Raw genomic sequence first — 57671 nt, 5'->3', positions numbered from 1 at the left:
CTGGCCTCTGTACCGGGCTCGGCTGCACAGCAGGCATCATGCTGCGCATGAACATCCCGCTCGACGGCCTGCCCAGCACCAAGCTCGCCATGGGCGGCAAGCCCACCCCCTTCGGCTTGGACCCGGACGATCTGCCCGAGGCCCTGGCGCTGGTTGCCGAGCATCCCTGTCTTGAGTTACAGGGCTTCCACTTTCACCTGATGTCCCACCAGCTGGATGCTCAGGCCCACCTGGCGTTGATACGGCTCTATTTCCGTACCGTCAAGGGCTGGCAGGCCCAATACGGGCTGGAGACAAAGGTACTGAATGTGGGCGGCGGTATCGGCATCGACTACCAGCAGCCGGATCGGCTATTTGACTGGCCCGCCTTCTGCCGGGATCTGCAGGCGCTGATCATTGACGAACAGATGACCGACACCCGGCTACGCTTCGAATGCGGACGCTTCATCAGCGCCCGCTGCGGCTACTATGTGATGGAGGTGCTAGACATCAAGCGCAACCACGGGGAATGGTTTGCCATCGCCCGCGGCGGCACCCATCATTTCCGCACCCCGGCGGCCCAGGGCCACGATCATCCCTTTTATGTACTGCGCGGCCTGCATCCTGCCCGGCTGCGGGACACTCATGTCACTCTGGTAGGCCAGTTGTGCACCCCCAAGGATGTGCTGGCGCGCCGCCAGCCCATTGCCGAGCTGGCCATCGGCGACTGGCTGGTGTTCCGCCATGCGGGTGCCTATGCCTGGAATATCTCCCACCAGCATTTCCTGATGCACCCGGCACCGGAGCAGCTCTTCCTGAGCGAGAAACACCCGAACAATGGAAGTCACCAAACCATCACGACAGGCTGATCAGGCTGATATTGGTAACGCCATCAGGTGGCTCTGCCGCCATAAACAAGCCAAAGGTAGCAGCCCTATTGCTGACGCTTGATCACAGCGCCCTGCTGTAACCATGAATAAGCAGCAACAGGGCCCGGTAAGTACGCCTGCCATTCAGGCATTCCCGCCACCCATGATGCTCTCCATAAAAAAAGGGGGTTGCCCAAAGCAACCCCCAAATGCCCTGTCAGCTCACTCGTGCTCAGTGGCTAGGCAAAAGATCAGGTTGAACCAGACGGCTCAGGCAACCGGCCTTGAGCAGGCCATCGGCCTGTTCGATATCCGGCGCGAAGAAGCGGTCCTTGTCGTAGTAGCCGACCTTTTCACGCAGGGTTTGACGGGCCAGCTCCAGGGTCGGAGTGGTCTTCAGGCCACCACGGAAGTCCAGGCCCTGACAGGCCGCCAACAGCTCGATAGCCAGCACGCCGCGGCTGTTTTCCACCATGGGCCACAGGCGACGGCCGCCGTTGGGGGCCATGGACACATGGTCTTCCTGGTTGGCGGACGTCGGCAGCGAGTCGACCGAATGCGGGTGCGCCAGCGCCTTGTTGTCGGAGGCCAGTGCCGCCGCCGTCACCTGGGCAATCATAAAGCCGGAGTTGACTCCGCCGTTTTCCACCAGGAAAGGCGGCAGGCCGGACATATGGGTATCCATCATCAGCGATACCCGGCGCTCGCTCAGGGAGCCGATTTCGGCAATCGCCAGGGCGATATTGTCCGCCGCCATGGCCACCGGCTCGGCGTGGAAGTTGCCGCCGGAGATGACGTCATTGTCTTCGGCGAACACCAGCGGGTTGTCGGATACCGCATTGCCTTCGATCAGCAGCACCTCGGCGGCTTGCCGCAACTGGGTCAGGCAGGCCCCCATCACCTGGGGCTGGCAGCGCAGGGAGTAGGGATCCTGTACCTTGGCACAGTTTGCATGAGACTTGCTGAGGTCGCTGGATTCGCCCAGTACATGGCGATAGGCGGCGGCAGCGTCGATCTGCCCCTGCTGGCCACGCACCGCGTGGATGCGGGGATCGAAGGGCCGGCGGGAGCTGAGGGTTGCTTCCACGGTCAGGCCGCCGACCACGATGGCGCTGGCGAACAGATCTTCGGTTTCGAACAGGCCGCGCAGGGCAAAGGCGGTGGACACCTGGGTACCGTTGAGCAGCGCCAGGCCTTCTTTCGGCGCCAGGGCCATCGGCTTGAGCCCGGCAATTTCCAGCGCCTGGCCGGCACTGATCACTTCACCCTGGTAACGGGCCTGGCCTTCGCCCAGCAGTACACAGCTCATGTGCGCCAGCGGCGCCAGGTCGCCAGAGGCGCCCACCGATCCCTTGGCGGGAATGCAGGGATACACCTCATGGTTGACCAGCGCCATCAGCGCATCCAGCACCTTAAGGCGGATGCCGGAAAAGCCCCGGGCCAGGCCGTTGATCTTGAGTACCATGATCAGCCGCACCAGCTCGTCGCTTACCAGTTCACCCAGGCCAGTGGCGTGGGACAGCACCAGCGACCGCTGCAGGGTTTCCAGGTCTTCCGGCTTGATACGGGTATTGGCCAGCAGGCCGAAGCCGGTGTTGATGCCGTATACGGTTCTGTCCTCGGCGACCATGCGGTTGACACAGTCGACCGAGGCTTGAATGGTGCCGTGGGTGCTCGGGTCCAGGCTCAGCTTGACCGGCTGCTCATAGGCTTGGCGCATCTGCGCCAGGGTCATTTTGCCGGGGATGATTTCCAAATTTGACATAGTTCGATTACCTCAGGAATCCAGTTGAGGGCATAATTGGCATAATGCCTGTAACGATGTTTCATCGCGCAACCACTCACAGGTCGCACGAATATCCAGGTGGAGCGAGTGTTCTTCTTCATAGAAGGCTACTCGTTCTCTCAGCTGCCGCCAGGCTAATCCGGTGCCGCGGCCAAATAATGGTTGCTCAATAAAATCAAAAGCCTGAGCTGCCAGAAGATACTCGATAGCCAAGACATGGAAGGCATTGTCCAACGCCTTGTCGAGCTTCAATGCACTGCTTTCCCCCAGGCTCAGGTGGTCTTCCTGCAATCCCGAGGTCAGGTAGTTGTCGGTCACCGCCGGCTGTGCCAGGCGCTTGTTGTCGGCCACCAGCGATGCGGCCGAGTACTGCGCTATCATCATGCCGGACTTGACCCCGCTGCCATGAGTCAGAAACGGCGGCAGTTTGTTGGCTTGGGGCGTCACCAGTCGGAAGCTGCGCCGTTCGGAAATCGAACTCCACTCACAGACGGCGATCGCCAGCAGATCGCAGGCCATGGCTACGGATTCGCCATGGGGGTTGGCCTGGGAGATGACGCGATAGCCTGCCTCTTCCTTTATAACCATTGGGTTATCGGTAGCCGAATTAAGTTCAGCGTTAACCTGACCGGCGGCATGTGCGAACTGATCTCGGCAGGCGCCATGCACCTGAGGGATAGACCTCAGGCTGAGCGCATCCTGCAGGTGTTCGCCCTGGCAACGGGCCAACACCTGACTGTCCTGGAGCAGCTGGCGTAAATTATCTCCACTTTGCTGCACGCCCCTGTGCGTCTTACGCCGGGTCACCAATGGCGAAAGCGCATCAAGCTGGCCACGCAGGGCCTCAAAACTCATGGCACCGATAACATCTGCCCAGGAGGCCAGCCGGGCGGCGTCGGCGAGCGTCAGGCAGGCCAGGCCGGTCATGGCCGGAGTACCGTTGACCAGACAGAGTCCATCCTTGGGTCCGAGCTCCACCGGCGCCATGCCGATGGTATCCAGCGCCTGGCGGGCCGGCACCAGCTGCCCGCGGAATTCAACTTCACCTTCGCCCAGCAGGGCCAGGCCAATATGCGCCATATGGCTCAGATAACCGACGGAGCCCTGCGCCGGCACTCGGGGCACAATGTCCTCGTTGAGCAGGTGCAGCAGTCCCTCAACGACCGCAAGGCTGACCCCGGAACAACCATGGCTGTAGTTAATCACCGCCGAGCAGATAATGGCCCGGACCTGCTCGCGCCTGAGCGGCTCGCCGATCCCACAGGAATGGCTCATCAGGGTATGCCAGGAGAGCTTCTGCAGCTGGTTCCGTTCGAGCACCACATCACACAGGGCGCCCAAGCCGGTATTGATGCCGTAGTAGGGACGGCCCGAATCGGCAAATGCCTCTACCGCCTGACGGGCCGCGCCAACCCGCTCCCAGATGCCGGACGACAACGATAGCGGGGCGTTCAAGCGAGCAACCCGTACCACCTCCTGCCAGCTTATTTCCTGACCGGAGATAATGACCGGAGCTTGCTGATTATTCATAGGCGGCTCCTGTCTTCAGGCTCACGTCGGACTGTTCGCTGCCGTGCGCTTCCTTCTTGGTGATGAACACCCTGATACTGGACGCCACAATCAGCACGAACAGGAACAATACGGTAAAGCCACCGGCCGCGGCCAGATACTTGATGCCATCGACACCCTGGGCACCGCCACCGAACGCCACCATGATGTAGGCGATCACGCTGATCGACACACCCCAGATGATTTTCTGGGTCTTGGGTGACTCTTCGTCGGCATTGATGTTTTTGGTGCAGATGGTCGCGATGGTCGACGACATGGAGTCGGCCGCGGTGGCAAAGGAAATAATCAGGGTGAAAATCGCCAGGGGAACCAGCACACCGGAAAACGGCAGGTGCTGCAGGAAGCCCCAAAGACCCGAAACAGCCCCGTTATCAGTCACTACCTTCACCAGATCCAGGGTGCCGTCCAGCTGCCACTTGAGGGCGGATCCGCCCCAGATGGCAAACCAGACAATGCCGAACAGCGAAGGCAGGATCCAGTTGATGATCAGGAATTCACGCAGGGTACGTCCGTAGGAGATACGCGCCAGGAACAGACCCATCAGGGGTGCATAGGCAATCCAGATTGACCAGTCATACATGGTCCACCAGGTGACCAGCGCTTCACCACCTGATTCCTTGGTGTCGAATGCCCACAGGAAGAAGTTGTCCAGCCAGTAACCCAGGCTGGTGACCGACAGGCTGAAGATATAGCTCACCGGACCGACCAGCAACAATATGACCACAAACGCATAGAATATATAGGCATTGATCGACGAGAGGAATTTGATGCCCCGTTTCAGTCCGGACAGCGCCGAGGTGATAAAGATGGCGGAGATGATCAGGGTCAGCACCAGCCAGGTGGTCGGGTTCGACTCGATGCCGTATTCGGCTTGGATCCCCGAGCTGATTAGAGCCAGACCGGCGCCCAACGAAGAGGCCAGACCCAACGCAATTGCCAGTACCGAGATGATATCGATCAGGGAGCGCACTGCCGGTTTGCTGTCATTGCTGCCGATCACCGGAGAGATGGTCGAGGCAATGGAGAAGTCTTTCTTGCGGTTATAGTGCATATAGCCGATCATCAGACCGACAATGGAATAGATGGCATAGGGAATGAAGCTCCAGTTATGGAAGCTTCTGGCGATCGCGAAGATCGCGGCCTCGGAGGTATTGGCGGCAATCGACTGGTTGCTGATTTCCCCGTAGATATTGCCCATATAGATGATGGGTTCGTTGACCGAGTAAGTCACAACCCCGGTCGCGATACCACCGGTCAGCGCCATGGCAAAATTGGATGCCATCGAGAACTTCGGCTTGGCATTGGCGCCACCCAGGCGGATATTGCCGGCCTTGGAGAAGAAAATATATCCCACCACTCCCAGTGCCGACACCGCCAGCAGCTGATACAGCCAGGCAAAGTCAGATAACGAGAAGTAGAAAACATTCTTGGCTACTTTTACCAACAATTCGTTATTGATCAGCCCCACGGCCACCGCGATCAGCACGATCGCGAAGGCCGGGACGAACACACCGACATTCAGGCTTTTCTTTCCGTTCACAGACATGATGTCTTCCTTGTGCATATTGCATCGAAAACCGGAACGGAAGCCGGCGCAACGAGCCGGCTTCCTCTTACTACAAGCTAAGATCTATCACTGCGTACTCAGCGAATATTCACCATCGGCAGGTCCAATCCCTGCTCACGGGCACAATCGATAGCGATATCGTACCCGGCGTCGGCGTGACGCATCACACCGGTGCCCGGGTCATTACGCAGCACACGGCCCAGGCGGGCAGCGGCGGCGTCGGTACCGTCGGCCACGATAACCACACCGGCGTGCTGACTGAAGCCCATGCCGACACCACCACCGTGGTGCAGGGAAACCCAGGTAGCGCCGCCTGCGGTGTTCAGCAGCGCGTTAAGCAGCGACCAGTCGGAAATGGCATCAGAGCCGTCTTTCATGGCTTCGGTTTCGCGGTTGGGGCTGGTGACGGAGCCGGAGTCCAGATGGTCACGACCGATCACGATCGGTGCCTTCAGCTCGCCGTTCTTGACCATTTCGTTAAAGGCCAGCGCCAGGCGGGCGCGGTCTTTCAGGCCGACCCAGCAGATACGGGCGGGTAGGCCCTGGAAAGCGATGCGCTCGCGGGCCATGTCCAGCCAGTTGTGCAAGTGCGGGTCGTCGGGGATCAGCTCCTTCACCTTGGCGTCGGTCTTGTAGATATCTTCCGGATCGCCGCTCAGTGCAACCCAGCGGAACGGACCTATGCCTTCGCAGAACAGCGGACGGATATAGGCCGGTACGAAACCGGGGAAGTCAAAGGCGTTCTCGACCCCCTTCTCTTTTGCCATCTGGCGGATGTTGTTGCCATAGTCGGTGGTCGCAGCGCCGCGGCTCTGCAGGGTCAGCATGGCCCGCACCTGGATGGCCATGGATTCCTTGGCGGCATCGACGACGGCCGCCTCGTCCTTCTGGCGCATTTCGGCGGCGTATTCCATGGTCCAGCCCTTAGGCAGGTAGCCATTCAGCGGATCATGGGCGCTGGTCTGGTCGGTCACCACGTCCGGCACTATGCCGCGCTCGACGATTTCCGGGAAGATATCGGCGCAGTTGCCCAGCAAACCGACGGAAACGGCTTCACCCTTGGCCTTGGCTTCTTCGATCATCGCCAGTGCTTCATCCAGGCTGTAGGCCTTCTTGTCGACATAACGGGTACGCAGACGGAAATCGATACGGGTTTCATCGCATTCAACCGTGATACAGGAGAAACCGGCCATGGTGGCGGCCAGCGGCTGGGCGCCACCCATGCCCCCCAGACCACCGGTCAGCACCCAGCGGCCCTGAGCCACACCGTCGAAGTGCTGCTTGGCCATGGCGGCGAAAGTTTCATAAGTGCCCTGGACGATGCCCTGGGAGCCGATGTAGATCCAGGAGCCGGCGGTCATCTGGCCGTACATCATCAGACCTTTCTTATCCAGCTCGTTGAAATGTTCCCAGTTGGCCCAGTGGGGTACCAGGTTGGAGTTGGCGATCAGCACCCGTGGCGCGTCGGCATGGGTCTTGAACACCCCCACCGGCTTGCCGGATTGGATCAGCAGGGATTCATCGTCTTCGAGGCGCTGCAGCACTTCGATGATCTTGTCATAACAATCCCAGTTGCGGGCGGCACGACCGATACCACCGTAAACCACCAGATCCTCGGGCCGCTCGGCAACATCGGGATGCAGGTTGTTCATCAGCATGCGCATCGCAGCTTCAGTCAGCCAGCTTTTACATATTTTATTGACGCCGGTCGGGGCCTTGATGACGCGGCTGGGATCATGACGATTATTTTGTTGTGACATGGGGTGTCCCTCTTACAGTGTCAAAGTATGAATTAACCGAGCCGCTAACCGAGCCGTATGGCCATCAACGTCGTACTCGGGGTTGAGTTCTGCCAGATCGGCAATCCGTAACTTGCCGCTGGCCTTAATCTGTTCAATCAAAGGTTCAATCACATCCAGTGCGACTCCCCGGGGGGCCGGTGCACTGACGCCGGGCGCCTGGGCTGCGGGAAACACATCGATATCTATGGTCAGGTACAGGTGGTCACAGCCGCCGATAAAGGCATCCAGGCCAGCCTGCAGCTCCGACAAGCGGGACTGGGTCATGGCCCTGTCTTCCCATACCAGTACCTTCAGCTGTTCGGCTCGCTCGAACAGCGCCCGGGTATTGGAGGCACGACTCACGCCCAGGCAGGCGTACTGGAAGGGCCAGCCTTGACGCTCACAGGCCTGTGCTATCTGGGCAAAAGGCGTACCGGAGGACACCACGAAACCGGGAGCGCGCAGATCGAAGTGGGCATCGAAATTGATGATGCCGATGCGGGGGCTCTGCTCCTGTCTCGCCAGGTAATCAGCCAGGCCGCTCCAGGAACCGAAGGCCACCTCGTGGCCGCCCCCCATCACAATGGGCAGCTGCCGGTGCGCCAGGCACTCGGCTACCTGCCCGGCCAGTGCAGCGTGGGCCTGCTCCAGGGCTTCGCCTTTGCAGACAACATCACCCGCATCATGAACAGGGGCCGACTGGTGCCAGGCCAAGCTCGCCAGCGCCTTGCGCATGGCGGCAGGTCCCTTGGCGGCCCCGACTCGTCCCTTGTTGCGGCGCACGCCTTCATCGCTGCAAAAACCAATCAGGGTATAACCCGGCTCGGCCGTTTGGCTGAACGGTTGTACCTGCTGGTGCCAACGGGCGGTATTGGGCTCGGGATCGACTCGGCCGTTCCAGGCGTTCATTTCCGGCTTCATGCCTTCACTCCTGCAAAAATACGTTGGGTTAACCGGGGTAGGCCCACGCTATAGGCCAGCTCGGCAGGGTTCTGGGTATCCCACAGACAGAAATCCGCCTGCAGGCCGGGGGCGAGCCGGCCCACTTGCTGCTGCAGCCCCAGCGCCCGAGCACCATGGGCGGTGACGCCGCGCAGGGCCTCAAGCGGGGTCAGGCGGAACAGGGTGCAGGCCATGTTCAACATCAGTTTCAGGCTGAAGATGGGCGAACTGCCCGGGTTGGCATCGGTGGCCAGCGCCATGGGCACCCCATGTCGACGCAACAACTCGATAGGTGGCAACTGGGTTTCGCGCAGCATATAAAAAGCACCGGGCAGCAGGGTGGCAACCGTACCGGCCTCGGCCAGGGCCTTGACCCCCGCTTCATCCAGGTATTCGATATGATCCACCGAAGCCGCGCCGGCCCGGGCGGCGGCGGCGCTGCCCCCCAGGTTGGAAAGCTGCTCTGTGTGGCCCTTGATAGCCAAGCCATGTGCCTTGGCGGCGGCATAGACCCGTTCGCACTGCTCGACCGAGAAGGCGATGCTTTCACAGAACACATCCACCGCATCGGCCAGGCCCTCGGCGGCAGCCGCCGGGATCATTTCCTCGCATACCAGCCGGATATAGCCATCGGCGTCGTCTTTATACTCAGGCGGCAGCGCATGGGCGCCGAGCAGGGTAGTCACCACCCGAACCCTGAGCTCTCGCCCGAGGCGGCGCGCCACCCGCAGCATCTTTAGTTCGCTTTCCAGGCTCAGACCGTAGCCGGACTTGATTTCGACCGTGGTCGCCCCGTCCGCCATCAACGCCTGCAGGCGGGGCTTGGCGGCCTCGAACAAAGCCTCCTCGCCCGCCGCCCGGGTTGCCTTGACGGTACTGATGATGCCGCCGCCGGCACGGGCGATTTCTTCGTAGCTCTTGCCTTCCAGACGGGCTTCGAACTCGCCGGCCCGGTTGCCGCCAAACACCAGATGGGTATGGCAGTCGACCAGTCCCGGCGTCACCAGGGCCCCCTCCACATCAATACACTCGAAGCCGGACCGATCACCGGTATTCAGCTCGGCCATCGGCTTGAGCCAGGCAATCTGCCCGTCTGTTACCGCCATGGCCATACGCTGCTCCCGGGTGTTCAAGCCATCAAACAGGGTTGCATTAAGCCAGAGTGTATTGTCGGTGCCGTGGTTCATGGTTTAGCTCCTTGTCTATTTGTATATACATTCAAACATAAAACGCGGATAGGCAAGCGAAACATCAAATAAACTTACCTAAAAGTGATCTGAATCACACCTAAACGCAATACACCATTAACAAACCCTGACTATTTGTATATACATTAAGGCGTCCAAATATTTAATCTTTAAGGAGGGACCGCAATGAATCAGGTAACGGAGCAGGCTTGCCCCACAGGCAAAGCCATGGGCCGGCTGATAGGCCTGAGCGCCATTGGCATATTTATATTCTTCATTCCCATCAGCCTGCAGGGTAAGCAAAGCATCCCCCTGGATCATATGGTGAGCTGGCTGCGCGGCGCCCTGGGCGACGCCGGTGCCGCCTGGTACGCCATGGGGATGATACTGGCCGGCGCCGTTCATCCGCTGGTCACCGGCCGCTGGCGGGAAAGTATCACCGACAAGGTGTTCCTGCTGCTGAAATGGTTGGGGCTGGCCGCCGGCATCATGGCGGTCACGGGGGCCGGGCCCGCGATACTGCAGGCGCCGGACATGCTGCCCTTTCTGTTCAACAAGCTGGTGATTTCGGTCGGCCTGATCGTCCCCCTCGGCTCGGTGTTTCTGGCCTTCCTGGTGGGCTATGGCCTGCTGGAAGCGATCGGCATACTGGTTCAGAAACTGATGCAACCCATCTGGCGTACACCGGGTCGTTCGGCCATCGATGCGGTAGCCTCCTTTGTCGGCAGCTATTCCATCGGTCTGCTGATCACTAACCGGGTATACAGCTCCGGTCATTATTCGGCCCGAGAGGCCGCCATCATCGCCACCGGGTTTTCCACCGTCTCGGCGACCTTTATGATCATCGTCGCCAAGACCCTGGATCTGATGGATATCTGGAACCAGTATTTCTGGCTCACCCTGTTGATCACCTTTATCGTCACCGCCATCACGGTTCGGCTACCGCCGCTGTCTACCATGGACAACCATGCCCGGCACCGGGAGCCGGAATGCAACGCGGGTAACCGTCTGGGCGTCGCCTGGCAGAATGGCCTGGAAGTTGCCGAACAGGCCCCCGGCCTGGGCAAGAGCATCATCGACAACTTCAAGGATGGCCTGGTGATGACTATCAGCATACTGCCGTCCATCATGTCGGTCGGCCTGCTGGGCCTGTTGATCGCCAAATTTACGCCGGTATTCGACTGGCTGGGTTACCTGTTTTACCCGGTCACCTGGCTGTGGGGAATGGAGGACGGCATGGCCTTGTCCCGCGCCACCGCCGCCGGACTGGCGGAAATGTTTCTGCCGGCGCTATTGATGGGCGAAGCCGACTTCATCGCCCGCTTCGCCGCCGGAGTGGTATGCGTATCATCGGTGCTGTTTTTCTCGGCCTCCATCCCCTGCATACTGGCTACCCGCATCCCGCTGAAGGTCGGTACCCTGGTGGTGGTCTGGTTTATCCGCGCACTGTTGAGCTTGCTGCTGGCCATCCCCACCGCCATGCTGGTGGCAAGCTGGCAATAAGTGAAGGAGCGGCGCCTCACCGGGGCGCCGCTCCTGGTATCTACCGCTCGCCCTAGTTCTTCAGGATAAAATTCGACCAATTAAACGCCAGGCAGGGAACGCAGATAACAAAGGCCGAGGCTGAGGCTGGTTCCCGTCCCTGCTTGCCGCTAAGATAGTGTTTTTTATAAGAGAAACCGTCATGGCACTGAACGCCACCCTGCACAAGGTCCGCATGAATATCAGCGACCTGCATCGTCACTATTACCAGGAACACAGCCTGACCGTTGCCAGACACCCCTCCGAGACCGAAACCCGACTGATGGTACGGCTGCTGGCCTTTATGCGCCATGGCCATGAAGATTTGAGCTTCACCAAGGGATTATCGACCGACGATGAACCCGAGCTGTGGCAGAAGTCACCCGATGGGCGTACCCTGCTGTGGGTCGAGCTGGGTGAGCCCAGCGTCAAGCGCATCAAACAGGCCCTGTCCCGGGCCGAGCAGGTGGTGATCTACAGCTATGGTGGACGCAGCGCCCTGGAATGGTGGAACAAGCACCAGACCGAGCTGGGCCAGCTGCCCCGATTACAGATTTTTCATCTGGCCGATCCCCAACCCACTCAGCTGGCGGAGTTGTGTACCCGCTCGATGGATCTCTACGCCACCCTGCAGGAGTACGAGGTACAGCTGACCGATGGCGAGCACAGCCTGGATCTGCAGCTGACCCAGTGGCGCTAAGGTTTAACCCAGCTTAAGCGTCGATCTGAGTTTGTAGCGATCCCCCGGATGCCAGAGGCGGGCAAAACTGACCAGCTGGTGCAGTGACCAGGTCCGCCGGCTGACCAGTAGGCAGGGGGTATCCGGCTTGACCTTCAGCCACTCGCCGATCAGAGGCGGTGCTACCCTGGCCTCCACTATGTGTTCCAGATCGGACAACGGGCAATTCTGCACCAGAAAAGCATTAGGCGTCATCTGGCTAAAATCGCAAGACAGATAATCGGGCACCAGCACCGGATTAACAAAACGCTCCTCGACCTGGATGGGTACCCCGTTCTCCTTATGCACTATCACCGAATGATAGACATTGGCATTGAGCCGCATACCCATCTGCAGGGCAATCTCTTCATCCGCCCGACGATTTTCCAGCAGGATCACGCTGTTGCTGTAGCTATGGCCTCGGCTGCGCACTTCGTCGGCAATATTGTTGATATCGGCCAGGGGGGATTCGGCCTTGGGCTCGGTAACAAAGGTCCCCAATCCCGCCCGACGAACCAGGTAACCTTCCTGCACCAGATCCCGGATCGCCTTGTGGGCCGTCATCCGGCTGACAGAAAACTGTTCAGCCAGCGTCTGCTCGGGTGGGATCTGCTGATACAGCGGATATTCACCGGAATGGATGCGGGATAGGATATGTTGCTTGATTTGCTGATAAAGTGGGGTTGATTGGGTCACTTGGCCTCCTGTTGCTGACTCAATTGTACATACAATCAAAATCGAGTCATACAACAAGGCGAAAAAGGCGTGATACCGGCCCAATGGCCGTAGGGCAAAGGCCGGCTAGATGGCTGGCAGCCGCCGTTGGTCGGGCGTGCAGGGGAAGGTAACAAGCAAGGCTTTCAACCCTGGGAAATTTAAGATAAGGTGCCGCCCATCAAGCAAGCAGCACCATCGGCAGGATGACCTTGGAAAAACACGAAGAAATTCTAGTAGCGTTGCGCCAGATTATCCGGGCCATCGATATCCACTCCCGCAAGCTCAGCAAAGAGTCGGGTCTGACCGGACCCCAGCTGCTGTTGATGCAGGCGATCCAGGATATGGGCGATATCACCATGCGCGAGTTGGCTCAGAGTACCAATATGAGCCAGGCCACTGCGACCACCATTATCGATCGGCTCGAGCAAAAAAACCTGGTACGGCGGGTACGTAGCCAAACCGACAAACGCAAGGTCCATGCGGTATTAACCGACGAGGGCGTGGCCAAGTTAAAAACGGCCCCCCGCCCCCTGCAAGAGAGCTTCATCAAACGCTTTCAGGCGTTGGATGCCTGGGAGCAAAATCTGCTGTTATCATCGTTGCAGCGGGTATCGACCATGATGAACGCCAGCGATCTGGATGTCGCTCCCCTGCTGCAGGTAGGCAGCCTGCTCCACGAATAACCGGCTTATTCCTCCAGGCTGATGCCCAGATTGGAAATCCCGTCCTGGCCTGAAAAGTCCCGGATGGCCAGGATGGTCTGGGCCTCCCTGGGCTGGGCAACCCGTTCCAGCAAGGCCACCTGGAACTCCATCTCGGCCTCGATCAGCTCATTTTCGTACAACTCATCATCGCTGAGATCCCGCTCGGCCAACAGCTCGACAAAGCCGGCCACCGAACCCAACGAGGCGTGACTGGCCTCAGTGGCTTCTTCACCGATACGGCAAATGACCGAATTATAGGCCGCACCCAGGGCCACGCAGGCGTCCAGTGCCGGATAGGCCCCATAGGACTCAAAACGAGCGGGATCCGGAATCATCTTTTCAAACTCTTCCAGTTCGGCGGACAAGTCCACCCGGGAGCCCTTGACCGTCAGATAGGTCCATAATACATCCAGGGTATGACGAAAACGTTCCCCGTCACCAAATCCCGAGGTCTCGGCAAACAACCGATAATTGGGGTACATACGTTCGGCCAGGCTAAGCGCAAATACCGTTTGTTGCCAGGGCATCAACTTGTTTATTTTTTTATAAAATTTGTCACCAAACACGCGGGAGTCCTTGTTGTCTCGGCTGCCCCTGGCGTCAAGCGTCGCCATCCTGACCTTTTACGGCCGTGGCTCACACTTTGCGCGGGAAACCCTGGTATAAGTCTGTGCGTGTGCCATTGTCTCACAAAAAGGTCTTACAAGAAGCATATTGAGGAGATTAAGGTATGTCCGCTCATACCCTGCTACTGCTCAGTCAGGACAACGAACAATACCACGCCCTGCTAAAGCAGGCCTATCTGCCCGGCCTGACCATCGTCGCTCCCACGCTGCAGGGGGAAATCCAGGCCGCCCTGCCCATTGCGGATATCCTGCTGGGCGAACCGGCCCGCCTCAAACCCTGGCTGAAAGAAGCCCGCGCCCTGAAGTGGGCCCAATCCACCTACGCCGGGGTCGATACCTTGCTGACCCCCGGTTGCCGTCATGATTACCGGCTGACCAATGTGCGGGACATTTTCGGTCCCCTGATCAGCGAATATATCTTTGCCCACCTGTTGTCGGTCACCCGCCACCTGCGGCATTACCGCGAACAACAGCGGCATCATAACTGGCAACCCATCCCCTATCAGAGCCTGCAGGGCAAGACCATGCTGATCGTGGGCACCGGCAGCATTGGTCAGCATATCGCCAATACCGCCAGACAATTCGGCATCACTGTGCTCGGCGTCAGCCGCTCCGGACGGGAGGCACCGGGATTTGAACGCACCTACCAGGTCCAGGCCCTGAACAAGGTACTGCCCAAGGCCGATATCCTGGTCAGCGTGCTGCCGTCGACCCCCGAGACCCGTAATCTGTTCGATGGCGAGCGACTCAATCATATCAAGCCGGGGGTGATCTTCTTTAATATCGGCCGGGGTGATGCAGTGGATGAAGCCGCCCTGATCCAGGCCCTGCGCAATGGCCGCATCGGCGCCGCCATCCTGGATGTGTTTGCCACCGAGCCGCTGCCGGCAGACAGCCTGTTATGGGATATGCCCAATGTCATCGTTACCCCCCATAACGCCGGCTACAGCTTTCCCGACCAGGTAGTCGGCCGCTTCTGCCGCAATTACCTGAAGTTTATCGAGGGTAAGCCAATGGAAGGCCTGGTGAACTTCGATCTGGGGTATTGATGGAGCCGGGGGATAACATGGCCGAGCCATTGGACAAGCTGTTGGTGCGGGTACGCAATTGCCAGATCTGCGCCGCCAGCCTGCCCCTGGGTCCCCGACCCGTGGTGCAGATAGCTCGCCAGGCACGCATCATGATTATCGGTCAGGCGCCAGGTCTCAGGGTGCATAAAACCGGCCTGCCCTGGAACGACGCCTCGGGCGATAACCTGAGGAACTGGCTGGGGGTCAGCCGGGAGCAGTTTTACAATCCGTCGCTGTTCGCCATCATGCCCATGGGCTTTTGTTACCCGGGCAAGAGCACGTCCGGGGACTTACCTCCCCGCCCCGAGTGTGCACCCGCCTGGCACCACCAATTATGGGAACTACTGCCCAATATCGAACTGACCCTGTTGATCGGGCGCTATGCCCAGCGCTACTACCTCATCGGGGAAGCCTACGCCACCCTGACCGAAACGGTACGGCACTGGCAGCAGTATGCCCCTACCCGCATCCCCCTGCCCCATCCCTCCCCCCGCAACCGACGCTGGCTGAGCCAGAACCCCTGGTTTGAGCAAGAAGAACTGCCGGCGCTGCGGGCACGGGTACATGAGGTGTTGGGGGACACACAGAGGTAGGTTGAGATGCGGTACGAATCCCAACATGCATGCGACCAACTGCTGAAATGTTGGGACTCATGCTTCGTCCCAACCTACGGCCTCACGCACATCCATGCTTCATATTGCACATCAGCCCCGTTTCGGTACCAACTGCGACAGCAGAAACAGCGAAGCGGCGGAGACCACCACCGAAGGACCGGCCGGCGTGTCGTGACTGATAGACAACTGCAGTCCGCCCAGTACCGACAACACCCCCAAACCGATGGCATAGAGGGCCATCTGCTCCGGGGTACGACTGAAGCGCCGGGCGGTGGCGGCCGGAATGATCAATAGCGAAGTGATAATCAGGGCACCGACAAACTTCATCGCCACCGCGATCAGCACGCTGATCATCATCAACAGCAGCAGTTTCAGCGCCTCGACCCGGACCCCTTCAACCCGGGCCAGCTCTTCGCTGACGGTGATCGACAGCAACTGGCTCCAGTAATGGCGCAGCACCAGCAGCAACAGCAAACCGCCCCCATAGATCCAGTACAGATCCGCCGGCTGGATTGCCAGCAGATCACCGAACAGGTAGGACATCAGATCGACCCGCACATTGTCCATGAAGGCCAGGGCCACCAGGCCCAGAGAGAGGGCGGTATGGGCCAGGATGCCGAGCAGGGTGTCATTGGCCAGCCAGCTGGATCTCTGTAGCGCGGCCAGCATCACCCCCAGTACCAGGCAGGCCACCAGCACCGCCAGGGTAAGATCTATCTGTAACAGCAACCCCAACGCGATCCCCAGCAAGGAGGAATGGGCCAGAGTATCACCAAAATAGGCCATCCGCCGCCACACCACGAAACTGCCCAGGGGGCCCGCCAGCACGGCGATCCCTACCCCGGCCAGCAGGCCATACAGCAAAAAACTATCCCACATGGCGTACATCTCCATGGTGTTCATCATCACAATGGTGGTGATGGGTATAAACGGCCAGCTGGGCCAGCTCGGGACGGCCGAACAGGCGGGCAAACTCCGGATGACGGGCTACATGCTCCGGCTCACCATGACAGCAGATATGCTGGTTAAGGCAGATCACCTGATGAGTACTGGCCATCACCAGATGCAAATCATGGGATACCATAAGCACACCGCAGTTGAGCTGGTCGCTGATCTGCTTGATCAGCGCGTACAGTTCGGTCTGGCCATGAACATCCACTCCCTGGGCCGGCTCATCCAGGATCAACAATTCCGGCTCCATCATCAGCGCCCGGGCCAGCAGCACCCGCTGCATTTCTCCCCCCGACAGCGCCTGCATGGCCCGTTCGGCCAGCCGCTCGGCCCCTACCATCGCCAACGCCCGGGCAACCGTAATGCGCCGGCCGTGGGCCAGACTCAGGAAGCGGGCCACCGTTAGCGGCAACACCGGATCCAGATGCAGTTTTTGTGGCACATAACCGATCCGCAACCCCGATTTTCGCCACAGGGCTCCTGTCGTGGCCTCTTTCAGTTTCAGAACCAGTTTGACCAGAGAACTCTTCCCGGCGCCATTCGGCCCCACCAGCGTGAGGATTTCCCCCCGGCGCAAGACAAAGGAAATCCGCTCCAGGATCACTGTGTTGTCGGCCGTCAGACCCACATCGGTCAACTCCAGCAGCTTTGTCATTGGCTCCTGCCTTTACAAAAATGTTTGTTATATTATAACATTGCTAGTTAACCTAACTCCACCATCAATCGAGCGGATCCCGTCAATGAAATTGTTATCTGCCCTGGGACTGGGGCTGGTGCTGAGCACCCCGGCAACGGCCGTAGAAGTACTCACCAGCGTCAAACCCCTGCAATTGATCGCCACCGCCATCACCGACGGGGCCGCAACGACAGAATTGCTGCTCAAGCCGGGTACCTCACCCCATGATTATGCCCTGCGACCATCCGATCTCAGGCGCATCGATCAGGCGGAGCTGGTGGTATGGGTGGGGCCCGAATTGGAGTCGTTTTTAACACCGTTGTTGAGCGACCAGCCCAACAGCCTGCCGCTGCTGGAAAGGTTGCTGCCCCATGAAGCCCACGCTGAGTCCGGTGTCCATGAGGAGCATGCGGACCATGCAGAACATGCGGACCATGCAGACCATGCAGACCATGCAGACCATGCAGACCATGCGGACCATGCGGACCATGCAGACCATGCAGACCATGCAGACCATGCAGACCATGCAGACCATGCAGACCATGCAGACCATGCAGACCATCATAATACGGCCTTGGTCATCGACGAACACGCCGATTCACACCATGACCATAATCACGGCAACCGGGACTCCCATGTCTGGCTGGATCCTAATTATGCCCAACAGATAGCCGAATTGCTGGCCGAGCGGCTAACCGTGCTGGATCCGGCCAATGCCGCCCGCTATCGAGACAATTTGGAACAATTCAAGACAGGCCTTGCTCAAGTCGACCGGGAAATCATGCAGCAACTGGCTCCTGCCAGACACCAGGGTTATTTCGTGTTTCACGACGCCTATGGCTATTGGGAACGCCATTATCAGATCCCCTCCCTCGGCCATTTCACCATCAACCCGGAGCGCTCGCCCGGCGCCAAGACGGTGAGCCGTATCCATAAGGCGCTGAGCGAAGCCAAGGCCCAATGCGTCTTTGCCGAGCCCCAGTTCAGGCCTGCGGTACTGCAGGCGGTGGTGCGCAATACTCCCGCCAGGATAGGCATCCTGGACCCCCTGGCCACCGATATCCAGGTTGACTCTCAAGGGTATTTTTCCTTTATGCGGCAACTGGCCAACAACATGACCGATTGTTTGCTCACTAAATAATAAAAAAAACGGTATACTGGGGAACTCTTTTGGGACTGCCCCAAACTAATCCCAGTCGAGTCGCACTGCGAGTCTACTTCGTTATAAAAAATTGCCGTTTTATCACCTCCAGAAATAGTCAGGAGCATAAAGCAGTTTTTGCATTCATTGTTTAAGACCTACAGGCACAGGTAACCCGGATGAATCCACTCCGACCAATACAGACATTACTGCAGGAAATACCCACCCAATTACCTAAGCGGCACAAGTATGGCCTGGTCTTGTTGAGCGGTTTGACCCTGTCGACGGCGATCATGATGCCCACGCCCAGTGACCTGATCGATCACCCCATCAAGATCAGCCTTCCGGTCAGCCTGAACCTTCCCAAAGAAGCAAAAACCCAGGTCAACAACACCGAATTCTATACCCTCACCCATGATGAAATCGGGCCTGTGGAACCGGTAGACGCGCTTGATACTATAGCGTCAGATGAACCCGAGTGGCAGGAGTACATTGTTCAACCCGGCGATACCCTGAGCAGCATCTTTAACGGTTTGGGGCTGCCCCTGTCGACCATGTACACCCTGCTGGAAGCCGACAAGGCCCGTTCGCTTAACGGTATCAACCCGGGCCAGACCCTGTCTCTGCTGATCGATGGCAACAATCAGTTACAAGAACTGAAAATCAAGCGGGATCTGCTGCATACCCGCATCTTCTCCCTGGTGGGAGACCATTTTGAAAGCACCCTGGAAACCGAAGAAAGCAACTGGGAATCCCGCAGCCTGAGCGGCGTGATCAACGGCAGTTTTTATATCAGCGGCCGTAACGCCGGCCTGTCGGCCACCCAAATCCAGCGGATCGCCAACCTGTTCCAATGGCAGATGAACTTTTCCCGCGACCTGAAACAGGGGGATACCTTCAAGGTGGTGGTTGAACGGGAGTTTGTAAATGGCCAGCGTACCGGCAAATCAGAACTCAAGGCCGCCCAGATCACCAACCAGGGGAAAACCCTGATGGCGTTTCGTCATGAAGACGGTAAATTCTACAATGAAAAGGGTGAAAGCCTGGAACGCGGCTTTCTCCGCACCCCACTGGAGCGCAATGCCAGGATCAGTTCCAATTTCAACCTGACCCGCAAGCACCCGGTCACCGGCCGGGTTCAGCCCCATAACGGCACCGATTTTGCCGTACCGGTCGGCACTCCCGTGATTGCCACCAGTGACGGTGTCGTGGTCAAGGCCACCCGTCATCGCGCGGCGGGTATCTACCTGGTTATCCGCCATGGCCGCCAGTACACCACCCGCTATCTGCATCTGAGCCGCCTGCTGGTCAAAAAAGGCGACAAGGTCAGCCGTGGGCAGCGCATCGCCCTGTCGGGTAACACCGGGCGTTCAACCGGGCCGCACCTGCATTACGAGTTTCATGTCAACAATCGCCCGGTCGATCCCCGTCAGGTCAAGCTGCCGATGGCCGAAGGCCTGAGCGGTAGCGAACGGCAGCAATTCCTGAGTCGGGTCGAGCAGTATAAACGCAGCTTTTCCGGTTAGACGGACACCATGAACCTAAAAAAAGCGCCTCGCGGCGCTTTTTTTATGGTTTGATGTTATGCCTGATGGTATGGCCGGGACAGACGCTGCACCGCCTCGATAAAGGCGCCGGCGTGCTCCGGGTTCACATCCGGGTGAATGCCATGACCCAGGTTAAACACATGGCCCGCCCCCTTGCCGAAACCATCCAGTATACCAGCCACTTCCTGCTCGATGCGGGGGATCGGCGCATAGAGCATGGACGGATCCATATTACCCTGCAGCGCCACCCTGTCACCGACCCGCCGCTTGGCGTCGGCAATATTGATGGTCCAGTCCAGCCCGACGGCATCACAGCCGGTGGCCGCGATGGCCTCCAGCCACTGGCCGCCATTCTTGGTAAACAGGGTTACCGGTACCCGGCGACCTTCATTTTCCCGTACCAGGCCATCGACGATTTTGGCCATATATTGCAGCGAGAAATCCTGGTAGTCGCGGGGGGTCAGCACGCCGCCCCAGGTATCAAACACCATCAACGACTGGGCACCGGCGGCCACCTGGGCATTGAGATAGGCAATCACGCTGTCGGCCAGCTTGTCGAGCAGCAAGTGCAGGGCTGCCGGCTCCGCATACATCATCTTCTTGATCCTGGTAAATGCCTTGCTGCTGCCGCCTTCCACCATGTAGGTCGCCAGGGTCCAGGGACTGCCGGAGAAACCGATCAGCGGCACTTCGCCCTGCAATTCCCGGCGTATGGTACGCACCGCATTCATCACATAAGCCAGTTCACCTTCCGGATCCGGCACCCCCAGCTTCTGCACGTCCGCCATGGAGCTGATCGGCCGTTCGAAGCGGGGACCCTCGCCGGTTTCAAAATACAGCCCCAGGCCCATGGCATCGGGGATAGTCAGGATATCGGAAAACAGGATGGCTGCATCCAGGGGAAAACGACGCAGCGGCTGCAGGGTCACCTCACAGGCCAGCTCGGCATTTTTGCACAAGGACATAAAGTCGCCGGCCTGAGCCCGGGTCGCCTTGTATTCAGGCAGATAACGTCCCGCCTGGCGCATCATCCATACCGGCGTCTGATCCACCGGCTGACGTAAAAGGGCTCGTAGATAGCGATCGTTTTTTAATGTATTCATCCTGTCTTCCCGGATCAGGTGGCAAATTGGCGTTATTCTATCACCAGAGCCCGATGATATGAAAAACTAAACCAGAAAACAGGATACCAGTTATCAGTAACATAAAAGCAACAAATAATAGCGAATTGACTCCCAACTTGTGAGTCTGGCTATTGACCAGGGAGGAAGTTTTCTTTACTTATAATATCTATATCGCTGTGCTTCGTCCGGGCAGCTCATGGAGGAAATCATGCTAAGGAAAATAGAAAAAACAAGAGAGCAGTGGGCGGGTAAACATCAGGCCCTGGACTCTTTTCTGAATGCGCGCCAGAACCTGTTGGTCGACTATATTCACCTTTCTGACAGGCACAAAAGCCTCCCCTCCCAGGAAGAGCTGCAGGAGTTCTGTGGTCAGTTGGTTGACTATGTCTCTGCCGGCCATTTCGAAATTTACGATTATGTGCTCGCCGCCTACGAGGCCGCCCAGGGAGACGCGCGGCTGATAGCCGAACGCATCTATCCCAGCATCAAGGAAAACACCGAAGAAGCGCTGTATTTCCACGACAAATATGCCGAAGCCGCCGATGATGAAACGCTTATGGAGCTGGATCAGGATCTGAACCGGCTGGGCGAGGTGCTGGAAGAACGGTTCGAGCTGGAAGACAAGATGGTGTCGGCGCTGAACCTGCTGGCCAGGCTGGATAACCAGCAACCGGCCTGAACATTGGGGGGACCCCCACTATTTACAAGGCAGCCAGGGCCTCGTCCAGCTTCTTCACCGCAATCACCTCCATTCCTTCCGGGGGATGCTTGGGCCTGTTGGCCCAGGGCACGATGGCACGGGTAAAGCCGTGCTTGGCCGCTTCCATCAACCGCTCCTGGCCCGAGGCCACCGGCCGGATTTCACCGGACAGCCCCACCTCGCCGAACACCACCAGTTCCTTGGGCAGTGGCTTGTCACGGAAGCTGGAAACCAGAGACAGCAGCAGCGCCAGATCCGCGCCCGTGTCTTCCACCCGGACCCCGCCCACCACATTGACAAACACATCCTGATCCGCCATCTGCAAGCCGCCATGCCGATGCAGCACCGCCAGCAGCAACGCCAGCCGGTTATGCTCCAACCCCACCGTTACCCGCCTGGGGTTGGCCAGCTGGGAATAATCCACCAGCGCCTGCAGCTCAACCAGCAGCGGCCGGGTGCCTTCCCAGATCACCATCACCACCGAGCCCGTGCCCTGCTCCTCGCCCCGGCTGAGGAAGATGGCCGAAGGATTGCTGACCTCTTTCATCCCCGCTTCAGTCATGGCGAATACCCCCAGCTCGTTGACCGCACCGAAGCGATTTTTGTGGCTGCGCAGGGTACGAAACCGGCTGTCATTACCGCCATCGAGCAGCACCGAGCAGTCGATGCAGTGTTCCAGCACCTTGGGTCCCGCCAGGGAGCCGTCCTTGGTGACATGGCCGACCATCAGGATCACCACGCCCTGCTGTTTGGCAAAACGGGTCAGCTGGGCTGCGGCTTCCCGCACCTGGGACACAGAGCCCGGCGCCGACTGCACGTCACTTACATGCATTACCTGAATTGAGTCTATCACCATCACCGCCGGCCGCTCTTCACGCGCGATATGGCAGATTTGCTCGACACTGGTTTCCGACAGCATGCGCAGCTGATCATTGGGCAGCCCCAGGCGCTGGGCGCGCATGGCCACCTGCTGCAGCGACTCTTCGCCGGTGACATAGAGGGTTTTCATGCGGCGAGCCAGGCCGCACATCACCTGCAACAGCAGGGTACTCTTGCCCGCCCCCGGATTGCCCCCGATCAGGATTGCCGAGCCGGGCACCAGTCCTCCGCCCAGCACCCGATCCAGTTCCTTGAAACCGCTGGGAAGCCGGGGAATGTCGGTCAGGGCTATCTCGCTGAGCACCTGAACCTGATTGTCCTGTGCCCCCGCGTAACCGGAAAAACGGCTGTTGCGGGGACCGGTGGCCGGTGCCAGGCGAATTTCACTGATGGTGTTCCATTCCTTGCATTCGGCGCATTGCCCCTGCCAGCGGGGAAACTCGGCGCCGCATTCATTGCAGACGTAGGCGGTTTTGGTCTTGGCCATAGCGTAATCGGTATCCGGTTATAAATAGTATGCCTGACAGGCAAATAACTGGGTTTAAGCATGCTACAGCGGTCAGGTCCGAGTACAGACACGCCCTAGCCCCTCTCCGCCACGGCACTGACCGCTGTATCTAGTGGTGCACTATTGATGTCGGTTATTTAAGGAAGGCGTTGGCCTGCAGCAGGCACAAGACTCCTTCCAGGCTCAGGTGGTTGAGGCACACAGGTGCCTTTTCCCGTACCAGCGGCTTGGCGTGCAGAGCCACCCCCAGCCCTGCATGGCCGAGCATAGCCAGATCATTGGCACCGTCGCCGATCGCTACCGTCTGGCTCATGGGCAGGCCATACTCATGGGCCAGATCCACCAGGATATTAGCCTTGGCATCTGCGTCCACTATGGCCCCCAGCACCTCGCCGGTCAGCTTGCCATCGCGCACCTCCAGGGTGTTGGCGAACACGGCGTCAAGTCCCAGCCGTTGCTGCAGATGGCAGGCAAAAGCGGTAAAACCTCCGGAGGCGATAGCCACCTTCCAGCCCATCTCCTGCAGGCCGGTCACCAGGGTAGTCAGCCCTGGCATCAGCGGCATATCAGCGATAACCTGTTCGATAATACTCGCATCGGCACCGGCCAACGCCTTGACCCGTCGGCGCAGGCTTTCGGAAAACGGCAGGGAGCCTTCCATCGCCGCGCGGGTGATGGCGGCCACCTGCTCACCAACCCCGGCCAGCTTGGCGATTTCATCGATGCATTCAATTTGAATGGCGGTGGAATCCATGTCCATCAGCACCAGCCCGGGCTGATGGCTGTCCGGCAGGGTCGGCAGGCAGGCCAGGTCCCATTCGCCGGCCACCGCCTCCAGCTCGAACTTGAGTCCGGGATGCCAATGGGACAGGCGCAGGCTGACCAGCTCCCGCTCCGCCACCCGCTTGATGCCGACCAGCTCTGCTTCTATCTCCAGCCCATCCAGGATCTCCAGGCTGGCGTGCAGCGCTGTCTTGGTCAATCGCTCGGCCAGCAACACCAGCATGGCTTCGCTCTGCTCCAGCCGCCCCAGGCTCAGGTGCTGGGGGTGGCACAAATAGTGGCCGTCATTGAGGATAAGAGGCCAATCCAGGAGCCGTTCGGGTAATGTATCCATTGGCAACGCCACGTGTATGTCCTTCGTTTATGCAAATCGGGGGCATCAGGGTAGCGTATTGCTTTTTCTCCAGGCAAGGGACAATATGGGCCCTCTTCATCAAAAAACACCCGTTATGCCTCGCTACCTGCTTATCCTTTTGTTATCACTGGCCATTGTGCTGTCTGCCGGCTGGCATCTGACGCGCTTGTCTGAAACGAGACAAGCCTGGCTATTGCAGCCCCAGCGCCAACTGGCCGATACCCTCACCGACTATGCGCAAGCCCAGGCAATTCGCGCGCTGCAAGCCGAAGACAGTGAACTACAGCAACAACTGGTGGACGAGTTGGTGACGGCCCGGCTGATCCTGGCGGCCCGGCTGTATGACGGTCAGGGTCGGGTATTGGCCCAGGCCGATACCCGACACATCCGGGACGAGGAAGACGGGGAAGAAGGCAGCGCCTATGTTCGTCCCCTTTATCTGGAAGACAGGCCGCTGGGATTTTTGCGCTTGACCCTGGCCAGACAACATATCCTCCGGCAGCATCAGCAATTATTGCAGCAGCTGGAGCTGAGCCTGCGCTGGCTGCTGCCGCTCACTACCGCCGCCGGCGCCCTGCTCTGGATCCTGCTGAGCAGATTGCGCCGACGGGCAGCGACTTAGTCGCCCAGCAACACCGACTCCAGCGCCACTGTTATCATGTCGTTGAAGCTGGTCTGGCGTTCATCGGCACTCAGTGCTTCGTGACGCAGTATATGATCGGAAACGGTGCAGATGGTCAGGGCGCGGGCCCCGAACTCCGCCGCCACTCCGTACAGACCGGCAGCTTCCATCTCCACACCCAAGATGCCGTACTGTTTCATCAGCTGAAACAACTCGGGTTGGGGTGAGTAAAACAGGTCGGCGGAGAACAGGTTGCCGACCTTGAGCGCCACCCCTTTGGCCTTGGCAGCGGTCACCGCGTTGGCAACCAGCCCGAAGTCGGCGATGGCGGCAAAATCATGGTCCTTGAACCGGCTGCGATTGACCTTGGAATCGGTGCTGGCACCCATGCCGATCACCACATCCATCAAGTTGACGTCATCACGCACCGCACCGCAGGAGCCGACCCGGATCAGGGTGTTTACACCGAACTCGGTGATCAGCTCCTTGGCATAGATGGACACCGAGGGGATGCCCATGCCGTGGCCCATCACCGAGACTGCCCGCCCCTGGTAGTTGCCGGTAAAGCCCAGCATATTGCGCACCTTGTTGACTTCCCTGACATCAGTCAGAAAATTATCGGCAATATATTGGGCCCTCAGCGGATCGCCGGGCATGATGACGGTATCGGCGAAATCGCCGCGGGCGGCATTGATATGGGGTGTAGCCATAAAATTCCTCGTTAATCTTTTATAAAATAGTTAGATAGACCGGCAGGGGCTGAGCTCCAGAGGCTGGTCAGCCACCATCCATGCTTACAAAAACGACGTGCCGTAATCCATCGGACTGGTACCAAAATAGGCGGCCAGGGTCTGGCCGATGTCGGCGAAGGTGTCACGTCCGCCCAGCGATCCGGGCTTGAGGCCGCCGCCGATGCAAATCACCGGGATATGCTCACGGGTATGATCGGTGCCGGTCCAGCTGGGGTCACAACCGTGATCGGCGGTCATGATCAGCAAATCATCCGGCTGCATGATTGCCAGCAGCTCGGGCAAGCGGCGGTCGAAGGCTTCAAGTTCGGCGGCATAGCCGGTGATGTTGCGGCGATGGCCGTAGCTGGAGTCGAAGTCAACGAAGTTGGTCATCACCAGGGTATCATCCCCCGCCCGCTTGACTTCATCCAGGGTGGCATCGAACAAGGCGTCCATTCCCGTGGCCTTGACCTTGCGGGTAATGCCAAGGTGGGCATAGATGTCGGCAATTTTACCGATGGACACCACATCGCCGCCTTTTTCATCCACCAGCTTCTGCAACAAGGTTGGTGCCGGCGGTGCTATGCTGTAATCGCGCCGGTTGCCGGTGCGTTCGAAATCGGCGGCGCTCTCCCCCGTAAAGGGTCGGGCGATCACCCGGCCTATGTTATAGGGCATCAGGGCTTCCCGGGCTACCTCACACAACTGGTACAGACGCTCCAGGCCGTAGCTCTGTTCATGGCAGGCAATCTGAAACACCGAGTCGGCCGACGTGTAGCAAATCGGTTTGCCGGTTTTGATATGCTCTTCGCCCAGCTGTTCGAGTATGGTGGTACCGGAGGCATGGCAGTTACCCAGTATGCCCGGTAACCGGGCGCGGTCGATCAACTCCTCGAGCAAGGCCGGCGGGAAGCTGTCGCGTTCATCCTGGAAATAGCCCCAGTCAAACAATACGGGCACACCGGCGATCTCCCAATGGCCGGACGGGGTATCCTTGCCGGAAGAAAGCTCACGGGCATAACCGTAGCTGCCGGTTATCCGTTCCGGCAGGGTGACCCCTTCGGCAAACCGGCCGGTGCTTTCCCGGTGGGCATGGAATAGCCCCAGCCGACCCAGGTTGGGCAGCTGGAGCGGTCCCCGACGGCCGTTATCGGCCTGGCCGCGGGCACAGGCTTCGGCGATATGCCCCAGGGTATCGGCCCCCTCGTCGCCGAATTTGGCGGCGTCGGCAGCGGCGCCGATGCCGAAAGAGTCAAGCACCAATACGATTGCGCGTTTCATTTTTCCCCCTTGGGTCGGATCACATCGTAGATCATCCTGGGGGCATCTTCTTTTTCCCCCACTGTGATGGCGGCACGCAGCTGCCGGGCGGCAACCTCATAATCCTCTGCGCTGCGGGCATGAATAAAGGCCAGCGGGGTCTGGGTATCGAGCCGGTCACCTATACCAACTACTCGTGTGAGACCCACACTGTGATCGATTTTATCCTCGGGCCGGCGGCGCCCACCGCCCAGCTCAACGACAGCCATGCCGACGGCGCGTGTATCCATGTCGGATACATAACCTTCCCGCTCCGGATACACGGGGCGGATAACTGCCGCCTCGGGCAGATAGCGGTCGGCATTGTCGAGGATGTCGCTCGGCCCCCCCAGGCTGGCGACCATCCGCTCAAAGCGTTCCGCCGCCTGGCCCGAACTCAGGGCACCGTAGAGCTTGCCTCTGGCCTCCTGCTCGTCTCCGGCCAGTTTGCCCGCCAACAGCATTTCTATCGCCAGGGCCTCGGACACCTCAAACAATCGGCCGGTGCGGATGTCACCCTTGAGCATGGCGATGGCTTCGACCACTTCCACCGCGTTACCGGCACTGGTGGCCAGTACCTGGTTCATGTCGGTGAGCAGTGCCCGGGTCGGAGTGCCGGCACCATTGGCTACCGTGACTATGGCCTCGGCCAGCTCCCTGGAAGCAGAGGCATTGGGCATAAAGGCACCCGACCCCAGCTTCACGTCCATCACCAGGGCATCCAGGCCACAAGCCAATTTCTTGCCGAGGATGGAGGCGACGATCAGCGGGATGGATTCGATGGTAGCGGTTACGTCGCGCACGCTGTACAACCGTTTGTCGGCGGTCGCCAGGCTGCCGGTCTGGCCGATGATGGCCACGCCCACCTCCTTGACCAGGCGGCGGAAATCGGCATTGGACGGGGTGATATTATAGCCGGGAATCGCCTCGAGCTTGTCCAGGGTGCCCCCGGTATGTCCCAGGCCTCGTCCGGAAATCATCGGCACATGGGCACCACAGGCAGCGACCCAGGGGCCCAGTACCAGCGATACCAGGTCCCCCACTCCGCCGGTGGAGTGCTTGTCGAGCACGGGGCCGTGCAGGTCCATCTCGGACCAATTCAGCACATCGCCCGAGTCCCGTATGGCCAGGGTCAGGGCGATACGCTCCCGATCCCGCATATCGTTCAGGTACACCGCCATGGCAAAGGCGGCTATCTGGCCTTCGCTGATACTGCCGTCACCGATACCCTGGACGAAGCAGGCAATCTCTTCCGGGCTGAGCTCCAGGCCGTCTCGCTTGTGACGGATAATTTCCTGGGGCAGCATCAGTACCCTCCCTCCGACGCGTTCTTGTCGCCAACGCCCAGGGTATGCAACAGGCTGGCCAGTAGGCTGGAGGCACCGAAGCGAAAGTGCCGGGAGTTCGCCCAGCCAGCCCCCATGATCTGTTCGGCCAGCCGCAGATAGTCCTGCGCCTCTTCGGCACTACGCACACCGCCGGCGGGCTTGAAACCTATGTCTCTGCCCGCATCACGGATCACCCGCAGCATGATGTCGGCGGCTTCCAGGGTGGCATTGACCGGCACCTTGCCGGTGGAGGTCTTGATAAAATCGGCGCCCCCCTCGATAGCCAGCTCGGAGGCGCGCTTGATAAGCGCCGGCGTCTTCAGCTCACCGCTCTCGATAATCACCTTCAGCAATGCCTCGCCGCAGGCGGCCTTGCAGGCCCTGACCAGCTCAGCGCCCACGCCCTCGTTACCGGCCAGCAACGCATGATAGGGAAATACCACGTCGACCTCATCGGCGCCGCAGGCCACGGCGGCACGGGTTTCGGCCACGGCTGATTCGATATCATCGTTGCCGTGGGGAAAGTTGGTCACGGTGGCGATCCTTACTTCGCCTTCCACCCCCAGCTCACGCAGGGCCTGGCGGGCAACGGGAATAAAACGCGGGTAGATACAGATGGCGGCGGTGTTGCCGACGGGCGTCACCGCCTGCCGGCACAGCTCAACAACCCGGGCATCGGTGTCGTTGTCGTTGAGGGTGGTCAGATCCATCAGGCCCAGGGCCTGGCGGGCGACGGCTTGTATATCTGTCATATGTTTCTCCAGTCTTCACTATCAGGTTATCAGCGAACGGACTTGGTTCCTTGAAGAGATGATTAATTCCATTTAACCGCAAATGTAGGCGTATATACTGCCAATGGCAGCTTACCGACGCATACCCAGGAGTACTTGAATCAACGCCGGTAATAAGGAGCTGTGATAGGGATTAGCTCAATCGACCCGCTGCGCCAGGGCCGGAAAATGCTCCAGCCGTTCCGGCATTCCCGCCATTCATGGCAGACAGTGGCGCAGCGGAGCCCCCATGGGGCAGCTTGCTACCTGCACCGAGCAGAGTGACGGACCGAACATCCGGTGAATGTTCGCAGCTGTCAACCTGCGAAGGCGGCCTTAGACCATGACGTGTCGAAGGGGCTAACCCGTTTACTGCTCATCAACCTGCATGAACAAGTCACTCTTTCAGTTTACAGGGCCCCCAGCGCCAGGAAGAAACCGGCGATGGTGGCGGACATCAGGTTGGACAGGGTGCCGGCCAGCACCGCCTTCAGGCCGAAACGGGCGATATCGTGACGGCGATTCGGCGCCATGCCGCCCAGGCCGCCGAGCAGGATGGCCACCGATGACAGGTTGGCGAAACCGCACAGGGCAAAGGAGATAATCGCCTTGGTGTGATCGGACATGGCCAAACCTGTGCCTTCGATTAGCAATTCGTCGGTCAGGTAAGGCGCGAAGTTGATATAGGCGACGAACTCGTTGACCACCAGCTTCTGGCCGATAAAGGAGCCGGCGATGGTGGCCTCTTCCCATGGCACTCCCAGCAGGAAGGCCAGCGGCGCAAACAACCAGCCGAGCAGCAGCTCCAGGCTCAGGTTGTCCATGCCGAACCAGTCGCCCACTCCGCCCAGCATGCCGTTGATCAGTGCAATCAGGCCGATAAAGGCCAACAGCATGGCGCCCACATTCAGCGCCAACATCATTCCGGAGGTGGCGCCGGCAGCAGCGGCATCGATCACATTGGCGGGACGTTCTTCGGCCGGGATATCCGCGTTGATATTCACTTCATCCACATCGACACTTTCGGTTTCCGGCATGATCAGCTTGGCAAACAGCAGGCCGCCTGGCGCAGCCATGAAGGAGGCCGCGATCAGGTATTCCATGGGCACCCCCAACGAGGCATAACCGGCCAGTACGGAACCGGCGACCGAGGCCAGACCGCCACACATCACCGCGAACAGCTCGGAGTTGGTCATCCTGCCGATAAAGGGCCTAACCACCAGCGGCGCCTCTGTCTGGCCCACAAAGATATTGGCGGTTGCCGACATGGACTCAGTGCGTGAGGTGCCCAGCACTTTCTGCAAGGCGCCCCCGAGGATACGGATGATCCACTGCATGATGCCCAGGTAGTAAAGCACGGCGATCAGGGAAGAGAAGAACACTATGATGGGCAATACCTTGAGGGCGAAAATAAAGCCCAGGCCGCTCGCAAAGGCCGCATCGCCGACCAGCCCACCAAACAGGAAGCCCATGCCGTCCTGGGCATAGGCGATGACCTGGGACACGCCACCGGAGATGGCCTGCAGTATGTCTTTACCCACAGGGACATAGAGTACGAAGGCACCCAGCCCCGCCTGGATGGCAAAGGCCCCCCCCACGGTTCGCAAGCGGATGGCCCTGCGATTGTTGGAGAACAATACGGCGATTAGCACAAGCGTCGCCATCCCGACCAGACTCATGATCAATGTCATCTGATTCCTTCCTCTTGTAATGAGCGGTTACGGAACAGGCGGACAGCCTGCCATCAAGGTTGGGCATTATACGTATTGCCTTACCACTGAGTAGTAAGCATGCGGCAATCGGCGCTGATTTTGCGGAGAAAATATCAAATATTAGAACGAAAACGTTTTTATAACAGGCGCTATCAGGCCGGCAAGGCGAACAGCCTGCTGACATTTTCCTCTGTTGCTGCTCCGATCGAATCCTCACACTCGCCCCTGAGTATAGCCAGGGTTGCGAGGATGTTGGTCACCCGTTCGGGTTCATTGCGTTGGCCCTGGAAGCCGTACAGGGGCATGTCCGGGGCATCGGTTTCCAGCACCAGGGCGTCGAGCGGCACCCGGGCCATTACCTGGCGGGTCTTGGCAGCCCGCTCATAGGTGATCACGCCACTGACCCCCAGCTTGAAGCCCAACGCGATATAAGCCTCGGCCTGCTGCAGTGAACCTGAAAAGCTATGGATAACGCCACCAGGGGGACGGAAACGACGCAGCTGCTTGAGAATGGGCTCATGGGTCTGGCGGGCATGGAGGATCACCGGCAGCCCATGGTCCGCAGCCAGGCGCAGTTGATCCTGGAAAAAATCCTGCTGTTGGGTCATCGGCAGATCGACGGCGGCATCCAGGCCGATTTCCCCCACCGCCACCAGCTTGGCCGGCCGCTGCTCAAGCCGCTCCGCCAGCTGTTGCCGCCAGTCGGCCGGCTCGTCGTGGAGAAACCAGGGATGAACGCCGACGGCATAGAAGATGCCGGGATAGAGGCTCGCCAGGGCGTGCAGCTTGGGCCAGCGATGGGATTCGGTACCCGGAATGACAATCCGCTGCACGCCTTTGGCGGCCGCGTTCCGGATCACCCTATCCCGATCCGGGTCGAAGCGATCAAAATCCAGGTGGCAGTGGCTGTCGGTCAGTATCATTCGGGCTCCTTTCGGCGCGGAGTACAGGCACGCTGGTATTCCGGCAGCAGGCCCCACTCCCGGCACCAGGCATCATAACGAGCCAACCAACGGCGGATCCATTTCATCGGTACCTCCTCCCTCAGTGTAATAGCGATGATGCCCATTAGGGGCACAACGCTGGCTTTCAGGCACAAAAAAGCCGCCTGCTGGCGGCCTCGGCTTAGTGCTCGCGGGTCTTGCTGAACTCGATATCCGGATAGCGTTCCCGGGTCAGATTCAGGTTGACCATGGTCGGGGCTATGTAGGTGAGGTTGTCCCCGCCGTCGAGCGCCAGGTTGACCGACATCTTGCGCTGGAACTCGTCCAGTTTCTTGGCATCCTTGCCATAGACCCAGCGGGCGGTGGAGACGTTTACCGCCTCGTACATGGCGTCCACGTTATATTCGGATTTCAGGCGGGCCACCACCACGTCAAACTGCAGCACGCCGACGGCGCCCACGATCAGGTCGTTGTTGTCGAGCGGGCGAAACACCTGTACCGCGCCTTCTTCCGACAGCTGGACCAGGCCCTTGAGCAACTGCTTCTGCTTGAGCGGATCACGCAGGCGGATACGGCGGAACAGTTCGGGGGCGAAATTGGGGATGCCGGAAAACTTCAGCTCCTCACCCTGAGTGAAGGTATCACCAATCTGGATGGTCCCATGGTTATGCAGGCCGATGATATCGCCGGCAAAGGCTTCTTCCGCCCGCTCCCGGTCGCCGGCCATAAAGGTCACAGCGTCGGAAATGCTGACCGTCTTGCCGAGGCGCACGTGCTTCATCTTCATGCCCTGACTGTATTTGCCGGAAACGATGCGCATGAAGGCGATGCGGTCCCGGTGCTTGGGATCCATATTGGCCTGTATTTTGAACACGAAGCCGGAGAACTTCTCTTCGCCCGCTTCCACCTCGCGCTCATGGGTCTGTCGCGGCATCGGCGCCGGCGCCCAGGACGTCAGGCCGTCGAGCATATGATCGACCCCAAAGTTGCCGAGCGCAGTACCGAAGAACACAGGGGTCAGCTCACCGGACAGGAATAGCTCCTTGTCGAATTCGTGGGAGGCGCCCATCACCAGCTCAAGCTCTTCCCGCAGTTGCTCGGCCAGATCGCTGCCCACCGCCTCATCCAGCTCGGGGTTGTCCACGCCCTTGACGATGCGTACATCCTGAATTGCATGGCCCTGACCGGTCCTGTAGAGGATGGTTTCATCCCGGTGCAGGTGGTATACCCCCTTGAACAGCTTGCCGCTGCCGATGGGCCAGGTAATGGGGGCACACATGATCTTGAGCTCGTTTTCCACTTCATCCAGCAGTTCCATGGGATCGCGGATGTCGCGGTCGAGCTTGTTCATAAAGGTGACGATGGGGGTATCGCGCAGCCGGGTCACCTCCATCAACTTGCGGGTTCTGTCCTCGACGCCCTTGGCCGCATCGATCACCATCAGGCAGGAGTCCACCGCAGTCAGGGTGCGATAGGTGTCTTCCGAGAAATCCTCATGACCGGGGGTATCGAGCAGGTTGACCAGGCTGTCATTGTAGGGGAACTGCATCACCGAGGTGGTCACCGAGATCCCCCGCTCTTTTTCCATTTCCATCCAGTCGGACTTGGCATGCTGGCTGGACCCCCGTCCCTTGACGGTACCGGCGGTCTGAATCGCACGCCCGTGCAGCAACACCTTTTCGGTAATGGTGGTTTTACCCGCATCCGGGTGCGAAATGATGGCGAAAGTACGGCGTTTGGCGACTTCGTGCAAAAATTGCGGTGATGACATGGTCGACGATCTTCTACTTTGATGATGGAGCCAAGGCGGCAGGGCACGCCTCACTCGATGAACGACAGATAAACTGCACCTATTGTCTCTGATCCGCAGCGGATCCTCAATCAACAGATCGCACCACCGCAATGGCACCTGTCGGCCACCACCGACTCGCTTTGCCCCGGGCTTCCGGCTCGCTCGGGGTTCCCCCTTCTCCGACATGCCGTTATCATGGCGCTTTCAACAGATAAGCCTTGTGAACCATGCCCCGTCCCTATTGCCATGGCTGTCAGTTGCCACTGAACGCCTGTCTGTGCCACCACCTTGTTCGCCAGCCCTGTCCTCTCCCCGTGCTGATACTTCAGCATCCGCTGGAAGCGAAGCATGCCAAAAGCACCGTGCCCCTGTTGCGACTTGCCATGCCCGAGCTGCAGGTCCTGGTGGCGGAAACGCTGGATCCCTTGCCTGAGCCGGCAACCGGCCGCTGGTGGTTGCTGTATCCGGACACCCAGGCGCTGGATGTGGATCGGACAGAGCCGGCCCTGCCCCGGGTCGATATAGGCGGGCTGGTGGTACTGGATGGCACCTGGCGAAAAACCCGTCGCCTGCTGCATCTCAATCCCTGGCTGCGGGAACTGCCCGCCCTAAGCTTCAGCCAGGCTCCTACCGGCGCCTATGCGATACGCAAGGGCCCGGGCGGCCAAGCCCTGTCCACCCTGGAAAGCCTGGCTCATGTGCTGCATCGCCTGTCTCCCGAGTTTGCTCCGGAGCCCCTTTATCGGTTGCTGGCAGCCAGGGTCGGATTATTTCAGACACACCAGGGTGCCAGGGACGACGGAGGCTAAGCCAGCCCGGCTTTCCAACCCGCACATCTGTATACAAGAGAACCAATATCAAAGCGAATACGTTATCGCCCTTTTTTGTATTCGCTGACTTCCAACATCCGCTATCATGATGTCATTAAGCGCAGAACAAGACAAAATACCTTCACGTAAAGCCACTTTGACCCGCCTCGAGAAAAAAATTGCAAGCACCTGATAAAATTGACTTTTAAACACATAATGACGACATATCTCAGGTTTTTTTGACCTCCGGGATAAATTCATTGTTAAATAACATTGACATCCGTCATATAATTGAAAAAAATTCAGATTCAAATTGTCAACATTAACTCACTTAAAGGGTATACAGTTTGAATCAATGGCAGCGTATGTGGTCTCAGCACCCAGCTCAACGCAAGCTGGGCATCTGTTTCGATGCGCTAAGGTCCAAGTAATACATATGAAACAGAGAAGGTAATACCATGGAAGCGTATCTGCTGGAATTTGGTAACTTGTTGCTGAGATGGCTGCACGTCATCGCCGCTATCGCCTGGGTAGGCGAATCCATCTATTTTGTCATGCTCGATAATGGCCTGAAGCCGCCCAAGTCAGAGGCCTGCAAGAAGAAGGGGGTATTTGGCGAAATGTGGGCGGTGCACGGGGGCGGCTTCTACCACAATCAAAAATATGCCAGCAGCCCGGAAGAGCTGCCGGAAGACCTGCACTGGTCGTTCTGGAAATCCTACACTACCTGGCTGTCGGGTTTCGGCCTGTTTGCCCTGCTCTACCTGACCAAGCCCAGTTTTTACCTGGTTAATCCCAACAGCCCCTGGGAATGGGCTGCCAACATGGTCGGCTGGCAGGCCAATATCGCCGCCCTGGCCTTCCTGTTGCTGGGCTGGGTGGTCTATAACGAACTCTGCAAGCGCATCAGTCCGAACATGGAGCGGGACGGTGTCCTGAGTGTTGCCGTCGCCGTGATGATGGTCGGGGTCGCCTACCTGAGCACCCATATCTTCTCCGGTCGAGCCGCCTTCCTGCTGACCGGAGCCGTCATGGCAACTGCCATGTCCGCCAACGTATTCTTCTGGATTATTCCAGGCCAGCGTCGCATGGTGAACGCCATGAAGGCCGGCGAGACACCAAACCCCATCGACGGCAAACGCGGCAAGCAGCGTTCGGTGCATAACACCTACTTCACCTTGCCGGTGGTATTGCTGATGCTCAGCAACCACTACTCCTTCACCTATACCCATGCCGATGCCTGGGTAATTATGTCACTGTTCATCTTTGCCGGTGCCCTTATCCGCCAGTACTTCGTGCTGATGCATGCCGGCAAGCACCAGCCGGCCTACCCGGTTGCCGGCGTGGCGCTGATCCTGGTGGTGGTCTGGCTGGGTGCCCCCACCGGCGCCAAGACCCCCTCCGTCGGCTCGCCCGCCGGCCAGTCGCAGGATGTTTCAGCTACATCCGCCGTGGTAGACGAAGAAGCCATTGGGGCCAGCCTGACCCGGGTACAGGAGATCATGGAAAACCGTTGTGTTCAGTGCCATGCGGCGCAGCCGACCCAGCCGGGCTTTGCCTCTGCCCCCTTGGGCGTACTGCTGGACTCGCCTGAACATCTGACACTGCAGGCCGAGAGCATCAAGCAGGTCACGGCAAGCAAATATATGCCATTGGGTAACATTACCGGGATGACAGACGACGAGCGCGCCGTCATCGCCGCCTGGGATGGCAACTGAGCCCAGGTTAATGCTTTTGCTCCTTTCAGGCTCGCTTCGGCGGGCCTGATTTATTTGTGCCGCCAGCCAGGTTGATACAACAACGGTTCGTAGCCTGCCAATGACACCACCAGCCCCGGTATCGTCCGGTTAACGGGACTGTCCCCCATGCCAATCAATGCACCAGCCCAGAGATAGAGCTATGGGTAACCCCCGGAGATGATGAGCTCTCGATCCCCTGTGATAAGAAACCCTTGTCCGATAAATGCCGCCGCGCTGTTTCAACCTGTAGGTGGCCCAGGCGCCGACGAGCCGAGTCCTCTCCGAGCCCACAGACAAAGACACCGCGTATCTTTCGATACGCGGTGTCGGGACTGCGCAATGTCAGGCCATTATCGAAACATCAGAACAGCTTGATATAGGCCAGGATCAACAGGGCGATAAACAGGGTTTCCAACACTACCAGCAATACCGGCTTCCAGCCCACCGACAGTATGTCTTTCAACTGGGTGCGCACTCCCAGGGCGGCGATCGCCGTCAGCAACAACCAGGAAGAGCTGTCGGCCAGTGGATCGCGAACCTGAGCCGGGATCCAGCCCAGGCTGTTAAGGGTGAAGAGGGCAACAAAGCCCAGCAGGAAGCCCGGTATGGCCACGCCCTTGCCACTGCTCTCACCGCTGTTGCGTGCGGCTCGGCGGATCACCAACCCAATGGTCATCACGATAGGCACCAGCATGGCCACCCGCAGCAGCTTGACGAAGGTACTCAGGTCACCCACCTCACTGGACATGCTGTAACCGGCACCGACCACCTGGGCAACATCATGGATGGTGGCACCGATAAACAGGCCGGACTCCTGGGGGGTAAAGCCCAAGGCGGTACTGATCATGGGGTAGAAAATCATCGCCAGGGTGCTGAGGGTCGTGACGCTGATCACGGTAAATAGGGTATTCCGCTTGGCCTGCTCATCATTAGGCAGCACACTGCTGATCGCCATCGCCGCAGAGGCCCCGCAGATGGCGACGGAACCGCCGGTCAGGGTTCCGAACGACGAAGAAAAGCCCAGCATGCGCGCCATCAGGATGCCGAAACCTATGGTGAGCACCACGGCGGAACATACCATCAGCATCGGCGCCCATCCCAGGGTCAGCACATCTCCGAAGGTAATGCGCAGGCCCAGCAGGGCGACCCCCAGACGCAGCAGGGTCTTGGCCGAGAGTTCCAACCCCGGCAAACAGTTCGGCTCCTGGCTCAGGAAGTTGAAAGCCAACCCCAACAGCAGGGCCATCAGCATGGCCGGCGCCCCATAGTGTTGCGACAAAAAGCTGGCCGCGATCCCTATGGTCACAGAAACACACACTCCGGGAAAATAACGCTTTCTTAGTTCTTCGAGTCTGCGCACTGGGCCTACCGCCTGATTTGTGGTGTCAACTGCCATGTTTACCGCCTTTGCTAAGCTTAGTTCCAGACAACAACAGGGCAAGAACAATCGAGTCTCTTTCCCGCCACGCTGCCATACCTGTTCGTTTCCGTTTTATCGTTATCGGGTAACAGTCACGACAACATGTTAGGAAGGCGGGGTCTGCTAATCCAATGCCTTTTTCTAGGGACATAGTTACTTTTCGGCATACAATGCCTTATCACTCCGTTAACAGGCCTAAGTAATGGAAACCAAGTGGCTACACGACTTTGTCGTCCTGGTCGAACAGGGCAACTTCTCCAAGGCGGCGGAAGCCCGTAATGTGACCCAGCCAGCCTTTAGTCGGCGGATCCGCTCCCTGGAAAACTGGCTGGGTGTGCCATTGGTCAACCGCCATCGCTACCCCATGACACTGACCAAGGCAGGTGACGCTTTTGTCGATCAGGCCAGGATCCTGCTGAGTCAGATCTACGGCATTAAAGATCAGCTGAGACAGACCAGCAACGCATACCAAAGCCTGCGCTTTATTGCCCAGCCTTCGCTCGCGGTCTCGTTTTTCCCCGCCTGGCTGCATGGCCTACGCCCCCGGTTCGGCGACTGCATGGTGAGCCTGAATACCGGCCACTACCATGATGCGGTAGAGCAATTTCTGGCCGGCTCGGTGGATTTCCTGCTGTGCTTCTGCGGCCCAGGGACCGACAGCCCCCTCTCACGCCAGGAGATAGAGCGTATACATGTGGGTCAGGACAGGCTGGTGCCGGTATCCATGCCGGACTCGGAAGGCCGGCCGCGCCATGCCCCGAACCGGGACACGCCGTTGAAATTACTGACCTACCCCAAGGACGCCTATCTGGGTGAGCTGATCCAGCGGGAGTGTCTGAACAGCCTGGGAGAACAGAATTACCAGCCGGTCTGCGAGAATGCCCTGGGAGAAGGACTGAAGGCCCAGGCCCTGCAGGGAGACGGTGCCGCCTGGCTGCCGGCCGGCCTGGTACAACGGGAGATTGAACAGGGCCAGCTGGTGATACTGCCCACACTGCCAGCACCTGTTCTCGATATCACACTCTACCGCATGCACCCGCCCCGCTCCGAAGAAGCCGGACAATTCTGGCACTATGTGCTGGAACAGGTATCTGATACCACAGGATAATGCCGGCACGCCTTGCCCACGCTCGATAAAGAGTCATGACTGCCTGGTTCCTCCGTATTTACCGCCGCATATCCCCTGACAGCACCAGGATAAAAACCGAACGAGTCCATGAATAATGATGTCGATGGCGGCCATTGCGGCCCGCCGGATCGACACGAAATTTTGCAGCGCACTAGCAATTATTAATCAAATAGAAATAAATTTTTATTACATAAAACAAAAAATATATTGCATTGCAAAATAGGGGCTATGCTTTGCGTTGATATATGCAAACCATGATGCCAACAATAACAGGAAACGAACATGAACAAGCTGACTCAAGAGATGTACGGCAAGGTGTGTGTGGTTACCGGTGCCGCCCGTGGCCTGGGCCGAGCCATCAGTGAGCGACTGGCCGAGGCCGGGGCGAAGCAGGTCTATGTGTGTGATATCGACCTCGCGCCGGCCCGTGACTGGCTCGATCAATTTTCCAATGCCACCGGCGTAGAGCTGGATGTCTGCGATCCAGCGGCGTTGACACAACTGAGTACGAGAATCATGGCCGAGCATGGCCGGGTGGACGTGCTGGTCAACAATGCCGGCATCACCCGGGACGCCCTGCTCGACAAGATGACCGAATCCGACTGGGACCTGGTGCTGAACGTCAACCTCAAGGGCGTGTTTCTGGTGACCCAGGCCATGTATACGCTGATGAAGGTACAGAGGCAGGGCGCCATCGTCACCATTTCCTCCATCGTTGGCACCGATGGCAATATTGGCCAGAGCAACTACGCAGCCAGCAAGGGCGGGGTGATCGCCATGACCAAGGGTTGGGCCAGGGAGTTTTCCCGCAATGCTGCCCAGATCCGGGCCAATTGCATCGCCCCCGGCTTTATCAATACCGAGATGACCCGGGCAGTGCCGGAAAAAGTGCTGGAAAAAATGACCACTCGCATCCCGCTGGGAGCACTGGGCGAGCCCCGGGACATTGCCGAGGGCGTGCTATTTCTGGCCAGCGACCGGGCCCGCTATATCACCGGCCAGGTCCTGAAAATCGACGGCGGCCTGGTGTTGTAAACCTGCCTTTGGTGCAACAGTGGCCTGCCGCCCCCCATGGCGGTCGGATGGCGCAGCGGAGTCCCAGGGAGGGGTAGGCGAGGCTGTGCCCGTTGGCTGACGTGCGGCACTACAAGCAGACAAAACAGCCCTACAACACTTCCGCCTGGCTGTTCAGGTGCAGGCGCCGCCGTAGCCGTCGGGCCAGGGCATCTACCAGTACGTTGAGTCCGGCACATACCAGCAGCAGCACCATGGCCCGGTCGAAGCGGAACTCGCTGAACGCAGAATCGATAAAAAACCCCAAGGTAGGAATGCCCAGCATGCCCAGTATCGCCGTTTCCCGGATCAGGTTCTCGAAACGGTACAGGCTGTAGGCCATAAAGGCCCGATACAGCCGCGGCAACGCCTCGAAGCAATACAGGTTTACCCCGCGGACTGCATCCTCCCGTAACACCAGGGTATTAAGGTGATGGCCCAGCAAATGGGCGATGATTGCGCCGTTGTGCAGGCTGAGCGCCAATATCGCCGGCAGCATACCGGGACCAAGCAGCAACATGCCGATAAAGGCCAGCAGGTACTCGGGCAGCGAGCGCATCAGCACCAGCCAGCCGTGGCTCATGATGCGGGTAAGCGGGTTACCGAAGCGGTGGGAAATGGCCGGGAACCACAGCAAGGCCAGCAGAGCGGTGACCATCAGTGCCAGCAGGGCCAGTACCAGGGTATTGAGCAGGCCGGGAACAATTTGTCCATGCCACAGCCCCAGCAGCCAGGGCCAGAGCCCGGCCCAGTCACCAGCACGCAAGGGGGCGGGGATAATGTCTTCGGTGAAGAAGCGCACCATCAATGTCCAGTTCAGGCCGGCCAGCGGCGGTAGCCAGAGTAAGGCCGACAGCAGATAGAGCGGCACCAGGTGGGGCTTTAGCCACCACTTGATGGTGGCGATAATCAGCACCAGGGCGTAGAAATAGCTCGCCGCCTCGCTATAGAAGCCTTGTCGCAGCAAGGATTCCAGGTGGTAGCCCAGGGTCGGCAGCCCGATAAAGCCCAGCACCGCCGAGCTGCGGATGCCGCATTCCAGGCGGTAGCCGGTATAGGTGGCCATTTGACGCCAGCACAGAGGCAACTGGAGATACAGCAACCGAGACCAATGGCCCAGGTCGGGAGCCAGCGCCTGCTCCGGTGCCGGATCCGCCTCCTCGAATAATTCGCCGTAGATCTTGGCGAAGGTACCGGCATAGGGTAACGCGATGGCAAGCACACCGGCCGGCGCCGTCAAGCCCAACAACTGGATAAAGAGCAGCGCCCAGAACAGCTCATGCACCGCCCTGAGCGCCGCTGCCAGCCTGCGAATAGCGGCACTGCGGTAACCGGCCGCCAGCAGTAATCCCAACACGGCGCCCAGGGCCACCCCTTGCAAGGCGAAGGCCAGAGTATTGACGGTGGCAACAAACAGGGTACTGGCCTGGGGCAGGGTCGGCAGCAAAAGGCCTGCCCCCAGGCGGGCCAGCTCACGCCAGGGATCCAGGACGGTAATACTCAGCTCCGCCCAAGGCAGGCACAACAGCGCCAGCAGCACAAACAGCAGGCTGCTACGCACCATGGCCCGTGCTGGTTGGGGGCGGGCCATCAGCCGCGTCGGTACAGGGTGCGCAGCTGGGCCGGAGCCAGCTCGGCAACGGCGCCATCCAGCACTACCCGGCCCTGTCGCAGGCCCACGATGCGGGTGCAGTGCTTCAACGCCTGCTCCACATTATGCAGCGCCAGCACCACCGTCGAGTGGCGGGCACAGACCAGACTCAACAGCTGGCCGGCCTGCCGTTCGTCCAGCGCCGACACCGGCTCGTCACCGATAAAGATGGGCTTTTGCTGATACAGAGCCCGCCCGAGGCTGACCCGGCTCTGCTGCCCCCCGGAAAGCTGTTCGGCGGCTGTCCACAACCGGCCGGCAAGCCCCAGGCTATCCGCCAGCTCGCGGATCTCAGAACGAGGCCCGGCCAGGGGACGTACCAGGTTGGCTAGGTTGTACCACCACGGATTGCGATCAAGCCGTCCCATATAGATATTGTGAAAGGCCGACAACATGGGCACCAGCCCCGGCTGCTGCGGACACCAGGCCACCTCATGGGGCCTCATCTCGCGCAACCGGCGCAGCAGGGTGCTTTTGCCGGCCCCCGACTCGCCGAGCAGGGCAACCTTGTCACCCTGCTTTACCTCAAGCGATAGCTCACTCAATACCGGGGCATCGGCATAGCCCAGGGTGGCCTGGTGGAAGTGGAACAGGCTGGCGCCGTTTTCCATTACTGCTCTGGATCCATGATGCCGATCGACACGGCAGTATCGCGGATGGGGGCATAGTCATCGTTGCTGGCGGTAATAAAGCCGGAGCGCGGGAAGGCCGCCAGCAGCTCGGGCTCCTTCATCTCCAGCAACGCCTGTTGCACCCGCCCCTTGAAGCCTTCACCGAAGCGGGCATCCACATCGCCGCGAATGCTCCACTGGTAATCCGGATAGGCGGGGGTAGCCCAGATCACCCGGACCTTGTGCTCATCGATATTTCCCTTGGCTTTTTCCGCCTCCCACACCGCGTAATTCACCGCTCCCAGCTCGAAGGCGCCGGACTGCACCAGGCTGATGGTGCGGTTATGATCACCGGAAAAACCCACCCGGGAGAACAGCCGCTGCGGAGCCTGGCCGAATTGCTCACGCAGGTAAAACTCGGGCATTAGCCGGCCGGAGGTGGAGCCCTTGTCCCCGAAGGTAAAACGCCTGCCGGCAATCGTCCCGGGCAGTTGCTCCGCGGCTTGCAGGCCGGTGCTGGCATGGGCAATGAAATAGCTGACAAACGCCGTGTCTTCTACCCCCTGGGCGATGGCCTCGCTGCCGGGTACCAACTCGCGGGCCTGCACCCCGGTCAGACCGCCGAACCAGGCCAGCTGCACCTGATCGTTACGAAAGGCGCTCACCGCCGCCGGATAGCTTTTCACCGGAACATATTGCACTGCGACGCCCAGTCGTGCACTCAGGTAGTCGGCAATCTTGCCGAAGCGCTCGGTCAGGTGGCGTTCATCCTGATCCGGGATGGCGGTAAATACAAAGGGTTCGGCCTGAACCAGGCTGCTCAGACACAGGGCTGCCAGCCCCAGCAGGCGAATGCGCAGGGAATCAGTCATGATCAATTCCATTTGATGAGAAGGGCGGCAATTATAGCCTAAAGCCGACCGGGTTCAGAGCCCCAGCCAGCCGTTCATCAGCGTCATATACACCAGGGTGCCGGTCAGGATGCTGAGCAACGCCTGCCGCTGCCACAACTGCAGCACAGCCACCACCCACACGGCAATGAGCTGCGCCTGACCAGCGGCCGGTGTTTCCCAGCGATGTACGCCCATGGCATACAGGGTCAACAGCACCATCATCGCCACCGGCAGCCGCCGTCCCAGCACCTGAATGCGCCTGTGGTGGGCGATAAAGCCCCGCGCCACAAAAGGAAAAGCACGCAGGCCGAAGGTAACTCCCCCCATGATCAGCGCCGCAAGCAGGTAATCCAGATCAGCCATGGGCCACCTCCCCCTTGGGCTCAGGCCAGGCCAGCAACACCAGCACCAGCATCAGGGAAGCCGCCAACAGGAAGTACTCGCTTATCCAGATGCCGGCCACCGCAGCGGCCACCAGCCCCAGAACCACAGCTCCCCAGTCTTTCCTGGCACGGATCTGCTCCACCGCCAGCACGGTAAAGAGCGCGGTCAGAGCAAAGTCCAATCCCTGCAGGCCGGGCGGCAGACCACGTGCCAGCAGCATGCCGATGACGGTGCCCATCACCCAGTAGCTCTGGTTGAACAATACCACCAGCAGCGCTGTCCTGCTGTCTTTTACCTGACCGGATGCGCTGAGCAGTGAATAGGTCTCGTCGGTGATGCCGAAGATAAAATACTGGTGTCCGACGGCGCCCCTCGGGAGCAGATGATAGAGCGACAGCCCGTAGAACAGGTGGCGGAAATTCACCAGCAGCGCCGCCACTGCAAGATCGAGCCAGCCGATGCCGGCCGCCAGCATGCCCACCGCCAGGTATTGCAGGGCACCGGCGTAGACGATGATGCTCATCAAGGGCGCCCAGTACCAGCTCAGGCCCGCATCCACCCACAGTACACCAAACACCGCCCCCAGGGGCAGATAGCCCATCATCACCGGCAGGGTGAGCGGCACCACGCCGCGCCAGCTATTCATGCTCATTACCCCGTAACCTAATAAAACCCCAAACGTTAAGAGATCGGTGGGAACTTATCAAGAACATGGGCCGGTTTGGCAGCATATAAACCGGCTTTTAATGAAACTAGCCTTTTACACAGAGCACCTGCTTTAAGGTATGGACCACCTCGACCAGGTCGTTCTGGTTGGCCATGACGGTGTTGATATCTTTATAGGCAGCGGGAATTTCATCAATCACATGTTTGTCTTTGCGACATTCCACGCCTTGGGTCTGTTGCCTTAACTCACTGACACTAAAACGCTTACGGGCCGCCTTACGGCTCATGCTACGGCCGGCGCCATGGGAGCAGGAACAAAACGAATCCAGGTTACCCTTGCCCCGGACAATATAAGAGCACCCCCCCATACTACCGGGGATAATACCCAGCTGGCCCTTACGCGCGCTGATCGCTCCCTTGCGAGTCACATAGAGCTCGGCGTTAAAATGCTGCTCTTTTGCTACGTAATTATGATGGCAGTTGATGGCCTCTTCGGTTACCTCAAAGGCCGGCAACAAGGGGCGAATGGCTCCGATGATTAATTCCATCATCTGCTGACGATTTATCCAGGCGTAGCGTTGTGCCCAGTCCACCGCCAGGAAATAGTCGTCAAAATAGCGGCTGCCTTCGCGTAGATAGGCCAGGTCCTTGTCGGGTAGCCGGATGTGATGGCGTTGCATTTCCTGGCGCGCCAGTGCGATAAAATAGCGCCCGAGGGCATTGCCAATACCGCGGCTGCCGGAGTGCAGCATAATCCAGACGTTATCGGCTTCATCCAGACATAGTTCAATAAAATGATTGCCTCCACCCAGGGTGCCAATCTGTTGAATCCAGGTTTGCTCGGGCCTGTGCATCATCCTCAACAGGCCGTTGTGCCTGTCGAAAAGCCGGTCTATTTCGGTTTTAAGGGGATGCCAGATCTGCGGGCTTGCCGAGGGCCCTTGATGCTTTTCAGTACCAACCGGTACAGCGTCTTCAATCACACTGCGTACGGGGCGCAGATGATCGGGCAGCTGCGCCGCCGTCAGCGACAGCCTGACGGCGTTCATACCGCAACCGATATCAACGCCCACGGCCGCCGGGATAATGGCGGTGCGCGTCGGAATGACGGTGCCAATGGTGGTACCAATACCCGCATGGATGTCGGGCATGGCGGCAATATGGGGATAAACGATATCCAGCTGTGCCAGCTTTTTAAGCTGCTCCAGGGCCGAGCGCTCCACCTCACCGGTAAAGATCTTCACCGGTCTCAAACCAGAGTGCGGATCTGTGTTCAACTCCAGCTTTATCGGCATACCTCTACCTCATAAGGGGTCAGAAACCCCAGCTAGAGACTGCCCGACTCACTTCCCGATAACGACGCCCGGTTCTTCCCCAATACCGTCTACCACCTGGAAAAATGAAAGGGCACTAGATATTTGACCGCCGCTTCGGTGCCAATATTCCTACAAACCAGCGCGGTCAAATGACCGACGCCTTTTAACCCTGGTTAAAACGGGGCAATCGCCAAGCTTTCTCCGGGATCCCCATAAATAAAAAGGGAGCCGAAGCTCCCTTTGGTTGACCGATTGATGCGGCTTACAGCGCTTTCAGGATATTATCCACGCTATCTTTGGCATCGCCGAACAACATGACGCTGTTTTCGCGGAAGAATAGCGGGTTCTGTACGCCGGCATAGCCGGTGTTCATGGAGCGCTTGAATACCACCACCTGCTGAGCCTTCCACACTTCCAGTACCGGCATGCCGGCGATGGGACTGGCGGGATCTTCCGAGGCCGCCGGGTTGACGGTATCGTTGGCGCCGATCACCAGTACGGTATCGGTATCGTCAAAGTCCTCGTTGATTTCGTCCATTTCCAGCACCACATCGTAAGGCACCTTGGCTTCCGCCAGCAGCACATTCATGTGGCCTGGCAGACGACCGGCAACCGGATGGATACCGAAACGCACGTTGACACCGGCCGCACGCAGCTTGGACACCAGCTCCGCTACCGGATACTGGGCCTGGGCCACCGCCATACCGTAACCCGGGGTGATGATCACCGAGCTGGAGTTTTTCAGGACTTCGGCCACATCTTCAGCATTCACTTCGGTGTACTCGCCGTCTTCCTCTTCACCGCTGGACGCGCTGACACCATCGGTGCCAAAGCCGCCGGCAATGACCGAGATGAAGGAGCGGTTCATCGCCTTACACATGATGTAGGACAGAATCGCACCGCTTGAACCCACCAGCGCACCGGTCACGATCAGCAGGTCATTGGACAGCATAAAACCCGCCGCTGCTGCCGCCCAGCCCGAGTAGGAGTTGAGCATGGAGATAACCACCGGCATATCGGCACCGCCGATGCTGGCCACCAGATGCCAGCCGAAGGCCAGGGCGATCAGGGTCATCACCAGCAGGGCGAAGGTGGAGCCTTCCACCTGCACGAACCAGATCAACAGCAGCGCAGACACCACCAGTGCCGCCAGGTTCAGCTTATGACGATGCGGCAGGGTCAGCGGCTTGGAGGAGATCAGGCCACGCAGCTTGCCGAAGGCAACCACAGAACCGGTGCAGGTCACAGCACCGATAAACACACCGAGGAAAACTTCGGTATTGTGGATGTTGAGGATGGCGCCGGACATATCACCATGATCGATATAGGTGTTGTAACCCACGAACACGGCGGCCAGACCCACGAAGCTGTGCAGCACGGCTATCAGCTCCGGCATTTCGGTCATTTCAACCTTGAGCGCGAAGCGCACACCAATGGCACCACCGATGATCATCGCCAGCAGGATCCAGCCCAGGCCAGTGACCTCGGGGTTGAAGATGGTCGCCAACAGCGCAATGGTCATACCGGCAACGCCAAACCAGTTACCGGCCTTGGCCGACTCCTGCTTGGACAGTCCCGCCAGACTCATGATAAAGAGCACGGCGGCAACGATATAAGATGCAGTAACAAGTCCTTGTGACATTCAATTAGCCCCTTCTAAACATCTTGAGCATACGGTGGGTGACGGTAAAACCGCCAAAGACGTTGATCGAGGCGATCAATACGGCAATAAAGGCGAGGAAGGTGACAAAACCACCTCCTCCCACCTGGGACAGGGCCCCGACCACGATAATGCCGGAAATGGCGTTGGTGACCGACATCAGCGGCGTATGCAGTGAGTGGGACACATTCCAGATCACGTAGTAACCCACGATACAGGCCAGTACGAATACGGTGAAATGGGACAGGAATGCTACCGGCGCCGCAGTGGCCAGCCAGCCGAACAGCACCACGCCGGCTCCACCCAGATAATACTTGAGGTTGCTTGGCTGCTTGGCATGGGGCTCGGCTGCAGCCTGAGGCTTGGCCGCGGCCTTGGGGGCGGCAGATACGCTGATGGCGGGCGGCGGGAAAGTCACTTCACCGTCTTTTACCACCGTCATGTTGCGCAGCACCACGTCGTCGAAATCGACCTTGATATTGCCGTCTTTTTCCTTGCTCAGCAGCTTGGCCAGGTTGACCAGGTTGTTGGCATACAGGGTTGAAGACTGGGTCGGCAGGCGGCCGTTCAGATCCGTATAGCCGATAATCTTGACGCCGTTGTCGGACACAAACAGCTCACCGGGCTTGGTCAGCTCACAGTTACCGCCGTTTTGCGCCGCCAGGTCGACCACGACCGAGCCCGGGGCCATGTTGGCGACCATCTCGGCGGTGATCAGCTTGGGTGCAGGCTTGCCCGGGATCAGGGCGGTGGTGATGATGATATCCACTTCCTTGGCCTGGGCCATGAACAGTGCCATTTCGGCCTCGATAAAGGCCTTGCTCATCTCCTTGGCGTAACCGTCGGAAGAATCTGATTCTTCTTCATAATCGAGTTCCAGGAACTCGGCGCCCATGGAGTTGATCTGCTCTTTTACCTCAGGGCGGGTATCGAAGGCACGCACGATGGCACCCAGGGAGCCGGCGGCGCCGATGGCGGCCAGACCGGCCACACCGGCACCAATCACCAGCACCTTGGCAGGCGGTACCTTGCCGGCGGCGGTGATTTGGCCGGTAAAGAAGCGGCCGAATTCATGGGCGGCTTCCACCACGGCACGATAGCCGGCGATGTTGGCCATGGAGGACAGGGCATCGAGTGACTGGGCACGGGATATACGCGGCACCATGTCCATTGCCATGACGGTGACGCCCTTGGCTTTCAGTTTTTCGACCAGCTCGGGGTTCTGGGCCGGCCAGATAAAGCTCACCAGCGTGGTGCCGGCAACCAGCTTTTCCACTTCCTCGGCGTTAGGGGCATTCACCTTGTAGATAAGGCCGGCCTGCCAGACTTCATCTGAACTTGCCAGGGTGGCACCGACGGCCTGATAGGCGGCGTCGTCGAAACTGGCCTTCAGACCCGCGCCCTGCTCAACACATACATCAAAGCCAAGTTTGCGCAGCTGTTCGACCGACTTGGGGGTCGCCGCCACCCGCGTCTCGCCGTTCAGCGTTTCTCTTGGGATTCCGATTAGCATAATAATTCCCTGATTGATGTTGATATCTCACCGGTACCCCGCAATGCGGGTTACCGGTGACAGGACAGGCTGATCCTTCAACTCTGCCGGGCCAGCCAGCCCTTCCTTACTCCAGCCATTAATAAAGCTTCATTACATCCGCACCATTTCTTTTACATAATAGAAACGAATATTTATTTTTTTAACCTGCATAATGCCAATACTCGTATTCAGGAACATGAAAACAGATCCCGATTAAAGAGTGAATAACGCAGGAAAGAAACAGTGCCGGACGACACTATACTGATTATGGAAGTAAAAGATAAATTGGTCTTTCCTCGGTTCTTAATCGGTAATAACTTTCAATCCTACAAAATCTCGGTATTCACGGCCAGTTTAGAGAGCCGGGTCACAGAAAAAGCGCCATCAATAAAAAAAGGGCCTGACGCCCAGCTTTTTCGGCATAGCTTATATCTTAATAAACGGGTTTTTATTGTGCTCCGGCAGCACAAGTTCGATTACACACCCTATTGTGAGGGCCATAGTTCCGGCCCCACCCGGGGGCCCCGCTTAATAGGAACTGACCACGACCAGAAATATCTACGTCAAGGGTATAAATAATCGATACAAATACCGCCACATGTGGAGATGGAGAGCAGAAACCCTATAAGCATGCTCTCCGCGCCAGGGTCGGACATGCTCCTGCCGTTCCGCCATTCCTGGCGGTCAGGTGCGCGGCTGAGCCCCCATGGGGCAGCCTGCACACCCAGTCGTGCCACGACAACATCATGAGCATATCGGAATACCCCTGGACTACGGCGAGTCTGCCCTCAGACCAGCACTCCCCAGCACAAGTCAGGAGCCGTTATCTTACAAATAGATACCAATAACCGAATAACAGGTTAAAGCCGGCAAAAAACAGGATGCCCGCCCAGCACAATGCCACCATCGCAGGTCCGAGCCGGTACTGTTGTGGTACATTGCTCAGCTTCATCAGCCGGTAATTCAGCCAGGAAAAGACCAGGGCGCTGATAAAGGCGGAAACCATGGCAAACTCCAGCATCGCCAGCAAGGCTCCCTTGAAGAACATGATAATCAGCGCACCAACCAGTCCCATTGCTATCATCAGGGGGTAGGTATATCGGCTGCCATGGCCGGTCGGCCGGCTGCCTCTGGGCTGGCCGAATTGCACAAAACATTCACTCAGGGCACGACTATAACCGTCAAGCACGGTCACCGTGGTCGAAAACATGCACATGAAGGCGATCAGGGCGATCAGCCAGCGACTCCATTCCCCCATCACGCTGGCGTAAACATCGACCAACTGATGGGCGAACGCCAGTCCGGAGGTCGCCAGGGGCCGGTCACTGCCATGCAGCACCAGGGCGCCTAGCGCCACAAAGGCGATGGCCAGTATCGTGGAGGTAATATAACCGACGTTAAAATCGATCAGTGCATCTTTGTAACCCAGTTCATCACCCAATGCCTTTTTCTTCTGCCGCAGCCAGACACTGTTCCAGGAAGACAGCTCGATCGGTGCCGGCATCCAGCCCATCAGCGCTACCAAGAAGCCAACAGCCGCCAGGTTCCAGGGACTGGGAGAGACGAACTCGGGCGGAGCTACACCGCCTTTGTTGAGGGCAATAAACACGGCGGTAACAGTGGCGATGGCCAGACCGACGATGATCCACTTGGTGACCCTGTCCAGCACCTTGTAATGGCCGGTGATCAAGAACACCAGCGAGCCAGCCAGCACTATCATACTGAGCTGGGTCACATTCAGGCTGTCTCCCACAAACAGCCCCAGGATACTGCCGCAGAGCATGGCCACCCCGGCGGTACTGACCACGGCGGCGAAGATATTCAGCAGGGTAAACAGATACAGGTAGCCCCGACCAACCCGATCATATCCCTGGATCAGGGTTTCGTCGGCCGCCATGGTGTAGCGGGCGCCAATCTGGAAGAAAGGGTATTTCAGCAGGTTAACAAGGATTATCAGGCCAACCAGTTGCCAGCCGTAGATGGCCCCGGCCTGGGTAGAGGCCACCAGGTGTGAACCACCAATGGCCGCGGCGGCAGCCAGGATGCCCGGCCCCAACACCCGCAGATAGTGGCTTATGCTACGTGGCTTGCTCTCGGCCACCTCGACTGACTCTACCATCTTACTTTCCCGCCTTTTTGGTTTTACTTTCATCTAAAAAGAAGGGTAAAAAGCCATAAGCCACAGGTGAAAGCAACTGCTTTTTTCAGACGGCAGGCAGACAAAAAAGAATAAACAACCGCATATTAAATAAAATTAAATATTAAACTCCACTTTATAAATCATTACCTTTCCTCATGCTTTATAATCTATAAAAAGCAATATTTAATGCCACCCGAAGATTGTAAAAGGCGAGGCAAAACTCAGCGGCCTGTGTGGTGAACAAATCAACCGGTTTTACTCCCTGGCCAGCAACCAGTTGCCGGGTTCGGGATGGCGTCCTTCCAGCGTAAAGGGGATGGACTCCAGCCCCTTGCCATTGTTGATTTGCAGGGCGAAATGCAGGTGCGGGCCCGAACTGTAGCCGGTATTTCCCGAGGCAGCCACCCGCTCACCGGCACGTACCCTGGCGCCTTCCGGCACCAGGATGGAGCCGGTCTGAATATGGGCATACAGACTCATGGTTCCGTCGTCGTGCAGCAGGCGCAGATAGTTGGTACGCCGCCGATACTCGGCTTTCAAGCCACCGCCCACATGATGGTCCACCGCATCCATCACTATGCCATCCTTGGTGGCCACCAGGGGCGTTCCCACGGGCAGAGCGATATCCAGCGCATAGCGATTGGCGGTTCTGTGGTGACTGTAGTCACCGTTAAAACCCTGGGTGATACGGTAACGCCCGATAAAGGGCATCCCTATATCCCTGGCCCCAGCCGGAGCTCGCAGCTCAGGCGCCTGACGCATCGGCTCTCTGGTCAGCCCGCGAATGATTTCCGGCCTGGGCCTGACCCTGTTTTCATCCAGGCGGCTGTCAAACGACGCCATCAGCATCCGTTTCCCCGGCATATAGGCAAAACCATAGTCATAACGCCAGTGACCTGGCTGAAGTGGTGTCAGCTTGCCGATAAACTTTTCTTCCCGGGGAGCCAGGCGGATGGCCTGCAACAGGCGCTCGGGGATCTGCACATTTTCCTGGCGTGGAAAACTCAAGGTCAGCTTGGCAGGACCGAATAATCGGTTGAGGGCAAAAAAGTAGTGGCCATCGGGCTTTTCCAGCACCCGAATCAGCACCCCATCTTCGTTGATTTCATCTTCCAGCCAGAGATCCGGCTCAAAATCGACCGAACTCAGATAGCTGTCGGTGTAATGGATCACCCCAGAGGCGTCCTGGTAACGGTAGATGTTGGCGTTGATGCTCATCGGCAGCAACAACAGCCAGCTCCAGAGAAAAAGCGGTAAGCCACTCATTTGGCATCCTTGCTCGAGTGTTTGACCTTAAGTATAGGTAAGCTACAGCGCTTTTTGCATGATAACAGCGTCTTCCCGGCCCTGGGCCGAGCTGTAGTACGCCTTGCGTCTTCCCTGCTCTACAAAACCGACCGACAGATACAGTCGCCGGGCGGCTTGGTTGGATTCCCGTACTTCCAGCCACAGCTGGGACACCTGCCGAGCCATCGCAGATTCGATATACAAGGTCATCAGCCGGCGGCCCAGCCCCCTGCCCTGGCAAGGAGGTGTCACGCAGACATTCATCAGGGTGCTTTCATCCAATACCTGATCGGCGATATAGAAGCCCAGCAGGGTTTGTCCCTGCCACAGGGAGCCGGAGAAATAACGCTCGGAAAAACAGCTGGCCAGCAGCTGGCGACTCCAGGGAGTGGAGTGAGCCGCCTGCTCCAACGCCAGCATTGCATCCAGGCAATCGGGGGTCAGCGGTCGATAGTCAGGCTGCACAGGCAACTCCATAACCGACGCTTGTGTTCAACCGTCAGCGGCAGGGCGCCGGACCAGGTCAAGTCACCACTGTCTTCCAGGTTAAACCCCAGTGTCGCCGGCGCCACTGGGCACCCGGCTTTCCTCCAGTCCCGTTCACTCAACTGCTGCACCTGCCCAGGCTCCAGCATCAGCGCCCTGAGCAGATCGGCAAGCAGTTGTTCGGGAAGCCGCTCCCCTTCCCCCACCACCAATAGCAGCTGTGCCGGTGCGGCGACCGGCTGTGGCGCATAAGGCAGCCGTTCGGGATGGGTACATTGCCAGAGCGGCAAGCCCAGACTTGTTAGTAATTGTGTTTGCAATGGCGTCATCGGGCCACTCTATAACGTCCATAACGCAAAAAGCCAGCATTAAGCTGGCTTTTTGATTGTGATTTGGCAGGGGCGGAGGGATTCGAACCCCCAACCGTCGGTTTTGGAGACCGCTGTTCTACCAATTGGAACTACGCCCCTGCAACACGAGGCGAATTATAGCGAGACACGATCAAAGGTAAAGCGCTTTTTCGCACCTTTCGACGCGTTCGCTCAGCTTTTCGCCTATTCTCCTTTAAAAAACAGCCAGTGTTTTGATTTGACGGTGTAATTCTCTATAATCTGCACGACTTGCAGCCGCCCGGAGCCTTTGATGTCCCCTTCCTTTTTCCTGCACCAGGCCAACACACAGCTCGTGCCGAACGGGATGCTCTGCGATTGCAATCGATTAGCTCTAATGGCCCCGCTCCGGGGCTTTTTTACGGTCACAACTTCACCTAAAGAGCCTTGCTGATGGCAAACCCCCTATTTCAAAAGCATGTTATCTCTATCTCCGACTTTACCCGAGCCGAGCTGGAACTGGTGATCGATACGGCGGTCAAGCTCAAGTCCCACCCGAGGCCCGAACTACTCAGACACAAAGTGGTCGCCAGTTGCTTCTTCGAGGCCTCCACCCGTACCCGGCTGTCGTTCGAAACGGCTGTGCACCGGCTCGGCGGCGCCGTGATCGGCTTCTCGGACAGCGGCAGCACCTCGCTGGCCAAGAAAGGCGAAACCCTGGCCGATTCGGTGAAAATCATCAGCTCCTATAGTGACGCCTTTGTGATGCGTCATCCCCAGGAAGGTGCAGCCCGGCTGGCCGCCGAGTTTTCCTCGGTACCGGTGATCAATGCCGGTGACGGCTCCAACCAACATCCCACCCAGACCCTGCTGGATCTGTTCACCATCTACGAAACCCAGGGCACACTGCAGGGGCTGACCGTCGCCTTTGTGGGAGATTTAAAGTACGGCCGCACAGTGCACTCCCTGACCCAGGCACTGAGCCTGTTCGGCTGCAAATTCTATTTTATCGCCCCCCAGGCACTGGCCATGCCCGATTACCTGTGTGACGAGCTGACCGAGAAAGGCATTAATTTCGAGTTCCGGGACAGCATGGAAGAGGTAATGGACGAGCTGGACATCCTCTATATGACCCGAGTGCAGAAAGAGCGCTTCGACGAAACCGAGTACATGCATGTGGCATCCAAATATGTACTGAACCCGGAAGTGCTGGACAATGCCAAAGACAGCCTCAAGGTGCTGCATCCCCTGCCCCGCGTCGACGAAATCACCGCCGAGGTGGATGACACCCCCTACGCCTATTATTTCGAGCAGGCAGAAAACGGCGTTTACGCCCGTCAGGCCCTGCTCGCCCTGGTGCTGAACGAGAGCCTGTGAGAGCCATGATGAACAAAAACCAACTGCAAGTTGAAGCCATCAACAACGGCACCGTCATCGACCATATACCGGCGGGGCAAGGTATCAAGATACTGCAACTGTTCGGGCTTGCCGATACCCATGAGAAGATCACCGTCGGCCTGAACCTGCCCTCCAAGGCATTCGGCGCCAAGGATATCATCAAGGTGGAAAACACCCGCCTGTCCGCCGTCCAGGCCAATCAGCTGGCATTGTTCGCTCCCCATGCCACCGTGAATCTGATCGAGGATTTTGAAGTGGTGGAAAAGCTGCAGCTGCAATTACCGGAAAAGGTGGAAGGTGTTTTCTCCTGTCCCAACTCCAACTGCATCAGCCACAACGAGCCGGTTACCAGCAAGTTCAAGGTGCGGGCAGTGGACGGTCAAGTGCGCTTTCGCTGTCGCTACTGCGAGAAATCCTTCCATCGCGACATGATGGTGGTGTAAATACCAAGGGCCCGGCAATACCGGGCCCTTGGTGTTTCAGGGCAGGTCGAACACCAGCGCCCGAATCGGCTGGATAGCGGTAAACGTCAGCAGATCTTCGTCACTAAGGGCAGCGCCATCACCGGGTTGCAGCCGTGTGCCGTTCACCTCAAGCTCTCCGTCGATCAACTGCACCCAAGCCTTACGACCGGGATTCAGCCTCAGCTCGTGACTCTCGCCCGTTACCAGCAGCAGCTGATAGAGTCGCATATCCTGTTTGATGACCAACGATCCCTCGGTGCCGTCCGGGCTGACCACCAGGGTCAGCCCAGGGACCCGGCCGAAGTTGTTCTGCTGGTAGCCGGGAGCGCCGCCGCTGGCGTTGGGCTCTATCCAGATCTGCAGGAACGTCAGTGGCTCGGTTGACGAAGGATTGAACTCGCTGTGCAAGATACCGCTGCCGGCGGACATCAGCTGGAATTCCCCCGCACTCAATATTTCTTCGTTTCCGGAGCTGTCCCTATGGGCTATCTTCCCCTGCAGCACATAGCTGATGATCTCCATGTCTTTGTGGCCATGGGTATCGAATCCCGTTCCCGGCGCCACCCTGTCGTCGTTGATCACCCGCAGCCGGGAGAAGCCCAGCTGCGCCGGATGGTAGTAGCTGCCGAAGGAGAATGTGTGCCGGCTTTGGAGCCAACCAAAGTTGACCCTGCCGCGTTCATCCGCTTTCCTGATGCTGATCATCATGCCCCCTTATGCCAAACGCCTGTGCAACAGCTCATCCAGACCCAGCCTGCCGGCCCCCGAGAACAACAGGGAAACAGACGCCGCCAGCAGCGCCAGGCCGAACTCGTAGCCGCCGTTGCTCATAAACAGGCCATTCTCTAGGTGCACCGCCAAGATGGCCACCAGCATGGTCGCCGCCAGGCTCAGAGCCGCCGCTCTAGTGAGCAACCCGAGCAGGATAAAAAGACCACCGAAAAACTCTCCCGCCCCGGCCATAAAGGCCATCAGCATGCCCGGTTCCAGCCCGATTGAGGCCATGAACTGGCCGGTGCCTTCAAGGCCATAGCCGCCGAACCAGCCGAACAGCTTCTGGGCGCCGTGGGCCATGAAGATGATGCCCACCGGCAGCCGCAACGCCAGCGCGCTCCAACCGGCCTGAGACTGGAGTACGGAGATCAGGAAAGACTTGTTCATGATTTACCTCTTCATAAAATTTGAAAAAAACTGGTGAGATTAAAGCGTACTCAAGTAGTAATCTATTGAGATTGAGAGCAGTTTAACGAAGAGGTTGGCAGTAAAAAACCGGAATGATTTGGCGATATTATTGAACAAATTTGAATAACATCACCGAGCTCACCCGAATCTAGCGGGCTCGGCAACATGGGGCAGATAAGCCAGACTCCTGCCCACTATTGCAGGAGCCTGATGTTTCAAGGCTGCAATGCCCGACCAATCAGGGCCTGTGTCGTCGGGCTGAAAGGGATCTGCAGCGCGGCGGCATGCCCTTGCTCCGACATCTTGAGCCAGGTTTTGTGGATGATACCGATCAACTTTTCATCATCGTGTTTGGCGGCAAATTCGTCCAAATAAAATCGCATAAATACCAGGCAGGCCACGTCTTCCAGGGTTTGGGCTTCTGCATCGCGCTTCAGCTGCTTTTTCAGCAACAGGCTGGACACTCGGGACTGATCCTCTTCACCATAGCCGGCAGCCGCCATCAACTTAGCGGTCAACTCTGCGTGAAATCGGGCCAAATCGGTACGCCAATGCTTGTAACCCGCCCTGTCCATGGGGTAATTGGTGCGGGGGATGGTCCAGCGTTTGATATGCTGCGCCCGACAGGCAATTTGCAGATGTTCGGAGGCATCCGGTTGCAGGCTGCTCAACTGTTCGCTCATGCGCAGGCCATAGAGATATTCACCGGCATAGCTTTGACCATCAAGGGTAACCTGATGGGGGTCCTGGCAGTTTTCCGTATCGATTGCGGATAAGACCTGTTGTAAGGGTGTCAATTGACTCATGGCATCACTTCCTGTTCTCGGCAAATACCCTATTCTCTGGTGTTTTCAAATAGTTGGAAAGTGTTATTCGAAACCTTAATCAGGTAACAACCAAAGCCCCGTCCAAATGGACGGGGCCGGTAAAAATAGGGTGTTCACAGGATGAAGCAACATTTGCCTAATAAGGCTTGATTCGCAGTTACAGATCGGTCATCAGTTCTTCATATTCCTCGATGGCATCATCGATGATCTCACAGAGCTCAAGCGCGTCTTTACGTGAAAGCGTCAAACTGAGCTCTTTGTGGGTTACACTGTCACCCTCTTCACAAATTAGCTGTACTCCCTGACGGCTCTCCTTGAAATGAACATGCTCAAACTCACTGGATAGGTGTTGGTTTTTTTCAGGAATATCAATTTCCAGCATGCCTGTGGGGTTCACCACAATATTGGCATGAAGAGGCTCAGTACTTTGTAAGGTATAGCAACGCTGCCTGGCTAACATCTCTATCTCCTTTACAGTTTCAAACCCACGAACATAGTAGAACAAAAAACAACCAACTTAAAAGACAACCCACCATGCGTTGTAAAAAATTCTTAGCATGGCGTTTTAATACTCTTGGAGTATTAGCTGAATACTCTCTATCTCGTAAATAAATGAAATATCAAAGAGTTGGCTATCTCATCGGTCAGTGTCTTCAAACGCTAATCATAGCGATCACCCACCCAGCAGACGCCGCCATGGCAAATGAGCCAAATAAAGATAGCTCAAACACCACAAGCTGCAAGTCGTCGATATCCCGGACTCAGCCAGAGATAGCAAGACGATCCTGACCGTTAGTTCCAGACTTTGATGTAATGGTGGAGTGGCAAACGCAGCGCGTTTGAGGGCCGAGCGGTACGACACCGACCTCATCCAGCCGGTCCGGTGCAGCCGGAAATGAAAAAGCCCTGACCGTTAGGTCAGGGCTTTTAAATGATGACGGAGTGGCAAACGCACCGCGTTTGAAGGCGAAGGTGCGCAGCACCGACATCATCCAGCAAGTCCGGCGTAGCCAATACGAAAAAACCCCAGCCAATCGGCTGGGGTTTTGAGTAATGGCGGAGCGGACGGGACTCGAACCCGCGACCCCCGGCGTGACAGGCCGGTATTCTAACCAACTGAACTACCGCTCCGCAAAAGCTGTGTAGTACGGGGACTAAATTGGGTGCCTGGCAGTGACCTA

The 57671-nt window shown here is 58.4% G+C and carries 54 protein-coding genes and 2 tRNA genes (1 of these 56 running past the window's edge); 16 read left to right on the top strand and 40 right to left on the bottom strand.

The features are described from left to right. On the top strand, positions 1 to 848 hold the 3' portion of the coding sequence (locus DCS96_RS16970; protein ID WP_116475598.1) for a type III PLP-dependent enzyme. The gene continues 373 nt to the left of window position 1, outside the view; the window shows 848 of its 1221 coding nt (coding positions 374–1221); its start codon lies off the left edge, out of view; it ends in the stop codon at positions 846 to 848. Between the two features lie 232 nt (positions 849 to 1080). Here DCS96_RS16970 and hutH read toward each other — a convergent pair whose 3' ends face one another. The 6 genes from hutH to hutI form a co-directional block, all read right to left on the bottom strand. Beyond that, positions 1081 to 2613, bottom strand: a complete 1533-nt coding sequence (hutH, locus tag DCS96_RS16965; protein ID WP_116475597.1) for a histidine ammonia-lyase — start codon at positions 2611 to 2613, stop codon at positions 1081 to 1083. A 12-nt stretch (positions 2614 to 2625) separates the two neighbouring features. Then, positions 2626 to 4164: an HAL/PAL/TAL family ammonia-lyase gene (locus tag DCS96_RS16960; protein WP_116475596.1), complete on the bottom strand. Its 1539-nt coding sequence runs from the start codon at positions 4162 to 4164 to the stop codon at positions 2626 to 2628. Next, positions 4157 to 5749 (bottom strand): BCCT family transporter, encoded by a 1593-nt coding sequence (locus tag DCS96_RS16955; protein ID WP_116475595.1) that lies wholly within the window; start codon positions 5747 to 5749, stop codon positions 4157 to 4159. The genes DCS96_RS16960 and DCS96_RS16955 overlap by 8 nt, the downstream gene beginning before the upstream one ends. 98 nt (positions 5750 to 5847) lie before the next feature. After that, on the bottom strand, positions 5848 to 7530 hold the full coding sequence (gene hutU, locus DCS96_RS16950; RefSeq protein ID WP_116475594.1) for a urocanate hydratase: 1683 nt from the start codon (positions 7528 to 7530) through the stop codon (positions 5848 to 5850). A gap of 12 nt (positions 7531 to 7542) precedes the next feature. Next, entirely contained in the window at positions 7543 to 8472 is a 930-nt protein-coding gene (gene hutG, locus DCS96_RS16945; RefSeq protein ID WP_116475593.1) for a formimidoylglutamase, read from the bottom strand. Next, positions 8469 to 9680: an imidazolonepropionase gene (gene hutI / locus DCS96_RS16940; protein ID WP_116475592.1), complete on the bottom strand. Its 1212-nt coding sequence runs from the start codon at positions 9678 to 9680 to the stop codon at positions 8469 to 8471. The genes hutG and hutI overlap by 4 nt, the downstream gene beginning before the upstream one ends. A gap of 186 nt (positions 9681 to 9866) precedes the next feature. On the opposite strand from hutI, the gene DCS96_RS16935 reads away from it, so the two are divergent. Beyond that, on the top strand, positions 9867 to 11183 hold the full coding sequence (locus tag DCS96_RS16935) for a YjiH family protein (RefSeq protein ID WP_116475591.1): 1317 nt from the start codon (positions 9867 to 9869) through the stop codon (positions 11181 to 11183). Positions 11184 to 11364: 181 nt separating this feature from the next. Beyond that, positions 11365 to 11901 (top strand): YaeQ family protein, encoded by a 537-nt coding sequence (locus DCS96_RS16930; protein WP_116475590.1) that lies wholly within the window; start codon positions 11365 to 11367, stop codon positions 11899 to 11901. Between the two features lie 3 nt (positions 11902 to 11904). On the opposite strand, the gene hutC is transcribed toward DCS96_RS16930, so the two are convergent. Then, positions 11905 to 12615 (bottom strand): histidine utilization repressor, encoded by a 711-nt coding sequence (hutC, locus tag DCS96_RS16925; RefSeq protein ID WP_116475589.1) that lies wholly within the window; start codon positions 12613 to 12615, stop codon positions 11905 to 11907. Positions 12616 to 12845: 230 nt separating this feature from the next. Between hutC and DCS96_RS16920 the strand changes: the two genes are divergently transcribed. Then, on the top strand, positions 12846 to 13319 hold the full coding sequence (locus DCS96_RS16920; RefSeq protein ID WP_116475678.1) for a MarR family winged helix-turn-helix transcriptional regulator: 474 nt from the start codon (positions 12846 to 12848) through the stop codon (positions 13317 to 13319). Between the two features lie 5 nt (positions 13320 to 13324). Here the strand turns inward: DCS96_RS16920 and DCS96_RS16915 are convergent, their stop codons facing one another. Beyond that, complete coding sequence (locus tag DCS96_RS16915; protein WP_116475588.1) at positions 13325 to 13906, bottom strand: YjaG family protein; 582 nt, start codon at positions 13904 to 13906, stop codon at positions 13325 to 13327. A 164-nt stretch (positions 13907 to 14070) separates the two neighbouring features. On the opposite strand from DCS96_RS16915, the gene DCS96_RS16910 reads away from it, so the two are divergent. Beyond that, a complete protein-coding gene (locus tag DCS96_RS16910) occupies positions 14071 to 15015 on the top strand; it encodes a D-2-hydroxyacid dehydrogenase (protein ID WP_116475587.1) in 945 nt (314 codons plus the stop codon). A 17-nt stretch (positions 15016 to 15032) separates the two neighbouring features. Then, positions 15033 to 15629, top strand: a complete 597-nt coding sequence (locus tag DCS96_RS16905) for a uracil-DNA glycosylase family protein (RefSeq protein WP_116475677.1) — start codon at positions 15033 to 15035, stop codon at positions 15627 to 15629. 111 nt (positions 15630 to 15740) lie between these two features. Here the strand turns inward: DCS96_RS16905 and znuB are convergent, their stop codons facing one another. Both znuB and znuC read right to left on the bottom strand, forming a co-directional pair. After that, positions 15741 to 16529 carry a zinc ABC transporter permease subunit ZnuB gene (znuB, locus tag DCS96_RS16900; protein WP_116475586.1) on the bottom strand — a complete coding sequence of 263 codons (789 nt, stop codon included), beginning with the start codon at positions 16527 to 16529 and terminating at the stop codon, positions 15741 to 15743. Further along, positions 16519 to 17256, bottom strand: a complete 738-nt coding sequence (gene znuC, locus DCS96_RS16895) for a zinc ABC transporter ATP-binding protein ZnuC (protein WP_116475585.1) — start codon at positions 17254 to 17256, stop codon at positions 16519 to 16521. Before znuC ends, znuB begins: the two co-directional genes overlap by 11 nt. A gap of 85 nt (positions 17257 to 17341) precedes the next feature. On the opposite strand from znuC, the gene DCS96_RS16890 reads away from it, so the two are divergent. Further along, positions 17342 to 18418, top strand: a complete 1077-nt coding sequence (locus DCS96_RS16890) for a zinc ABC transporter substrate-binding protein ZnuA (RefSeq protein ID WP_116475584.1) — start codon at positions 17342 to 17344, stop codon at positions 18416 to 18418. 179 nt (positions 18419 to 18597) lie between these two features. Next, positions 18598 to 19944 carry a murein DD-endopeptidase MepM gene (mepM, locus tag DCS96_RS16885; protein WP_116475583.1) on the top strand — a complete coding sequence of 449 codons (1347 nt, stop codon included), beginning with the start codon at positions 18598 to 18600 and terminating at the stop codon, positions 19942 to 19944. 56 nt (positions 19945 to 20000) lie between these two features. On the opposite strand, the gene hemE is transcribed toward mepM, so the two are convergent. Continuing rightward, positions 20001 to 21068 carry a uroporphyrinogen decarboxylase gene (hemE, locus tag DCS96_RS16880; protein ID WP_116475582.1) on the bottom strand — a complete coding sequence of 356 codons (1068 nt, stop codon included), beginning with the start codon at positions 21066 to 21068 and terminating at the stop codon, positions 20001 to 20003. A gap of 229 nt (positions 21069 to 21297) precedes the next feature. Between hemE and rsd the strand changes: the two genes are divergently transcribed. Continuing rightward, positions 21298 to 21768, top strand: coding sequence for a sigma D regulator (gene rsd, locus DCS96_RS16875; RefSeq protein WP_116475581.1), 471 nt, complete (start codon positions 21298 to 21300; stop codon positions 21766 to 21768). Between the two features lie 22 nt (positions 21769 to 21790). On the opposite strand, the gene radA is transcribed toward rsd, so the two are convergent. Both radA and serB read right to left on the bottom strand, forming a co-directional pair. Further along, the gene (gene radA, locus DCS96_RS16870; protein ID WP_116475580.1) at positions 21791 to 23155 is read right to left on the bottom strand and encodes a DNA repair protein RadA; all 1365 of its coding nucleotides are present in this window, start codon (positions 23153 to 23155) and stop codon (positions 21791 to 21793) included. A gap of 154 nt (positions 23156 to 23309) precedes the next feature. Beyond that, on the bottom strand, positions 23310 to 24299 hold the full coding sequence (gene serB, locus DCS96_RS16865; RefSeq protein ID WP_408646016.1) for a phosphoserine phosphatase SerB: 990 nt from the start codon (positions 24297 to 24299) through the stop codon (positions 23310 to 23312). Positions 24300 to 24378: 79 nt separating this feature from the next. Between serB and DCS96_RS16860 the strand changes: the two genes are divergently transcribed. Next, positions 24379 to 24936, top strand: coding sequence for an AhpA/YtjB family protein (locus DCS96_RS16860; RefSeq protein ID WP_157953651.1), 558 nt, complete (start codon positions 24379 to 24381; stop codon positions 24934 to 24936). Here the strand turns inward: DCS96_RS16860 and deoD are convergent. The 8 genes from deoD to prfC form a co-directional block, all read right to left on the bottom strand. Next, a complete protein-coding gene (deoD, locus tag DCS96_RS16855; protein WP_116475577.1) occupies positions 24933 to 25646 on the bottom strand; it encodes a purine-nucleoside phosphorylase in 714 nt (237 codons plus the stop codon). The two genes, DCS96_RS16860 and deoD, sit on opposite strands and share 4 nt — an antisense overlap. A gap of 84 nt (positions 25647 to 25730) precedes the next feature. Beyond that, positions 25731 to 26948: a phosphopentomutase gene (locus DCS96_RS16850; RefSeq protein ID WP_116475576.1), complete on the bottom strand. Its 1218-nt coding sequence runs from the start codon at positions 26946 to 26948 to the stop codon at positions 25731 to 25733. Further along, the gene (gene deoA / locus DCS96_RS16845; protein WP_116475575.1) at positions 26945 to 28273 is read right to left on the bottom strand and encodes a thymidine phosphorylase; all 1329 of its coding nucleotides are present in this window, start codon (positions 28271 to 28273) and stop codon (positions 26945 to 26947) included. The genes DCS96_RS16850 and deoA overlap by 4 nt, the downstream gene beginning before the upstream one ends. Then, positions 28273 to 29046: a deoxyribose-phosphate aldolase gene (deoC, locus tag DCS96_RS16840; RefSeq protein WP_116475574.1), complete on the bottom strand. Its 774-nt coding sequence runs from the start codon at positions 29044 to 29046 to the stop codon at positions 28273 to 28275. Before deoC ends, deoA begins: the two co-directional genes overlap by 1 nt. Positions 29047 to 29474: 428 nt before the next feature. After that, positions 29475 to 30755, bottom strand: a complete 1281-nt coding sequence (locus DCS96_RS16835) for a NupC/NupG family nucleoside CNT transporter (RefSeq protein ID WP_116475573.1) — start codon at positions 30753 to 30755, stop codon at positions 29475 to 29477. A gap of 173 nt (positions 30756 to 30928) precedes the next feature. After that, positions 30929 to 31699, bottom strand: a complete 771-nt coding sequence (locus DCS96_RS16830; RefSeq protein WP_116475572.1) for a TatD family hydrolase — start codon at positions 31697 to 31699, stop codon at positions 30929 to 30931. Next, positions 31696 to 31806: a DUF5363 domain-containing protein gene (locus DCS96_RS18900; RefSeq protein ID WP_232818310.1), complete on the bottom strand. Its 111-nt coding sequence runs from the start codon at positions 31804 to 31806 to the stop codon at positions 31696 to 31698. Before DCS96_RS18900 ends, DCS96_RS16830 begins: the two co-directional genes overlap by 4 nt. Before the next feature lie 95 nt (positions 31807 to 31901). Beyond that, a complete protein-coding gene (gene prfC / locus DCS96_RS16825) occupies positions 31902 to 33491 on the bottom strand; it encodes a peptide chain release factor 3 (protein WP_116475571.1) in 1590 nt (529 codons plus the stop codon). Between the two features lie 248 nt (positions 33492 to 33739). Here prfC and DCS96_RS16820 point away from each other — a divergent pair, with 248 nt between their 5' ends. Both DCS96_RS16820 and DCS96_RS16815 read left to right on the top strand, forming a co-directional pair. Beyond that, complete coding sequence (locus tag DCS96_RS16820) at positions 33740 to 34321, top strand: tRNA-uridine aminocarboxypropyltransferase (RefSeq protein WP_116475570.1); 582 nt, start codon at positions 33740 to 33742, stop codon at positions 34319 to 34321. Positions 34322 to 34779: 458 nt separating this feature from the next. Continuing rightward, positions 34780 to 36039 (top strand): urate hydroxylase PuuD, encoded by a 1260-nt coding sequence (locus DCS96_RS16815; RefSeq protein WP_116475569.1) that lies wholly within the window; start codon positions 34780 to 34782, stop codon positions 36037 to 36039. Positions 36040 to 36421: 382 nt separating this feature from the next. On the opposite strand, the gene DCS96_RS16810 is transcribed toward DCS96_RS16815, so the two are convergent. Next, positions 36422 to 37456, bottom strand: a complete 1035-nt coding sequence (locus tag DCS96_RS16810) for a YeiH family protein (protein ID WP_116475568.1) — start codon at positions 37454 to 37456, stop codon at positions 36422 to 36424. Positions 37457 to 37682: 226 nt separating this feature from the next. On the opposite strand from DCS96_RS16810, the gene DCS96_RS16805 reads away from it, so the two are divergent. After that, positions 37683 to 38588, top strand: a complete 906-nt coding sequence (locus tag DCS96_RS16805; RefSeq protein ID WP_116475567.1) for a LysR substrate-binding domain-containing protein — start codon at positions 37683 to 37685, stop codon at positions 38586 to 38588. Positions 38589 to 38891: 303 nt separating this feature from the next. After that, positions 38892 to 39644 (top strand): beta-ketoacyl-ACP reductase, encoded by a 753-nt coding sequence (locus tag DCS96_RS16800; RefSeq protein ID WP_198650117.1) that lies wholly within the window; start codon positions 38892 to 38894, stop codon positions 39642 to 39644. 130 nt (positions 39645 to 39774) lie between these two features. Here DCS96_RS16800 and DCS96_RS16795 read toward each other — a convergent pair whose 3' ends face one another. The 13 genes from DCS96_RS16795 to DCS96_RS16730 all read right to left on the bottom strand — a co-directional run bounded on the left by DCS96_RS16795 (position 39775) and on the right by DCS96_RS16730 (position 52760). Continuing rightward, positions 39775 to 41253 (bottom strand): PhnE/PtxC family ABC transporter permease, encoded by a 1479-nt coding sequence (locus DCS96_RS16795; RefSeq protein WP_232818308.1) that lies wholly within the window; start codon positions 41251 to 41253, stop codon positions 39775 to 39777. Further along, complete coding sequence (locus tag DCS96_RS16790) at positions 41253 to 41924, bottom strand: ATP-binding cassette domain-containing protein (RefSeq protein ID WP_116475565.1); 672 nt, start codon at positions 41922 to 41924, stop codon at positions 41253 to 41255. The genes DCS96_RS16795 and DCS96_RS16790 overlap by 1 nt, the downstream gene beginning before the upstream one ends. Continuing rightward, complete coding sequence (locus DCS96_RS16785) at positions 41924 to 42796, bottom strand: putative selenate ABC transporter substrate-binding protein (RefSeq protein WP_116475564.1); 873 nt, start codon at positions 42794 to 42796, stop codon at positions 41924 to 41926. The genes DCS96_RS16790 and DCS96_RS16785 overlap by 1 nt, the downstream gene beginning before the upstream one ends. 54 nt (positions 42797 to 42850) lie before the next feature. Next, positions 42851 to 43180, bottom strand: a complete 330-nt coding sequence (locus DCS96_RS16780) for a branched-chain amino acid transporter permease (protein ID WP_116475563.1) — start codon at positions 43178 to 43180, stop codon at positions 42851 to 42853. After that, a complete protein-coding gene (locus DCS96_RS16775) occupies positions 43173 to 43847 on the bottom strand; it encodes an AzlC family ABC transporter permease (protein WP_116475562.1) in 675 nt (224 codons plus the stop codon). The genes DCS96_RS16780 and DCS96_RS16775 overlap by 8 nt, the downstream gene beginning before the upstream one ends. 106 nt (positions 43848 to 43953) lie before the next feature. Then, positions 43954 to 45162: an RtcB family protein gene (locus tag DCS96_RS16770; RefSeq protein WP_116475561.1), complete on the bottom strand. Its 1209-nt coding sequence runs from the start codon at positions 45160 to 45162 to the stop codon at positions 43954 to 43956. A 283-nt stretch (positions 45163 to 45445) separates the two neighbouring features. Continuing rightward, positions 45446 to 46825: a Re/Si-specific NAD(P)(+) transhydrogenase subunit beta gene (gene pntB, locus DCS96_RS16765; protein ID WP_116475560.1), complete on the bottom strand. Its 1380-nt coding sequence runs from the start codon at positions 46823 to 46825 to the stop codon at positions 45446 to 45448. A 4-nt stretch (positions 46826 to 46829) separates the two neighbouring features. Beyond that, positions 46830 to 48356: a Re/Si-specific NAD(P)(+) transhydrogenase subunit alpha gene (locus DCS96_RS16760; protein ID WP_116475559.1), complete on the bottom strand. Its 1527-nt coding sequence runs from the start codon at positions 48354 to 48356 to the stop codon at positions 46830 to 46832. A gap of 844 nt (positions 48357 to 49200) precedes the next feature. Next, on the bottom strand, positions 49201 to 50496 hold the full coding sequence (locus DCS96_RS16750) for an Nramp family divalent metal transporter (RefSeq protein WP_116475557.1): 1296 nt from the start codon (positions 50494 to 50496) through the stop codon (positions 49201 to 49203). Positions 50497 to 50772: 276 nt separating this feature from the next. Next, a complete protein-coding gene (locus DCS96_RS16745; RefSeq protein ID WP_116475556.1) occupies positions 50773 to 51783 on the bottom strand; it encodes a peptidoglycan DD-metalloendopeptidase family protein in 1011 nt (336 codons plus the stop codon). A 42-nt stretch (positions 51784 to 51825) separates the two neighbouring features. Beyond that, on the bottom strand, positions 51826 to 52269 hold the full coding sequence (rimI, locus tag DCS96_RS16740) for a ribosomal protein S18-alanine N-acetyltransferase (RefSeq protein ID WP_232818307.1): 444 nt from the start codon (positions 52267 to 52269) through the stop codon (positions 51826 to 51828). After that, entirely contained in the window at positions 52245 to 52619 is a 375-nt protein-coding gene (locus DCS96_RS16735) for a DNA polymerase III subunit psi (RefSeq protein ID WP_116475555.1), read from the bottom strand. Before DCS96_RS16735 ends, rimI begins: the two co-directional genes overlap by 25 nt. A 64-nt stretch (positions 52620 to 52683) precedes the next feature. Next, positions 52684 to 52760 (bottom strand) — tRNA-Trp (locus DCS96_RS16730). Between the two features lie 312 nt (positions 52761 to 53072). Here DCS96_RS16730 and pyrB point away from each other — a divergent pair. Beyond that, the gene (pyrB, locus tag DCS96_RS16725; protein ID WP_116475554.1) at positions 53073 to 53996 is read left to right on the top strand and encodes an aspartate carbamoyltransferase; all 924 of its coding nucleotides are present in this window, start codon (positions 53073 to 53075) and stop codon (positions 53994 to 53996) included. 5 nt (positions 53997 to 54001) lie between these two features. Then, positions 54002 to 54460 carry an aspartate carbamoyltransferase regulatory subunit gene (gene pyrI, locus DCS96_RS16720; protein ID WP_116475553.1) on the top strand — a complete coding sequence of 153 codons (459 nt, stop codon included), beginning with the start codon at positions 54002 to 54004 and terminating at the stop codon, positions 54458 to 54460. A gap of 36 nt (positions 54461 to 54496) precedes the next feature. On the opposite strand, the gene DCS96_RS16715 is transcribed toward pyrI, so the two are convergent. The 5 genes from DCS96_RS16715 to DCS96_RS16695 all read right to left on the bottom strand — a co-directional run bounded on the left by DCS96_RS16715 (position 54497) and on the right by DCS96_RS16695 (position 57621). Next, complete coding sequence (locus DCS96_RS16715) at positions 54497 to 55186, bottom strand: pirin family protein (protein WP_116475552.1); 690 nt, start codon at positions 55184 to 55186, stop codon at positions 54497 to 54499. Between the two features lie 9 nt (positions 55187 to 55195). Then, entirely contained in the window at positions 55196 to 55642 is a 447-nt protein-coding gene (locus DCS96_RS16710) for a DoxX family protein (protein ID WP_116475551.1), read from the bottom strand. A 236-nt stretch (positions 55643 to 55878) separates the two neighbouring features. Then, on the bottom strand, positions 55879 to 56469 hold the full coding sequence (locus tag DCS96_RS16705) for a DUF4202 domain-containing protein (RefSeq protein WP_116475550.1): 591 nt from the start codon (positions 56467 to 56469) through the stop codon (positions 55879 to 55881). Between the two features lie 178 nt (positions 56470 to 56647). Then, positions 56648 to 56950: a hypothetical protein gene (locus tag DCS96_RS16700; protein WP_116475549.1), complete on the bottom strand. Its 303-nt coding sequence runs from the start codon at positions 56948 to 56950 to the stop codon at positions 56648 to 56650. Between the two features lie 594 nt (positions 56951 to 57544). Further along, positions 57545 to 57621 (bottom strand) — tRNA-Asp (locus DCS96_RS16695). Between the last annotated feature and the right edge of the window lie 50 nt (positions 57622 to 57671).

Origin of the sequence: Zobellella maritima, from assembly GCF_003075035.1 — a bacterium.
In the GTDB taxonomy this organism is placed as follows: domain Bacteria; phylum Pseudomonadota; class Gammaproteobacteria; order Enterobacterales; family Aeromonadaceae; genus Oceanimonas; species Oceanimonas maritima.
This window is presented reverse-complemented; position numbering and strand designations above follow the sequence as displayed.

Coding starts and splice junctions, on each gene's coding strand:
- hutH (WP_116475597.1), bottom strand. CDS start 2,613: ATGTCAAATTTGGAAATCATCCCCGGCAAAATGACCCTGGCGCAGATG.
- DCS96_RS16960 (WP_116475596.1), bottom strand. CDS start 4,164: ATGAATAATCAGCAAGCTCCGGTCATTATCTCCGGTCAGGAAATAAGC.
- DCS96_RS16955 (WP_116475595.1), bottom strand. CDS start 5,749: ATGTCTGTGAACGGAAAGAAAAGCCTGAATGTCGGTGTGTTCGTCCCG.
- hutU (WP_116475594.1), bottom strand. CDS start 7,530: ATGTCACAACAAAATAATCGTCATGATCCCAGCCGCGTCATCAAGGCC.
- hutG (WP_116475593.1), bottom strand. CDS start 8,472: ATGAAGCCGGAAATGAACGCCTGGAACGGCCGAGTCGATCCCGAGCCC.
- hutI (WP_116475592.1), bottom strand. CDS start 9,680: ATGAACCACGGCACCGACAATACACTCTGGCTTAATGCAACCCTGTTT.
- DCS96_RS16935 (WP_116475591.1), top strand. CDS start 9,867: ATGAATCAGGTAACGGAGCAGGCTTGCCCCACAGGCAAAGCCATGGGC.
- DCS96_RS16930 (WP_116475590.1), top strand. CDS start 11,365: ATGGCACTGAACGCCACCCTGCACAAGGTCCGCATGAATATCAGCGAC.
- DCS96_RS16910 (WP_116475587.1), top strand. CDS start 14,071: ATGTCCGCTCATACCCTGCTACTGCTCAGTCAGGACAACGAACAATAC.
- DCS96_RS16905 (WP_116475677.1), top strand. CDS start 15,033: ATGGCCGAGCCATTGGACAAGCTGTTGGTGCGGGTACGCAATTGCCAG.
- znuB (WP_116475586.1), bottom strand. CDS start 16,529: ATGTGGGATAGTTTTTTGCTGTATGGCCTGCTGGCCGGGGTAGGGATC.
- znuC (WP_116475585.1), bottom strand. CDS start 17,256: ATGACAAAGCTGCTGGAGTTGACCGATGTGGGTCTGACGGCCGACAAC.
- DCS96_RS16890 (WP_116475584.1), top strand. CDS start 17,342: ATGAAATTGTTATCTGCCCTGGGACTGGGGCTGGTGCTGAGCACCCCG.
- mepM (WP_116475583.1), top strand. CDS start 18,598: ATGAATCCACTCCGACCAATACAGACATTACTGCAGGAAATACCCACC.
- hemE (WP_116475582.1), bottom strand. CDS start 21,068: ATGAATACATTAAAAAACGATCGCTATCTACGAGCCCTTTTACGTCAG.
- rsd (WP_116475581.1), top strand. CDS start 21,298: ATGCTAAGGAAAATAGAAAAAACAAGAGAGCAGTGGGCGGGTAAACAT.
- radA (WP_116475580.1), bottom strand. CDS start 23,155: ATGGCCAAGACCAAAACCGCCTACGTCTGCAATGAATGCGGCGCCGAG.
- DCS96_RS16860 (WP_157953651.1), top strand. CDS start 24,379: ATGGGCCCTCTTCATCAAAAAACACCCGTTATGCCTCGCTACCTGCTT.
- deoD (WP_116475577.1), bottom strand. CDS start 25,646: ATGGCTACACCCCATATCAATGCCGCCCGCGGCGATTTCGCCGATACC.
- DCS96_RS16850 (WP_116475576.1), bottom strand. CDS start 26,948: ATGAAACGCGCAATCGTATTGGTGCTTGACTCTTTCGGCATCGGCGCC.
- deoA (WP_116475575.1), bottom strand. CDS start 28,273: ATGCTGCCCCAGGAAATTATCCGTCACAAGCGAGACGGCCTGGAGCTC.
- deoC (WP_116475574.1), bottom strand. CDS start 29,046: ATGACAGATATACAAGCCGTCGCCCGCCAGGCCCTGGGCCTGATGGAT.
- DCS96_RS16835 (WP_116475573.1), bottom strand. CDS start 30,755: ATGACATTGATCATGAGTCTGGTCGGGATGGCGACGCTTGTGCTAATC.
- DCS96_RS16830 (WP_116475572.1), bottom strand. CDS start 31,699: ATGATACTGACCGACAGCCACTGCCACCTGGATTTTGATCGCTTCGAC.
- DCS96_RS18900 (WP_232818310.1), bottom strand. CDS start 31,806: ATGAAATGGATCCGCCGTTGGTTGGCTCGTTATGATGCCTGGTGCCGG.
- prfC (WP_116475571.1), bottom strand. CDS start 33,491: ATGTCATCACCGCAATTTTTGCACGAAGTCGCCAAACGCCGTACTTTC.
- DCS96_RS16820 (WP_116475570.1), top strand. CDS start 33,740: ATGCCCCGTCCCTATTGCCATGGCTGTCAGTTGCCACTGAACGCCTGT.
- DCS96_RS16815 (WP_116475569.1), top strand. CDS start 34,780: ATGGAAGCGTATCTGCTGGAATTTGGTAACTTGTTGCTGAGATGGCTG.
- DCS96_RS16810 (WP_116475568.1), bottom strand. CDS start 37,456: ATGGCAGTTGACACCACAAATCAGGCGGTAGGCCCAGTGCGCAGACTC.
- DCS96_RS16805 (WP_116475567.1), top strand. CDS start 37,683: ATGGAAACCAAGTGGCTACACGACTTTGTCGTCCTGGTCGAACAGGGC.
- DCS96_RS16800 (WP_198650117.1), top strand. CDS start 38,892: ATGAACAAGCTGACTCAAGAGATGTACGGCAAGGTGTGTGTGGTTACC.
- DCS96_RS16795 (WP_232818308.1), bottom strand. CDS start 41,253: ATGGCCCGCCCCCAACCAGCACGGGCCATGGTGCGTAGCAGCCTGCTG.
- DCS96_RS16790 (WP_116475565.1), bottom strand. CDS start 41,924: ATGGAAAACGGCGCCAGCCTGTTCCACTTCCACCAGGCCACCCTGGGC.
- DCS96_RS16785 (WP_116475564.1), bottom strand. CDS start 42,796: ATGACTGATTCCCTGCGCATTCGCCTGCTGGGGCTGGCAGCCCTGTGT.
- DCS96_RS16780 (WP_116475563.1), bottom strand. CDS start 43,180: ATGGCTGATCTGGATTACCTGCTTGCGGCGCTGATCATGGGGGGAGTT.
- DCS96_RS16775 (WP_116475562.1), bottom strand. CDS start 43,847: ATGAATAGCTGGCGCGGCGTGGTGCCGCTCACCCTGCCGGTGATGATG.
- DCS96_RS16770 (WP_116475561.1), bottom strand. CDS start 45,162: ATGCCGATAAAGCTGGAGTTGAACACAGATCCGCACTCTGGTTTGAGA.
- pntB (WP_116475560.1), bottom strand. CDS start 46,825: ATGTCACAAGGACTTGTTACTGCATCTTATATCGTTGCCGCCGTGCTC.
- DCS96_RS16760 (WP_116475559.1), bottom strand. CDS start 48,356: ATGCTAATCGGAATCCCAAGAGAAACGCTGAACGGCGAGACGCGGGTG.
- DCS96_RS16750 (WP_116475557.1), bottom strand. CDS start 50,496: ATGGTAGAGTCAGTCGAGGTGGCCGAGAGCAAGCCACGTAGCATAAGC.
- DCS96_RS16745 (WP_116475556.1), bottom strand. CDS start 51,783: ATGAGTGGCTTACCGCTTTTTCTCTGGAGCTGGCTGTTGTTGCTGCCG.
- DCS96_RS16735 (WP_116475555.1), bottom strand. CDS start 52,619: ATGACGCCATTGCAAACACAATTACTAACAAGTCTGGGCTTGCCGCTC.
- pyrB (WP_116475554.1), top strand. CDS start 53,073: ATGGCAAACCCCCTATTTCAAAAGCATGTTATCTCTATCTCCGACTTT.
- pyrI (WP_116475553.1), top strand. CDS start 54,002: ATGATGAACAAAAACCAACTGCAAGTTGAAGCCATCAACAACGGCACC.
- DCS96_RS16715 (WP_116475552.1), bottom strand. CDS start 55,186: ATGATCAGCATCAGGAAAGCGGATGAACGCGGCAGGGTCAACTTTGGT.
- DCS96_RS16710 (WP_116475551.1), bottom strand. CDS start 55,642: ATGAACAAGTCTTTCCTGATCTCCGTACTCCAGTCTCAGGCCGGTTGG.
- DCS96_RS16705 (WP_116475550.1), bottom strand. CDS start 56,469: ATGAGTCAATTGACACCCTTACAACAGGTCTTATCCGCAATCGATACG.
- DCS96_RS16700 (WP_116475549.1), bottom strand. CDS start 56,950: ATGTTAGCCAGGCAGCGTTGCTATACCTTACAAAGTACTGAGCCTCTT.